The sequence below is a fragment of the Pseudomonas azerbaijanoccidentalis genome (genome assembly GCF_019145495.1).
In the GTDB taxonomy this organism is placed as follows: Bacteria; Pseudomonadota; Gammaproteobacteria; order Pseudomonadales; family Pseudomonadaceae; genus Aquipseudomonas; species Aquipseudomonas azerbaijanoccidentalis.
On the sequence record NZ_JAHSTU010000013.1, the window covers coordinates 114,318 to 155,845 of the forward strand.

Annotated in this window: 38 protein-coding genes, 2 tRNA genes and 1 pseudogene (1 of these 41 only partly in view); 21 read left to right on the forward strand and 20 right to left on the reverse strand. The window is 59.7% G+C overall.

What is annotated here, in order from left to right; genetic code table 11:
• Positions 1 to 402, forward strand: the 3' portion of a protein-coding gene (locus KVG88_RS29735) for a DUF2878 domain-containing protein (RefSeq protein ID WP_150704760.1). 102 nt of this gene lie to the left of the window's left edge; the window shows 402 of its 504 coding nt (coding positions 103-504); its start codon lies beyond the left edge, outside the window; it ends in the stop codon at positions 400 to 402.
• 52 nt (positions 403 to 454) lie between these two features.
• Positions 455 to 760 carry a YkgJ family cysteine cluster protein gene (locus KVG88_RS29740; RefSeq protein ID WP_217873480.1) on the forward strand — a complete coding sequence of 102 codons (306 nt, stop codon included), beginning with the start codon at positions 455 to 457 and terminating at the stop codon, positions 758 to 760.
• Between the two features lie 110 nt (positions 761 to 870).
• Here the strand turns inward: KVG88_RS29740 and KVG88_RS29745 are convergent, their stop codons facing one another.
• From KVG88_RS29745 to hemA, 6 genes are all read right to left on the reverse strand, one after another.
• Entirely contained in the window at positions 871 to 1,389 is a 519-nt protein-coding gene (locus tag KVG88_RS29745; protein ID WP_150704759.1) for an acyloxyacyl hydrolase, read from the reverse strand.
• Positions 1,390 to 1,509: 120 nt separating this feature from the next.
• The gene (murI, locus tag KVG88_RS29750; protein WP_217873481.1) at positions 1,510 to 2,301 is read right to left on the reverse strand and encodes a glutamate racemase; all 792 of its coding nucleotides are present in this window, start codon (positions 2,299 to 2,301) and stop codon (positions 1,510 to 1,512) included.
• Positions 2,294 to 3,049 (reverse strand): molybdopterin-synthase adenylyltransferase MoeB, encoded by a 756-nt coding sequence (locus KVG88_RS29755; RefSeq protein ID WP_217873482.1) that lies wholly within the window; start codon positions 3,047 to 3,049, stop codon positions 2,294 to 2,296. The genes murI and KVG88_RS29755 overlap by 8 nt, the downstream gene beginning before the upstream one ends.
• Positions 3,043 to 3,873, reverse strand: coding sequence for a peptide chain release factor N(5)-glutamine methyltransferase (gene prmC / locus KVG88_RS29760; protein ID WP_217873483.1), 831 nt, complete (start codon positions 3,871 to 3,873; stop codon positions 3,043 to 3,045). Before prmC ends, KVG88_RS29755 begins: the two co-directional genes overlap by 7 nt.
• The gene (gene prfA / locus KVG88_RS29765; protein ID WP_047533169.1) at positions 3,874 to 4,956 is read right to left on the reverse strand and encodes a peptide chain release factor 1; all 1,083 of its coding nucleotides are present in this window, start codon (positions 4,954 to 4,956) and stop codon (positions 3,874 to 3,876) included.
• Entirely contained in the window at positions 4,953 to 6,242 is a 1,290-nt protein-coding gene (gene hemA / locus KVG88_RS29770) for a glutamyl-tRNA reductase (protein ID WP_150704755.1), read from the reverse strand. The genes prfA and hemA overlap by 4 nt, the downstream gene beginning before the upstream one ends.
• A 212-nt stretch (positions 6,243 to 6,454) precedes the next feature.
• On the opposite strand from hemA, the gene KVG88_RS29775 reads away from it, so the two are divergent.
• From KVG88_RS29775 to ychF, 8 genes are all read left to right on the forward strand, one after another.
• Complete coding sequence (locus tag KVG88_RS29775; protein WP_217873484.1) at positions 6,455 to 8,179, forward strand: tetratricopeptide repeat protein; 1,725 nt, start codon at positions 6,455 to 6,457, stop codon at positions 8,177 to 8,179.
• Between the two features lie 4 nt (positions 8,180 to 8,183).
• The gene (lolB, locus tag KVG88_RS29780) at positions 8,184 to 8,801 is read left to right on the forward strand and encodes a lipoprotein insertase outer membrane protein LolB (RefSeq protein ID WP_150704753.1); all 618 of its coding nucleotides are present in this window, start codon (positions 8,184 to 8,186) and stop codon (positions 8,799 to 8,801) included.
• Between the two features lies 1 nt (position 8,802).
• Positions 8,803 to 9,654 carry a 4-(cytidine 5'-diphospho)-2-C-methyl-D-erythritol kinase gene (ispE, locus tag KVG88_RS29785; protein WP_217873485.1) on the forward strand — a complete coding sequence of 284 codons (852 nt, stop codon included), beginning with the start codon at positions 8,803 to 8,805 and terminating at the stop codon, positions 9,652 to 9,654.
• Between the two features lie 36 nt (positions 9,655 to 9,690).
• Positions 9,691 to 9,765, forward strand: a tRNA-Gln gene (locus tag KVG88_RS29790).
• Between the two features lie 45 nt (positions 9,766 to 9,810).
• Positions 9,811 to 10,752 carry a ribose-phosphate pyrophosphokinase gene (locus KVG88_RS29795; RefSeq protein ID WP_003171603.1) on the forward strand — a complete coding sequence of 314 codons (942 nt, stop codon included), beginning with the start codon at positions 9,811 to 9,813 and terminating at the stop codon, positions 10,750 to 10,752.
• A 142-nt stretch (positions 10,753 to 10,894) separates the two neighbouring features.
• A complete protein-coding gene (locus KVG88_RS29800; RefSeq protein WP_053159713.1) occupies positions 10,895 to 11,497 on the forward strand; it encodes a 50S ribosomal protein L25/general stress protein Ctc in 603 nt (200 codons plus the stop codon).
• Positions 11,498 to 11,668: 171 nt separating this feature from the next.
• A complete protein-coding gene (gene pth / locus KVG88_RS29805) occupies positions 11,669 to 12,253 on the forward strand; it encodes an aminoacyl-tRNA hydrolase (protein ID WP_008079560.1) in 585 nt (194 codons plus the stop codon).
• Between the two features lie 22 nt (positions 12,254 to 12,275).
• The gene (ychF, locus tag KVG88_RS29810; protein WP_150704751.1) at positions 12,276 to 13,376 is read left to right on the forward strand and encodes a redox-regulated ATPase YchF; all 1,101 of its coding nucleotides are present in this window, start codon (positions 12,276 to 12,278) and stop codon (positions 13,374 to 13,376) included.
• Positions 13,377 to 13,506: 130 nt separating this feature from the next.
• Here ychF and KVG88_RS29815 read toward each other — a convergent pair whose 3' ends face one another.
• On the reverse strand, positions 13,507 to 14,724 hold the full coding sequence (locus KVG88_RS29815) for an MFS transporter (RefSeq protein WP_150704750.1): 1,218 nt from the start codon (positions 14,722 to 14,724) through the stop codon (positions 13,507 to 13,509).
• Positions 14,725 to 15,056: 332 nt separating this feature from the next.
• Here KVG88_RS29815 and KVG88_RS29820 point away from each other — a divergent pair, with 332 nt between their 5' ends.
• Both KVG88_RS29820 and KVG88_RS29825 read left to right on the forward strand, forming a co-directional pair.
• Positions 15,057 to 17,114: a methyl-accepting chemotaxis protein gene (locus KVG88_RS29820; protein ID WP_217873486.1), complete on the forward strand. Its 2,058-nt coding sequence runs from the start codon at positions 15,057 to 15,059 to the stop codon at positions 17,112 to 17,114.
• Positions 17,115 to 17,230: 116 nt separating this feature from the next.
• Positions 17,231 to 17,307: transfer RNA gene (locus KVG88_RS29825), tRNA-Met, on the forward strand.
• Positions 17,308 to 17,405: 98 nt separating this feature from the next.
• Here KVG88_RS29825 and KVG88_RS29830 read toward each other — a convergent pair.
• Entirely contained in the window at positions 17,406 to 18,515 is a 1,110-nt protein-coding gene (locus KVG88_RS29830) for a DUF2817 domain-containing protein (protein WP_217873487.1), read from the reverse strand.
• Between the two features lie 166 nt (positions 18,516 to 18,681).
• Between KVG88_RS29830 and ggt the strand changes: the two genes are divergently transcribed.
• Positions 18,682 to 20,514, forward strand: a complete 1,833-nt coding sequence (ggt, locus tag KVG88_RS29835) for a gamma-glutamyltransferase (protein ID WP_217873488.1) — start codon at positions 18,682 to 18,684, stop codon at positions 20,512 to 20,514.
• 89 nt (positions 20,515 to 20,603) lie between these two features.
• Here ggt and ddlA read toward each other — a convergent pair whose 3' ends face one another.
• Both ddlA and KVG88_RS29845 read right to left on the reverse strand, forming a co-directional pair.
• On the reverse strand, positions 20,604 to 21,698 hold the full coding sequence (gene ddlA, locus KVG88_RS29840) for a D-alanine--D-alanine ligase (RefSeq protein WP_217873489.1): 1,095 nt from the start codon (positions 21,696 to 21,698) through the stop codon (positions 20,604 to 20,606).
• 11 nt (positions 21,699 to 21,709) lie between these two features.
• Positions 21,710 to 22,351, reverse strand: coding sequence for a LysE family translocator (locus KVG88_RS29845; protein ID WP_150704745.1), 642 nt, complete (start codon positions 22,349 to 22,351; stop codon positions 21,710 to 21,712).
• 153 nt (positions 22,352 to 22,504) lie between these two features.
• Here KVG88_RS29845 and KVG88_RS29850 point away from each other — a divergent pair, with 153 nt between their 5' ends.
• Both KVG88_RS29850 and KVG88_RS29855 read left to right on the forward strand, forming a co-directional pair.
• Positions 22,505 to 23,314, forward strand: coding sequence for an AraC family transcriptional regulator (locus KVG88_RS29850; RefSeq protein WP_217873490.1), 810 nt, complete (start codon positions 22,505 to 22,507; stop codon positions 23,312 to 23,314).
• Between the two features lie 76 nt (positions 23,315 to 23,390).
• Entirely contained in the window at positions 23,391 to 23,759 is a 369-nt protein-coding gene (locus tag KVG88_RS29855) for a cupin domain-containing protein (protein WP_150704743.1), read from the forward strand.
• Positions 23,760 to 23,771: 12 nt separating this feature from the next.
• Here the strand turns inward: KVG88_RS29855 and KVG88_RS29860 are convergent, their stop codons facing one another.
• From KVG88_RS29860 to KVG88_RS29870, 4 genes and pseudogenes are all read right to left on the reverse strand, one after another.
• Positions 23,772 to 24,371, reverse strand: coding sequence for a flavin reductase family protein (locus KVG88_RS29860; protein WP_217873491.1), 600 nt, complete (start codon positions 24,369 to 24,371; stop codon positions 23,772 to 23,774).
• 142 nt (positions 24,372 to 24,513) lie between these two features.
• Positions 24,514 to 25,074 (reverse strand): methyl-accepting chemotaxis protein, encoded by a 561-nt coding sequence (locus tag KVG88_RS31455; protein ID WP_263597391.1) that lies wholly within the window; start codon positions 25,072 to 25,074, stop codon positions 24,514 to 24,516.
• Positions 25,054 to 25,878 (reverse strand): annotated as a pseudogene (locus KVG88_RS31460) (PAS domain-containing protein); the annotation flags it as partial. The gene KVG88_RS31455 and the pseudogene KVG88_RS31460, both read right to left, overlap by 21 nt.
• Positions 25,879 to 25,958: 80 nt before the next feature.
• A complete protein-coding gene (locus KVG88_RS29870) occupies positions 25,959 to 27,272 on the reverse strand; it encodes an MFS transporter (protein ID WP_217873492.1) in 1,314 nt (437 codons plus the stop codon).
• A gap of 200 nt (positions 27,273 to 27,472) precedes the next feature.
• Between KVG88_RS29870 and KVG88_RS29875 the strand changes: the two genes are divergently transcribed.
• Together KVG88_RS29875 and KVG88_RS29880 are read left to right on the forward strand one after the other, a co-directional pair.
• Entirely contained in the window at positions 27,473 to 28,891 is a 1,419-nt protein-coding gene (locus KVG88_RS29875) for a short-chain fatty acid transporter (RefSeq protein WP_217873493.1), read from the forward strand.
• 95 nt (positions 28,892 to 28,986) lie between these two features.
• Positions 28,987 to 30,159 (forward strand): hypothetical protein, encoded by a 1,173-nt coding sequence (locus tag KVG88_RS29880; protein ID WP_217873494.1) that lies wholly within the window; start codon positions 28,987 to 28,989, stop codon positions 30,157 to 30,159.
• A gap of 78 nt (positions 30,160 to 30,237) precedes the next feature.
• Here KVG88_RS29880 and can read toward each other — a convergent pair whose 3' ends face one another.
• Positions 30,238 to 30,882: a carbonate dehydratase gene (gene can, locus KVG88_RS29885; RefSeq protein WP_150704736.1), complete on the reverse strand. Its 645-nt coding sequence runs from the start codon at positions 30,880 to 30,882 to the stop codon at positions 30,238 to 30,240.
• A gap of 168 nt (positions 30,883 to 31,050) precedes the next feature.
• Between can and KVG88_RS29890 the strand changes: the two genes are divergently transcribed.
• The gene (locus tag KVG88_RS29890) at positions 31,051 to 31,455 is read left to right on the forward strand and encodes a serine kinase/phosphatase (protein WP_217873495.1); all 405 of its coding nucleotides are present in this window, start codon (positions 31,051 to 31,053) and stop codon (positions 31,453 to 31,455) included.
• 119 nt (positions 31,456 to 31,574) lie between these two features.
• Here KVG88_RS29890 and rimI read toward each other — a convergent pair whose 3' ends face one another.
• A complete protein-coding gene (gene rimI / locus KVG88_RS29895; RefSeq protein WP_150704734.1) occupies positions 31,575 to 32,027 on the reverse strand; it encodes a ribosomal protein S18-alanine N-acetyltransferase in 453 nt (150 codons plus the stop codon).
• Positions 32,020 to 32,766 carry an energy transducer TonB gene (locus KVG88_RS29900; RefSeq protein WP_217873499.1) on the reverse strand — a complete coding sequence of 249 codons (747 nt, stop codon included), beginning with the start codon at positions 32,764 to 32,766 and terminating at the stop codon, positions 32,020 to 32,022. Before KVG88_RS29900 ends, rimI begins: the two co-directional genes overlap by 8 nt.
• A 219-nt stretch (positions 32,767 to 32,985) precedes the next feature.
• Here KVG88_RS29900 and mksB point away from each other — a divergent pair, with 219 nt between their 5' ends.
• The 3 genes from mksB to mksF are packed head-to-tail and all read left to right on the forward strand — an operon-like array spanning position 32,986 to position 37,794.
• Entirely contained in the window at positions 32,986 to 34,266 is a 1,281-nt protein-coding gene (mksB, locus tag KVG88_RS29905) for an Mks condensin complex protein MksB (protein ID WP_217873496.1), read from the forward strand.
• Entirely contained in the window at positions 34,256 to 34,957 is a 702-nt protein-coding gene (mksE, locus tag KVG88_RS29910; protein ID WP_150704732.1) for an Mks condensin complex protein MksE, read from the forward strand. Before mksB ends, mksE begins: the two co-directional genes overlap by 11 nt.
• Complete coding sequence (gene mksF / locus KVG88_RS29915) at positions 34,954 to 37,794, forward strand: Mks condensin complex protein MksF (protein WP_217873497.1); 2,841 nt, start codon at positions 34,954 to 34,956, stop codon at positions 37,792 to 37,794. The genes mksE and mksF overlap by 4 nt, the downstream gene beginning before the upstream one ends.
• Before the next feature lie 70 nt (positions 37,795 to 37,864).
• On the opposite strand, the gene KVG88_RS29920 is transcribed toward mksF, so the two are convergent.
• The 3 genes from KVG88_RS29920 to KVG88_RS29930 are packed head-to-tail and all read right to left on the reverse strand — an operon-like array spanning position 37,865 to position 41,430.
• Entirely contained in the window at positions 37,865 to 40,168 is a 2,304-nt protein-coding gene (locus tag KVG88_RS29920; RefSeq protein WP_217873498.1) for a PqiB family protein, read from the reverse strand.
• Complete coding sequence (locus tag KVG88_RS29925; RefSeq protein WP_150704729.1) at positions 40,161 to 40,784, reverse strand: paraquat-inducible protein A; 624 nt, start codon at positions 40,782 to 40,784, stop codon at positions 40,161 to 40,163. The genes KVG88_RS29920 and KVG88_RS29925 overlap by 8 nt, the downstream gene beginning before the upstream one ends.
• The gene (locus KVG88_RS29930; protein WP_150704728.1) at positions 40,771 to 41,430 is read right to left on the reverse strand and encodes a paraquat-inducible protein A; all 660 of its coding nucleotides are present in this window, start codon (positions 41,428 to 41,430) and stop codon (positions 40,771 to 40,773) included. Before KVG88_RS29930 ends, KVG88_RS29925 begins: the two co-directional genes overlap by 14 nt.
• Positions 41,431 to 41,528 lie beyond the last annotated feature (98 nt).

Genomic DNA, 41,528 nt, shown 5'->3' on the forward strand with positions numbered 1-41,528 from the left:
GTGATTCATCTGCTGTGGATAAGTAGCTGGGCGCAGGAAGGTCGGCTGATCCTCAGTGTGGTGTTGCTCGGCACCGCTGTGGACAGTGCTCTGCGCTGGCTTGGGGTGTTCGACTTCAAAGACCTTTCGCCGTTGATTCCACTCTGGCTGATGTTGCTGTGGGCGTTATTGGCCAGCACCTTGCGCCACTGCCTGGGCTGGAGCGCCACTCCACTGTGGCGAGCGAGCCTGCTCGGGGCTGTGGGTGGGCCGCTGTCGTATTACGCCGGTGGCCAACTGGCCGGGGTGCAATTTCCCTTCGGAGTCTTGCCGACGCTGATCGGCCTCGGCCTGCTCTGGGCGCTGTTGCTTCCACTGTTGCAGGTGATGGCCGCCCGTCTCAAACCCGCGCTGGACGACTAGCGTCCGTCAGCGCTTTCACACAGCACCGGGCCACTGCCTTACACTGCGCGCCATGAAAACCATCCCTCACACGCAAATCGCCACACCCGCGGTGACCTGCTCGACCTGTGCCGCCTGCTGCTGCCAGCTCGAAGTCATGTTGATCACCGACACCGGCGTGCCCGAACGGTATATCGATACCGATGACTGGGGCGGTGAAGTCATGCTGCGTCTGGATGACGGCTGGTGCGCTGCGCTGGATCGCAACACGATGATGTGCACCATCTACGAAAAACGCCCGCTGATCTGCCGGGAATTCGAGATGGGGGCACCGGAATGTATTGAGGAACGCCAGGGGATCAGCTCGGCGTATCGTTGAAGCTGCAAGAGCGAGCCTGCTCGCAATAACGATTTACCGGTCAACATTGATGTTGAATCCGAGATCGCCATCGCGAGCAGGCTCGCTCCTGCATGGGTATTGCGATTTGCTTACAGCGGCATCGTGTAATGCAACGCGTAACTTTCTATCCCGTTGTTCGGGCTGCTGATCCCGGCATTGGAATAGTGAGTGGCCCGAATCCCGACTTCATGTCCGCCGGCAAAGCGCAGGCCAACCCCGAAACGGTCCTCGAACTGAAACGAGCTACCGAGATCGTTATTTTCGATTTCGGTCTCGGAAAACAACGCCACGCCAATCCCTAGTTCAACGTAGGGTTTGACGTTCTGCCCGGCAAACTCGTAAACCAGCACCGGCGAGAACGACAGGCTGTTGTTGCCGGACGTTTTGTCGCCTTCCCAGTAGGTGTACGCGCCATCCCAGTAACCGGTCAGTCGACCGACGTCGCTCTGCCACCAACTCTGGTCCCAATTGAATGCCAGGCCCAGTCGATAAGTCATGGTCGACTCGCCGGTCTGGCCGACTGAGAACTCCACGCCTGCCGCTTGTGCAGTGAAACTTTGCCCCATAATTGCGGCCGCAATCGCGGCCAAACAGAATAGTCGCTTCATAGAAACATCCTTTTCCGAACGATTTCATTTGGTTTTTTTGTTACGAGACGCACACAGCTATAGAAGTCGACGGCTAAAAAGAAGTTCACCCCAATTTTGTTGGTTCACCCCGATACCCGCTTACCCTTCAAAGCTTCGCACAACCCCGGCGGTATTCCACAATATTGGCAATATATTTGCGAAATGTTCCTTGTCAGCGCTCGTCCAGAACTCGGTGGCACGCGCTGGCCCGTCCGCCAGTAAATCACGCTCGGCCAGTAGACGCTGAAGTTGACGTGCGACGGCAGCGCCAGTGTCGATCAGGCTGATGTCATCCGGGATCATCTGCCGGAGCAGCGGCTTGAGAAACGGGTAATGGGTGCATCCCAGAATGATGGTGTCGGCGCCTGCGCCGAGCAGCGGCCGAACATAGCTTTCCAGCAACTGCCGCAGCGCCGGACTGTGCAGGTCGCCGTTTTCAATCAGCTCCACCAAGCCGGGGCAAGGCTGGGTGATGACCTGCACATCCGTGGCAAAACGGTCGAGCAATGCGGCGAACTTGGCGCTCTGCAAGGTGCCCGTGGTGGCCAGCACCCCGACCACGCCACTGCGGGTGGCTGCGGCGGCGGGTTTGACCGCCGGCTCCATACCGACGATAGGCCACTGCGGATAATCGCGGCGCAAGTCGGCAACCCCTGCAACCGTTGCCGTGTTGCACGCCAACACCAGAGCCTTGGCGCCCTGGCTCTGAAAAAACCCGGCCATCACGCTGCACCGCTGCTGGATGAATTCCGGGGTTTTCTCGCCATAGGGAATGTTCCCGCAATCGGCGACGTACAGCAGGGTTTCGTTGGGCAGCAAACGCTGGATCTCGGCCAGCACCGAAAGCCCACCGACGCCGGAGTCGAACACGCCGATAGGCGCTTCACGCATGCTTTGGCCCACAGACGCTGCATTTCGGATCACGCTTGACCCGCAACTCACGGAAACGCGAGCCCAGCGCATCGATCAACAACAGGCGCCCCACCAACGGTTCACCGAAACCCGCCAGCAACTTCAGCGCTTCGAGGGCTTGCAGGCTGCCCACCAGCCCGACCAACGGACCAACCACGCCGGCCTCGCTGCAGGTCAATTCGGCTTCACTGCCGTGCCCGTATAAACAGTGGTAGCACGGGCTCTCCGGGCGGCGCGGGTCGAACACCGACAACTGCCCTTCCAGGCGAATCGCCGCGCCACTGACCAGCGGTTTCCCGCCAGCCACACACGCAGCGTTGACCGCTTCGCGGGTAGAGAAATTGTCGGAACAGTCCAGGACCAGATCGACACCGGCCACGGCAGCGGCCAGGGAGTCTTCATCGAGTGCCGCGCGATGGGCGACCAGTTGGATGTCCGGATTGATTGCCGTCAGGCGCTTGAGCGCTGAGTCGACCTTGCTCATGCCGACGCTGTCGGTGTCGTGGATGATCTGGCGTTGCAGGTTGGTCAGATCGACGGTGTCGAAATCCGCCAGATGCATTTCACCTACGCCCGCAGCCGCCAGATACAGCGCCACCGGAGCACCAAGCCCGCCGAGGCCGACGATCAGTACGCGGCTTTCCTTGAGCCGCAACTGACCGTCGATATCGATGTGCTGCAACAGAATCTGCCGGCTGTAGCGCAGCAATTCCTGATCATTCAGCATGGCAGACGCCCCAGACTGATGCGTTGATGACCACCCAGGTCGGTGCGGCTGTGGACTTCTTCAAAGCCGCGGGTCAGCAGCAGATCGCGCACCGCCTCGGCCTGATCGTAACCGTGCTCGAGCATCAGCCAGCCACCGGCCTCCAGATGATCCGGGGCCTGGGCGACGATCAAGCGCAAATCGTCGAGCCCGTCGACGCCGGCCACCAACGCACTGGCCGGTTCGAAGCGCACATCACCTTCCACCAAGTGTGGATCGGCGGCGGCAATGTACGGCGGGTTGCTGATGATCAACTCAAAACGCTGACCTTGCAGCGCACTGAACCAGTGACTGCTGAGCACCGTGGCGTTGTTCAGGTGCAGACGCTGACGATTGCGTTCGGCCAGCGCTACGGCTTCCAGTACGCGGTCCACGGCGGTGACTTTCCACGCTGGACGCTCGCTGGCCAAGGCCAGGGCGATGGCGCCGCTGCCGGTGCCCAGGTCGAGGACTTTTGCCGGCGTGGCAGGCAGCAGTTCGAGTGCGGCTTCCACCAGCAGCTCGGTATCCGGGCGCGGGATCAATGTGTGCGGCGCCACTTCCAGATCGAGCTTCCAGAAACCTTGCTGCCCCAGAATGTAGGCCACCGGCTCGCCACCGCGACGGCGCTGCAAGTACTCGGCGAACGTCAGCGCCGCTTCGCTCGGCACAATTCGCTCCGGCCAGGTGTGCAAGAAGCTGCGGGACTTGCCCAACGCCGCCGCCAACAGTAACTCGGCATCCAGACGCGCCGTGGGCGAGTCAGGCAAATCAGCGGCGCGCAACAAACTGGCAATGATCGTCATTTACTCACCTATCGCCGCGAGTTGATCCGCCTGGTACTCGGCCAACAACGGCTCGATCACCGCATCGACGCCACCGGCGAGGATTTCGTCGAGCGAATACAGCGTCAGGTTGACCCGATGGTCGGTGACCCGGCCCTGAGCGAAGTTGTAGGTACGGATGCGCTCGGAGCGGTCACCGGAACCGACCAGCAATTTACGCTCGCTGGCGATGGCATTAGCGGCGGCGCTGGTTTGCTGGTCGTTGAGCTTGGCCGACAACCAGGACATCGCACGGGCACGGTTCTTGTGCTGCGAACGCTCTTCCTGGCACTCCACGACAATGCCGGACGGCAAGTGCGTGATGCGAATCGCCGAATCGGTTTTGTTCACGTGCTGACCACCGGCACCGGAGGAACGGTACGTGTCGATCCGCAAATCCGCCGGGTTGATCTCGATGGCTTCCTGCTCGTCCGGCTCGGGCAATACCGCCACGGTGCAGGCAGAAGTGTGGATGCGACCTTGGGATTCGGTGGCCGGAACCCGTTGTACGCGGTGGGCTCCGGATTCGAATTTCAGCTTGCCGTAGACGTTGTCGCCTTCTACCCGGGCGATGACTTCTTTATAGCCGCCGTGCTCGCCTTCGTTTTCCGAGAGGATTTCCACACGCCAGCCGCGGCGCTCGGCGTACCGCGAATACATGCGGAACAGGTCGCCGGAGAAAATCGCCGCCTCGTCACCGCCGGTGCCGGCACGGATTTCGAGGAACACGTTACGCCCGTCGTTCGGGTCCTTGGGCAACAGCATGCGTTGCAGGCTGGCTTCCAGTTCGACCAGACGTTCTTTGGCTTCGCGGACTTCTTCCACGGCCATTTCGCGCATGTCCGGGTCGCTGTCCTTGAGCAGTGCCTGGGCACCTTCGAGGTCGCCTTGCACTTTAAGCAGCTGTTTATAGGTTTCGACGATCGGCTCGACTTCCGCGTATTCCTTGGAATAGGTGCGGAATTTGTTCTGATCGGAAATGACTTCGCCATCGCCAAGCAGGGCGGTCAGTTCCTCGAAACGGTCCTGGAGGATGTCCAGCTTATTGAGCAGTGACGCTTTCATTGCGGTTTCTTATCCGAAAAGCTTTCCGATGAGCCCTCATTGAGGGCAAAGAGTTCCTGGGCCATCGCCAGCGCATCGAGGCGACCTTCGGCAGAGAGCTTTTTCAACTGCACACTGGGTGCGTGCAAGAGCTTGTTGGTCAGGCCACGCGCCAATTGCACCAGCACTTCTTCGGCGCTGCTACCGTTGGCCAGCAGGCGCTGGGCCTTTTGCAATTCTTCGTCGCGCAGACGTTCGCTCTGTTGACGATAGGCCTTGAGCACGTCCACCGCCGCCAATTCGCGCAAGCGAACCATGAAATCCTCGGCGCCGACCGAGACCATCTCTTCCGCTGCCTGGGCTGCACCCTGACGACTCTTGAGGTTCTCGGCGACCACTTCGTGGAGATCATCGACGCTGTACAGGTAAACGTCGTCCAACTCGCCGACTTCCGGCTCGATATCCCGCGGAACGGCGATATCCACCATGAAAATCGGTTTGTGCTTGCGCAGCTTCAGGGCGCTCTCCACCGCGCCCTTGCCGAGAATCGGCAACTGGCTGGCGGTGGAACTGATGACGATGTCGCTGCGCACCAGTTCGGCCGGGATGTCCGACAGCAGCACTGCGTGGGCACCGAACTGCTCGGCCAGAATGCTCGCACGCTCAAGGGTACGGTTGGCCACCACGATGCGCTTTACCCCCAGATCATGCAGATGACGGGCGACCAGGGTGATGGTCTCGCCGGCGCCGATCAACAAGGCCTGACTGCGCTGCAAGTCGCTGAAAATCTGTTTCGCCAGGCTGACCGCGGCAAACGCCACGGAAACCGGGTTTTCACCAATGGCGGTGTCGGTACGTACTTGCTTGGCCGCATTGAACGTGGCCTGGAACAGGCGCCCGAGCAACGGCCCGATGGTGCCGGCCTCGCGTGCCACGGCATAAGCCGATTTCATCTGGCCAAGAATCTGCGGCTCGCCCAACACCAGCGAATCGAGTCCGGAAGCCACGCGCATCATGTGACGAACTGCCGCATCATCTTCGTGCACATAACTGCTCGCGCGCAGCTCTTCGAGGCTCAAATGATGGTATTCGGCCAGCCAGCGCAGCACGATATCCGCCGACAGGTGATCCTGTTCTATATAGAGTTCACTGCGATTGCAGGTGGAGAGGATCGCAGCTTCGCGGCTGTCGGTGAGTCGGCAGAGCTGCTGCAAGGCCTCAACCAGCTGCTCAGGGGTAAAGGCCACGCGCTCGCGGACGTCTACTGAAGCAGTCTTGTGGTTAATACCGAGTGCAAGGAAGGCCATTCAAAGTCGCTGATGGTGACGTGAAGCCGGCAATTGTCCTACTTCGTCAGATCGAGAACAACTACTCGATATCTATCGCCCCTGTAGGAAGCACCGCAGAGTGAGATCGCTTCTCGTTTACCGGGCATCGGGGTAAATTGCCGGGCCGGTTATGTTTGGCCCAAGGCTTGTGTCATGATGATCCGACCGCAGGTTAGTCGTCCTCTTCCTATATGAATAGATCTTCCGCGTTGCTCCTCGCTTTTGTCTTCCTCAGCGGCTGCCAGGCCTTGGCACCCGTGGCGCCGGACGGTACGTCCGCGGCTGAAGACAGCACTCCGGCACCTGAAAAGCCCAAGGTTTACAGCTCATTCAGCGAAGACACGGTCTTCAGCCTGTTGAGCGCCGAACTGGCTGGCCAGCGCAATCGCTTCGATATTGCCCTGGACAACTATGTAACCCAGGCCATCAACACCCAGGATCCGGGCATTTCCGAGCGGGCATTCCGTATCGCCGAATACCTGGGCGCCGATCAGGCCGCCCTGGACACCGCGTTGATCTGGGCGAAAAACGCCCCGGACGATCTTGAAGCGCAACGCGCCGCGGCCGTACAACTGGCACGCGCTGGGCGTTACGACGACTCCATGGTCTATATGGAGAAAGTCCTGCAAGGCAAAGGCGACACGCATTTCGACTTCCTCGCCTTGTCTGCCGCCGATACCGACCAGGACACCCGCAACGGCTTGATGCAGAGTTTTGACCGTTTGCTGCAACGCCACCCGAACAACGGCCAGCTGATTTTCGGCAAGGCCCTGCTGCTGCAACAGGACGGCGACTCCAAAGGTGCACTGGCACTCCTGGAAGACAACCCGCCGGACGACGGTGAAATTGCTCCGATTCTGCTGCGTGCGCGCCTGCTGCAAAGCCTCGACCGCGGCGACGAAGCATTGCCGTTGCTGCAAAAAAGCATCAAGAAATACCCGGACGACAAGCGCCTGCGCCTGACTTACGCACGCATGCTGGTTGAACAGGACCGCATGGACGACGCCAAGGCCGAGTTCTCGAGCCTGGTTCAGCAATACCCGGATGACGATGAACTGCGTTACTCGCTGGCACTGGTTTGTCTCGAAGCCAAAGCTTGGGACGAAGCCAAGGGCTACCTGGAAGACCTGATCGCACGGGAAAGCCACGTCGACTCGGCGCACTTGAACCTGGGCCGCATCGCCGAAGAGCGCAATGACCCGCAAGGCGCATTGATCGAGTACGGCCAGGTCGGGCCGGGCAATGACTATCTGCCGGCACAATTGCGCCAGGCCGACATCCTGATGAACAACGGCAAGACCGCTGAAGCCCAGAGCAAGCTCGCAGCCCAGCGCGATGAGCAACCGGACTACGCGATCCAGCTGTACCTGATCGAAGCCGAAACCCTGTCCGCCAACAACCAGCCCGACAAGGCCTTCGCAGTGCTGCAACAAGCGCTGCAAAAGTACCCGGACGACCTCAACCTGCTTTATACCCGCGCGATGCAGGCGGAAAAACGCAATGACCTGGCGCAGATGGAAAAAGACCTGCGCCTGATCATCAAGCGTGACCCCGACAACGCCATGGCGTTGAACGCACTCGGCTATACCCTGTCCGATCGCACGACCCGCTACGTCGAGGCCAAGGCCTTGATCGAGCAGGCGCACCAGATCAACCCGGAAGATCCCGCGGTACTCGACAGCCTCGGCTGGGTGAATTACCGCATGGGCAATCTCGACGAAGCCGAGCGTCTGCTGCGCCAGGCCCTGGAACGCTTCCCGGACCAGGAAGTCGCCGCGCACCTGGGCGAAGTCCTGTGGGCCAACGGCAAGCAACGCGAAGCCAGGCAAATCTGGAGCAAGTTCCTCAAGGAACAACCCGACAGCCCTACCCTGCGCAGCACCATCAAGCGCCTGACCGGATCAGAGACTCTTTAAGATTATGTTTTTGCGCCACATCATTGTTTTCAGCTTCATCGCCCTGCTCGCCGGTTGCGCGGGTTTCGGTGCCCGCGAATCGGTCGAGGGTCACGGCAATCCCGCCCAATGGCGTGAGCACAAAGAACAGCTCGCGGGCCTTGATGGCTGGCAGATCGACGGCAAAATCGGCATTCGTGCACCAAAAGATTCGGGCAGCGGCACGCTGTTCTGGTTGCAGCGCCAGGATTACTACGACATTCGCCTTTCCGGCCCATTGGGTCGCGGAGCCGCTCGCCTGACCGGGCGCCCGGGCAAGGTTTCGCTGGAAGTTGCCAACCAGGGGCGCTACGAAGCGGTCTCTCCGGATGCTCTGCTTGAAGAGCAAATGGGCTGGAAACTACCGGTCGCCAACCTGGCCTGGTGGGTCCGCGGGCTTCCTGCTCCGGACAGCAAAAGCCGCCTGACGCTGGATGGCGACAGCCGTTTGGCCAATCTTGAACAGGACGGTTGGCAGGTGGAGTACACCGCCTATACCGAACAAAACGGCTACTGGTTGCCCGAGCGGATCAAACTCCACGGCACCGACCTTGATGTCACGCTGGTGATCAAGGCCTGGCAGCCACGCAAACTGGGGCAATGACATGCCGGCCACTCGCCTGACGCTGCCCTCGCCAGCCAAACTCAATCTGATGCTGCACATTCTGGGTCGTCGTGAAGACGGCTACCACGAACTGCAGACAATGTTTCAGTTCCTCGACTACGGCGACGAAATCACCTTCGCCGTTCGCGATGACGGTGTGATCCAACTGCACACCGCGTTCGAAGGCGTTCCTCACGACAGCAACCTGATCGTCAAGGCTGCGAAAAAACTTCAGGAGCAATCCGGTTGCTCCCTCGGCATCGATATCTGGATTGAAAAAATCCTGCCCATGGGCGGCGGGATCGGCGGCGGCAGTTCGAACGCAGCCACCACGCTGCTCGGCCTGAACCATCTCTGGCAACTGGGCTGGGATGAGGATCGGCTGGCTGCACTGGGCCTGACGCTGGGTGCCGACGTCCCGGTTTTCGTGCGCGGTCATGCGGCTTTCGCTGAAGGCGTTGGCGAGAAACTGACCCCGGTCGACCCGGAAGAACCGTGGTATCTCGTGCTCGTACCGCAAGTCTCTGTTAGTACGGCAGAAATTTTTTCCGATCCGTTGTTGACACGTAACACGCCTCCCATTAAAGTGCGCCCCGTTCCCAAGGGAAACAGTCGTAATGACTGCTTGCCGGTGGTAACAAGGCGTTATCCAGAGGTACGTAACGCTTTGAATTTGTTAGGTAAATTTACCGAAGCAAAACTCACCGGAACTGGAAGTTGTGTGTTTGGGGGCTTCCCAAGCAAAGCTGAAGCTGATAAAGTCTCGGCCCTTCTTACAGAGACCCTTACAGGGTTTGTAGCAAAAGGAAGCAACATTTCGATGTTGCATCGCAAGCTGCAAAGTCTGCTCTAAAGGAACCGATTACTGGGTAATCGTTGCAACAGATACAGGGGCGTCGCCAAGCGGTAAGGCAGCAGGTTTTGATCCTGCCATGCGTTGGTTCGAATCCAGCCGCCCCTGCCATTTTCTATACTCATCCAGGTTACCCTCAGCCTCTAGGTACTGCGCGTGTCCAAGATGATGGTCTTTACGGGGAATGCTAACCCCGATCTGGCTCGGCGTGTCGTACGTCAGCTGCATATCCCTCTCGGTGACATCTCTGTCGGTAAGTTTTCCGACGGCGAAATTACAGCCGAGATCAATGAAAACGTTCGCGGTAAAGACGTTTTCATTATTCAGCCGACTTGCGCTCCGACCAACGATAACCTGATGGAACTGGTAGTGATGGCTGATGCCTTCCGCCGCTCCTCGGCTACTCGTATCACTGCTGTTATTCCTTACTTTGGTTATGCCCGTCAGGATCGCCGTCCGCGTTCCGCACGTGTAGCTATCAGCGCGAAAGTCGTTGCTGACATGCTTACCGTAGTCGGCATCGATCGTGTTCTCACGGTCGATCTGCATGCTGACCAAATCCAGGGTTTCTTCGATATTCCGGTAGATAACATCTACGGCTCCCCGGTTCTGGTGGATGACATTGAAGATCAGCGCTTCGAAAACCTAATGATCGTGTCCCCGGACATTGGTGGCGTCGTGCGTGCACGTGCCGTTGCCAAATCCCTGGGCGTGGATCTCGGGATCATCGACAAACGCCGTGAGAAAGCCAATCACTCTGAAGTGATGCATATCATCGGTGATGTCGAAGGGCGTACCTGTATTCTGGTCGATGACATGGTCGATACCGCCGGCACCCTGTGCCACGCGGCGAAGGCCTTGAAAGAGCATGGCGCAGCCAAGGTTTTCGCCTACTGCACGCACCCTGTGCTGTCGGGTCGGGCAATCGAAAACATTGAAAATTCCGTGCTGGACGAGCTGGTGGTGACCAACACCATCCCGCTGTCCGCTGCAGCACAAGCCTGTGCGCGTATCCGTCAACTGGATATCGCACCGGTAGTTGCCGAGGCGGTCCGCCGCATCAGCAATGAAGAATCGATCAGCGCGATGTTCCGCTAAGGGCCCTGCCCTTCTCGAAATGTCTCGTTGACGAAAAGCGCCCCGCCCCGGCATTCCTGTCGGGGCGGGGCTTTTTTGCCCATATCGCCTTTAGCGCTGGTCGCAAACGCTGGGGCGAATGTGGTTATTTTGGAGATACAACATGAACGATTTTACTCTGAATGCTGAAGTGCGTTCCGACCTGGGGAAAGGTGCGAGCCGCCGCCTGCGTCGTCTCGCAAGCCTGGTTCCAGCTGTAGTTTACGGTGGCGAAAAAGCCCCTGAATCCATCAGCATGCTGGCCAAAGAAGTTGCCAAACTGCTCGAAAACGAAGCGGCTTACAGCCACATCATCGAGCTGAACGTTGGTGGCACCAAGCAGAACGTCGTGATCAAAGCCCTGCAGCGTCACCCGGCCAAAGGCCACGTGATGCACGCTGACTTCGTACGCGTAGTAGCTGGCCAGAAACTGACCGCTATCGTTCCAGTGCACTTCATCAACGAAGAAGCACCGACCAAGAAAGGCGGCGAAATCTCGCACGTAACTTCGGAAATCGAAGTTTCCTGCCTGCCGAAAGACCTGCCTGAATTCATCGAAGTCGATCTGGCTAACGCCGAAATCGGTTCGATCATTCACCTGTCGGACCTCAAAGCCCCTAAAGGCGTTGAGTTCGTGGCTCTGGCACACGGCGATGACAAGGCTGTTGCCAACGTCCACGCTCCACGTGTTGCTCCAGAAGCTACCGAAGAAGGCGCAGCAGAGTAATTCACTCTGTCATGCCTGAGTGAACAAGTAACATCGCGGACTGGAACGTAGCGAGAAAGCGGGCGAGAACGCGGAGTTTACATCCATGGTAAATGAGCATTTTTCGTCCACTTTCGCCGCTTTCCCTGATCGCGGCGATGTTACCCAACACTCTAAGGAAGGGCCCCTATCGTGACTGCCATCAAACTGATCGTTGGCCTGGGAAATCCAGGCGCCGAATACGACCAGACCCGGCATAACGCAGGGGCCCTTTTTGTTGAGCGCATCGCCCACGCACAGAATGTGAATCTTGTGGCCGATCGCAAATATTTCGGCCTGACCGGGCGCTATTCGCACCAAGGTCAGGATGTTCGTCTGCTGATTCCCACCACGTACATGAACCGCAGCGGCCAGGCCGTAGCGGCATTGGCAGGTTTCTTCCGCATCAAGCCTGAAGAAATCCTCGTGGCGCATGACGAACTCGACCTGCCTCCGGGCGTTGCCAAACTCAAACAGGGCGGCGGCCATGGCGGTCACAACGGGTTGCGCGACATCATTGCGCAACTGGGCAATCAGAATACGTTCTACCGCCTGCGGCTTGGCATTGGCCACCCGGGCGTCGCCAGTATGGTTTCAAATTTCGTCCTGGGTCGTGCGCCACGCGCCGAACAGGAAAAACTCGATGCCAGCATCGACTTTGCCCTCGGCGTGCTGCCGGATATCCTCGCCGGTGAATGGAACCGTGCGATGAAAAACCTGCACAGCCAGAAGGCCTGACTCTACTCCGAGGGGAAACACCATGGGATTCAATTGCGGCATCGTCGGCCTGCCTAACGTCGGCAAGTCCACCCTGTTCAACGCCCTGACCAAATCCGGTATCGCGGCCGAGAACTTCCCCTTCTGCACCATCGAGCCGAACAGCGGCATCGTGCCGATGCCCGATCCGCGTCTGGAAGCACTGGCGGCCATCGTCAATCCGAAGCGCATCCTGCCGACCACCATGGAATTCGTCGACATCGCCGGCCTGGTGGCCGGCGCCTCGAAAGGTGAAGGCCTGGGCAACAAGTTTCTGGCCAACATCCGCGAAACCGATGCCATCGCCCACGTGGTCCGCTGCTTCGAAGACGAGAACGTGATTCACGTTTCCAACAGCGTCGACCCGAAACGCGATATCGAAATCATCGACCTGGAACTGATCTTCGCTGACCTCGACAGCTGCGAGAAGCAACTGCAGAAAGTCGCGCGTAACGCCAAGGGCGGTGACAAGGACGCTGTGGTCCAGAAAGGCCTGCTGGAGCAACTGATCGCTCACTTCACCGAAGGCAAGCCTGCGCGCAGCCTGATGAAGAACATGAGCTCCGACGAAAAAGCAGTGATCAAGGGCTTCCACCTGCTGACCACCAAGCCGGTCATGTACATCGCCAACGTCGCTGAAGACGGTTTCGAGAACAACCCGCACCTGGACGTGGTTCGCGCCATCGCCGAAGAAGAAGGCGCCATGGTTGTTCCGGTCTGCAACAAGATCGAAGCGGAAATCGCCGAGCTCGATGACGGCGAAGAGAAAGACATGTTCCTCGAAGCCCTGGGCCTCGAAGAACCTGGCCTGAACCGCGTGATCCGCGCTGGCTACGAAATGCTGCACCTGCAGACCTACTTCACTGCTGGCGTCGAAGAAGTCCGCGCCTGGACCGTCCGCGTCGGTGCCACCGCACCGCAAGCCGCTGGCGTGATCCACACCGACTTCGAAAAAGGCTTCATCCGCGCCGAAGTGATCGCCTACAACGACTTCATCCAGTACAAGGGTGAAGCCGGTACAAAGGAAGCCGGTAAATGGCGCCTGGAAGGCAAGGACTACATCGTTAAAGACGGCGACGTGATGCACTTCCGCTTCAACGTGTAAGCCTTACGCTCAACAAAAAGCCGCGTTTGATACGCGGCTTTTTTGTGCCAAAAAATCAAAAGATCACAGCCTTCGGCAGCTCCTACAGATGATCAGCGTAGGAGCTGCCGAAGGCTGCGATCTTTTGATCTCACGTTCTTTTTGTACGTGGCAGGAAAATCGCCAGCACACCCAGCAACGGCAAAAACGAACACAGGAAGTACACGTACTCAATCCCGTGAATATCCGCCAAATGCCCCAGCAGCGCCGCGCCAATCCCGCCAAAACCGAACATCAAACCGAAGAACACCCCGGCAATCATCCCGACGTTGCCGGGCACCAACTCCTGGGCATACACCACGATGGCCGAGAACGCCGATGCCAGGATAAAGCCGATGACCACGCTCAGGACAGTGGTCCAGAACAAGTCGACATGCGGCAGCAACAGCGTGAACGGCGCCACGCCGAGGATCGAGAACCAGATCACCGCCTTACGCCCGATCTTGTCGCCGATCGGCCCACCGAAGAACGTCCCCGCCGCCACCGCGCCGAGAAACAGGAACAAATGCAGCTGCGAGCTGGCCACTGAAAGGTCGAACTTCTCGATCAGATAGAACGTGAAGTAACTGGTGAGGCTGGACATGTAGAAGTACTTGGAGAACACCAACAACCCCAAAACCACCAGCGCACTGATCACTCGCCCCTTGGACAGCCCGTGGGTCGCGGCCTGGCCTTGCTTGAGCTTGAACAGGTTCAGGTGATTGGCGTACCAGCGACTGATCCGGTACAGCACGAACAATGCAAACACGGCGAACAAACCGAACCACGCCACATTCCCTTGCCCGTAAGGGATGATGATTGCCGCCGCCAGCAAAGGCCCGAACGCCGAGCCCGCGTTACCGCCGACCTGAAAGGTCGATTGTGCCAACCCGAAGCGCCCGCCCGAGGCCAGTCGCGCCACGCGAGAAGCTTCCGGGTGGAAGGTCGAAGAACCGATGCCGATCAACCCCGCCGCTAACAGAATCATCGCAAAGCTGCCGACCACCGACATCATCACGATGCCGATCAGCGTGCAGACGGTGCCCGCCGGCAACAACCATGGCTTGGGATGACGGTCGGTGTGATAACCGACCCACGGCTGCAACAGCGACGCCGTCAGTTGAAACGTCAGGGTGATCAAGCCGACCTGGGTAAACGTCAGGCCATAGTTGGCTTTAAGCATTGGGTAAATCGACGGCAGTACCGACTGAATCAGGTCGTTGATCAGATGCGCCAGCGCCACCGCGCCGATGATGCGCATGACCAAGGGACTGCTTTGCGAAGGAGCGGATGCCGGTACGGAACCGGTCTGGGCATTGCTGATAGCCATGGGAGTTTCCAAACAACAGAGGGTGCACACGAGCAGGTGCGTCAATGTGCCATTTTTCGGTGCAGGAGCGCCATCCCCTTAGCCTGCTAACGACCTTGATTTTCATCGCGAAAAAGGTGATAGCGCATAGCCATGGTCTGAATCTTGCCTTGTTTCTCCCCTTCAACGCGGCGCCCTTACAAAGGGAACCGAGAATGGGAAGTTTCACCACAGAATCGGCCTACAGAGCTGGCAATGGTGAACTTTCGAGGCCTTTTAAAAGGGCACCGGTCAAGGTCGCACAGATCTCGACGCCCACCAATGGTGCGGGGTGTCCAAAGGAGTCATGGGGCATGCAGGCTTTTTTATCACCGGGGATCGGACTGCTGGGGCGTTTCGGCTTTGCACGTAAATTCCAGCTGTTGTTCCTGCTGTTCATCCTGCCATTGGCTGGCAGCCTGTGGATGATTGGGCAGGACTATCGCGACAAACTGAGTTTGATTTCCGGTGAACGTGCCGGGGTTCGTCAACTTCTCGCCCTTGATGCACTGGACAACCTGCTTTCCGCTCAGCGTGATCGGGCGGCCCGCTGGCGCGCAACTGAAACCAACCGCCAACCGACACCGGCAACGCTAGCCGCCATGGCAGCCTTCGACGCGGTCCAGCCCGCCGTTGCTCAAGCCGCCTCAGACCTCGGCACCGTGCTGCAAAAAGACGAAGCCAAGGACGAAACCCTCACCCGTTATCAAGCCCTGCAAACCGCCCTCAGCGGCCTCGACTCGAAAAGTCTGAGCAGCGTCGGTTGGTGGCCGGACGGTTACGACCGCTTCACCAATGCCTTGAGCGCCCTGCAAGCGTTGCGCGAGCAGATCGCCATGGACAACCGCCTGACACTTGCTCCGTGGCTGGAAACGTACCTGCTGACGCAGATTTCCACCCAGCACGCGCCGGACCTGATCGAACGCGTCGGGCGACTGGCTGCGGTGGGCCAGGCTTCGGTGGTCTCCGGGCAGTTTACTTTGCAGAGTCGCCTGCAACTGCGTGATCTGCGCAGCCGCATCGGCGATGCCCGGGAACAATTGGTGAAAACCGCGAGCGTGCTCGAAGCGCGGCTGCCCAGCGCTCTGCAAACCTGGGCCGGCCAGTACCATGACAGCCTCAAGCATCTGGATTCAGGCCTGAAAGTCCTCGATGACGGCGTGTTCGGCGGCAGCATCAACCTCAAGCCCGAAGACTTCGAGCGCAGCCTGGACGCCCTGCTCGCCAACCTCGCCGCATTGCGCCAGCAATCGCTGGAATCGCTGGACCAGCGTCTGAATTACTACCACGATTCGGCGATCCGTCAGTTCATGGTGGTGGCGACGGTGTTTGGCTGCCTGCTGCTGGCGGCGCTGTACCTGTTCATCTGTTTGCAGGCCTCGATCCGCCGAAGCGCCAGCGGCATCACGCTGCTCGCCGAAGCCCTGCGCGATGGCAATCTGAACCTGCAAGCGCCGGTTCAGGGCCGGGATGAGTTGGCCGCCATCAGCACAGCGCTGAATGTCGCCGTGGTGCAGTTGCGCACCAGCTTGCTCGGGGTGGATCACGAAACCCTGCAATTGAGCAATGCCGTGCAAACCCTCAATCATCACTCCAGCGACGCCCTCGGCGAGGTCGAAGCCCAGCAGTTGCAGATCAGCCAGATCGCCGCAGCGGCGACGCAATTGGCGGCCACCTCACAAGGCGTGGCCCAGAGCTGCGAACGTGCCTCCGGCAGCGCTCAGCACACCCAGCGTATTGCCGCCGACAGTAGCCGTGACAGCCAACGCACAACAGCCAGCATCCAGCAGCTCAACCAGCGCTTGAATGACACCGCCGCAGCCTTGGGCCGCGTCAGCGAACAAGGACAGCAGATTCAACTGGTGGTCGACACCATTCGTGGCGTCGCCGAGCAGACCAACCTGTTGGCGCTCAACGCCGCCATCGAGGCTGCCCGAGCTGGCGAGCAGGGTCGCGGTTTTGCGGTGGTGGCCGACGAAGTGCGCAGCCTGTCGCAACGCACTCAATCGTCCACCGCGCAAATCGCCGGTACGGTCGATAGCTTGCGCAGCACCGTGAACGAAGCCGTCAGCTTGATGGAAGCGGCGTGTGGCCAGGCGCAATCCGACGCCTTGGCGGTGACCGGTCTGGGCGAACGCCTGGGGGAAATTGCCAGCGCGGTACAAGGCGTTACCGATACCCTTGCGCAGATCGCCACGGCCGTCGACGAACAGGCCAGCACCGCCGACGAGGTCAGCGGCAATATCCAGCAAGTCGATCAGGCGGCGGTGCGATTACTCGAAGGAGCCCGCGCGGTGAACCAGGCAGCGGACACCTTGAGCCATGGCAGCAAGGCCTTGAGTGCCAATACCGGCAGGTTTCAGCTCAATTGATGCCCTTCCCTGAGCCGATTTTTCGGCTCAGGAGGATAAGCGGTTGAAAGCGTAGAGAAATATTTTAGATTTGTGCTTGACGCATCCCCGTTACCGGTGAATAATGCGCGCCACTTGGCTACATAGCTCAGTTGGTTAGAGCATAGCATTCATAATGCTGGGGTCCGGGGTTCAAGTCCCTGTGTAGCCACCAAGTACTAAAAACGGCTTACCGAAAGGTAGGCCGTTTTTTTATGCCTCGAAAAAATGCGCTGCGGTTACAGGAATTCCTGAACCGCAGACGCTGGTCGATCAGCCCCGAACTGTCGGCAACGCCGACAACGCCTTCTCCCAGATCTGCCAGGTCCGCAACCAGACCATCGCCTGCCAATCATTGTCGGCGGGATAAAACTGTTCCAGCAGATTCAGCTTTATCTCGCGCCCTGTCGCATCACTTGGATTGCCATGCAGATGCAACCAGTGATCATCGCGCAAATGCCGATGAACACCCGGCCCCGGATATGTCCCGCACTCAATGACAAACGGCATCAACCGCACCTGCGGCAATGCATCGAGCAAGGCTTGCGAGGTGTAGCCGGTGGCCGTCGCCGCCACGCCGGTTTCGCTCACCGTGTCGGCGCCGGTCTGCAAGCTATAGAGCCACGGCCCGTAAATCGCCTGGGCCTGCGCCAACGCCGGATAGGCAGACTCGGTAATGGTCAACAACATCGGATGACCGTACTCACCGGCGCCGGTGTGCAGGTCGAAACACATGGCGACATCGGCATGGCTCATGTGGTTTTGCATAATCTGGTGCAACGTGCGATTCGACCAGCTCGGCGCCAGCCCACCATAAAACAGGCCATCAGAGTGCGCATGCTGCCCGCCTTCGACAATCGACATGACCGCTGGCCAGCCGTGCTGTTGAATCTGCTCTTCAAGCAAGGCATCGGCGCGCTCCCGCTCGGGACCTTGCAACTGCGTGCAGGCATAGATTGCATGCAGCGCGTTGTAAGCCTGGTTGTCCGGCAACGAGCGCTGGAAATTGAGGTGATTGCGGTTCAGGTCGATATTGTCTTCGTTGACCCGCCGCAACCACGCCATGCCCCAAGGGTTGATGGCATGGATCACCACCACGGCGACATCGGCCGGCAGCGTGCGCTTGCCCAACTCCTGCAACCACTTGATCTGACAACCCGAACCATAGAAGCCCTCGACGCCATGGGTGCCGCTCAACGCGATCAGCAGGCGTTTGGCGCCAGGAACGCCAAGCACCGCGACATCGGTGCTCAAGGACTCGCCGAACGGCCCTTTGAGTGGGTGCGGATACTCGGTCAGTGTCGCCCCGGCCGCAGTCGCCGCCGCAAGGAATTGTTCACGCTGGGAGCGGTAGCTGGGCTGGGTCGGGAACTCGGTCTGCATGTCTGCCTCTTGTTGATCTTTGAGCTTGCCTGTGGGCAATGACCCTACAGAAAATCCGCCCGTTGATGAAGGACCAAAGCGTCTTTGTCGTGGGACCCGGTTTGCGTCACTCGGTGGTGGCCGATAAAGTCCCCGATACATTTACCTCACGGATGGAGTGCCCCACGTGTTCTCAGCCTTCCACTTGAGCCGCCATCGTGCGTCAGCCATCGCGCTGATCGTTGCTGCGTTAACCCTCGGCGCCTGCCACAACGCTTCGGCCCCAACGCTGCCACTCGCACCGGAAAGCGCTTCCGGTTATCGCACCGACCTGCAGACCCGACATGCCACAAAACACATGGCCGCAGCCGCCAACCCGCTGGCCGCCGAAGCCGGGCGCGAGATGCTGCGTCGCGGCGGTTCGGCCATCGATGCGGCGATTGCGATGCAAGCCGTGTTGACGCTGGTCGAACCGCAATCGTCAGGCATTGGCGGTGGAGCGTTGATAGTGCTGTGGGACGGTAAAAACGTGCGCACCTACGACGGCCGCGAAACGGCACCGGCCGGCGCCACAGAGAAGCTTTTCCTGCAAGCCGATGGCCAACCCATGCCCTTCACTCAAGCACAGATTGGCGGCCGCTCGGTCGGCACGCCGGGCGTATTGCGCGCCCTTGAGCTTGCCCATCAAAAACACGGTCGCCTGCCATGGGGGCAGCTGTTCGAACCGGCGATCACACTCGCCCAGCAAGGTTTCGCCATCTCGCCACGCCTGCACGGGTTGATCGCCTCGGACAGGTCCATGGCTCGCTCGCCGGAGATGATGGCTTACTTTCTGAACGCCGACGGCAGCCCGAAAGCCAGCGGCACCCTGCTGAAGAATCCGGCGCTGGCCGCGTTGTTCCAACGCATTGCCAAGGAAGGACCGGACGCGCTGTATAAAGGTCCTGTCGCGCAGGAAATCGTCGCCAAGGTTCAGGGCCATACCAATCCGGGGAGCCTGTCGCTAAACGATCTTGCCCACTACAGTGCCAAGGAACGCGCGCCCCTGTGCACCGACTACAAACGCTGGCAAGTCTGCGGCATGCCGCCGCCGTCATCGGGCGGAATTGCCGTAGCGCAAATTCTCGGCACGCTGCAAGCCCTGGAGACGCGTGACCAGCGCTTTGCCCTCGCCCCGATGAAACCGCTGAAAACCACCGCCCCTGCCGGCCTCGAACCCAGCCCTGAAGCCGTGCACCTGATCTCGGAAGCCGAGCGCCTGGCCTACGCCGACCGTGCGCAATACGTGGCCGATACGGACTTTGTGCCGGTGCCGGTCAAAGGTCTGGTGGACCCGGCCTACCTCGCCAGCCGCGCCGCGCTGATAGGCGACCGCAGCATGGGCATTGCCCAACCGGGCAAGCCACCGGGTATTCAGGTCGCGTACGCGCAGGATCGTTCGCCATTGCGCATCTCCACGTCGCAAATCGTTGCCGTGGATGATCAGGGCGGCGCCGTTTCGATGACCACCACTATCGAATCAGCCTTCGGCTCGCATGTGATGGTTCAGGGCTTTCTGCTGAACAACGAGATGACCGACTTTTCGTTCATCCCCGAAGAGAATGGCCAGAAAGTCGCCAACCGCGTTGAACCGGGCAAACGCCCGCGCTCTTCAATGGCTCCGACACTGATCTTCGACCGCCAGAACGGCGAATTCCTCGCCAGTGTCGGCTCACCCGGCGGTTCGCAAATCATCGAATACGTCGCCAAATCCACCATCGGCTTGCTCGACTGGAATCTCGACCCGCAAACCGCCATCAACCTGCCCAACTTCGGCAGCCGCAACGGCCCGACCGAACTGGAACGCGGCCAATTCAGCCCGGCACTGATCCAGGCGCTGAAAGACAAAGGCCACAGCGTCAACGAGATTGACATGACCAGCGGCACCCAGGCGATCGTTCGGGTCAAGGATGCGCAGGGGAACGCATCGTTGGCGGGTGGAGCGGATCCTCGGCGGGAAGGGGAAGCGTTGGGGGATTGAGGTTTATTCAGAAATGAAAAGGGCCCACCGGAAGGTAAGCCCGTTTTCAGGCGCTGTCTGAACGGTCATGCCGCGATGTCGCACCAGGCTTAACGAGTGATTTTCAGCGCCTGGCGAGCCTCATGCCTTTCAACTGCCAGTTCAATCAGCCGCGTGACCAGTTCACTGTAGGTCATGCCTGCGGCCTGCCAGAGTTTCGGGTACATGCTGATGCGGGTGAATCCGGGCAGTGAGTTGATTTCGTTGATCAGCACTTCGCCGCCGTCCGTCAGGAACACGTCGACCCGTGCCAGCCCGGAACAGCCCAGCACATGAAAAGCCTCGACTGCCATGCTCCGGATGCGCTCGCTGGCCTCGACGCTGATGTCGGCCGGCACCACCACTTGTGCGGCCATGTCGTCGATGTACTTGCTGTCGTAGGAATAAAAACCGCTGCGCACCACGATCTCGCCGCAACCACTGGCGATGGCCTGTTCATTGCCGAGCACCGCGCATTCGATTTCGCGGCCACTGACAGCCGATTCGATCAGCACCTTCTCATCAAAACCCAGGGCCAATTCGACTGCCGTCAGATACTCGGCTTCATCGGTCACTTTGCTCACGCCCACGGAAGAGCCCTGGTTCGCCGGTTTGACGAACAGCGGCAGACCGAGTTTTGCCGACACTTGCGCGAAACTGCTGCGTGCAGCGGTCGTGCGCGTCAGGGTCACGAACGGTGTGACCGCCAGCCCGGCATCACGCAGCAGGCGCTTGCTGATGTCCTTGTCCATGCACACCGCCGAACCCAGTACGTCGGAACCCACAAACGGCAAGTCGGCCATGCGCAGCAGGCCTTGCAGGCAACCGTCTTCACCGAGGGTGCCGTGGACGATCGGGAAGATCACATCGACGTGGCCCAGCAGTTCCTGACTGGAGGTTTCCACCAGTTGCTGGCTGGCCTTGCCCGGCACGACCGCCAATTCGCGGTTGGATTGATTGAGGGCGATCAGCGCCGGATTCTCCTGGTTCAGCAGAAAATTCGAAGGATCGTTGAGGTGCCAGTGGCCTTGTTTGTCGATGCCGATCAGTACCGGCTCGAAGCGCGAACGGTCCAGCGCATCGACAATGTTTTTCGCCGATTGCAGCGACACTTCGTGCTCGGCCGAACGCCCACCAAAAATAATCCCTACACGCAGTTTGCTCATTCACTTCGTCCTCAACGATTGGCCACCAGGTGAGCGCCGAACAGCAGGTAGCAACTCCCTGCAAAGCGGTCCAGCCATTTGCGGGAGCGGTTGTAGACCCCCGTCACCCGACGGCTCGAAAACAGTAATGCCACGCTGCAATACCAACTGAAGGACAGCGTCGCCATGGTCAGCACTGCCAGCGCCAGCAATGAAGGCGGCACGGTGGCTGGCATGGCAGTGGCGAAGATTGTCGCAACGAACAGTGCAGATTTGGGGTTGGTCATGTTGCCCAGAAAACCCTGGCCATACGCCGAAGTCAGCGTACGCCCGGCGCCAACCATTGAGTCGCTATCACTCTGAGCAACCGCAGGCTTGCGCTTGAACTGTTTTAAGCCCAGATAAATCAGGTAGCAGCCACCGGCAACCTTGAACGCCAGGTACAGCGTGGGCGCGGCGCTGAACAGCGACTTGATGCCCAAACCGCCCGCCAGCCCCCAAAGCACAGTGCCGGTTGCCACACCCAACGCGGCCACGACACCGTGACGCTTGGACTGGCTGGCGGCCAATTGCGCGATGTTGAAAAAATTTGGCCCCGGGGTAATCACCGCGACCGTCCATAACAGCGCCAGCGATAACAAGGGAGCGGCGTAGCTCAGAGGGGTTATGTCCATGGTCGGGTTGCCTGAGTCGCATTGGAAGATGGGCAACACATTGCAGCATTTGCCTCGGGTTTTCTACTTGCCCGAGGCCTTTCATCAGCCACGAGACAGAGGATCCGTCACTGGGTTAACGTGGTCGGTATCAAGTTCAAGGCAACGATAATCATGGTCAGGCGTCGGCCTCACAATGACTGGTTCCACCGCGCACCGGATGTGGGTGGCCTACAGCGTTTCGAAGCGTTCTTTGCGGGCCATGGCTACGACATGCACCGCCACGATACGTACGCCATCGGTCACACGCTGGCTGGCGTGCAGAGTTTTCAGTATCGCGGCGGCTGGCGTCACAGCGTGCCCGGCGGGACGATGGTGCTGCACCCGGACGAAGTTCACGATGGCGAGGCCGGCACCGAGGCCGGTTTCAAGTATCGGATGATGTACATCGAACCGGCGCTGATCCAGCAGATGCTTGGCGGCCAGCCTCTTCCGTTCATCCAGAACGGGCTATCCAACGATCCTCGCTTGTTTGCCGCCACGGCAACACTGCTACGCAGTCTCGATTGCCCTCTCGAACCGCTGGAAGAGCAGGACGCGCTCTTCGATCTGGCGCAGGCCTTGAACGCTGCTGCCGCAATGACTGTCAGGCGCTCCAGCTTCGACTACGTTGCAGCCGAACGCGCGCGGGAGTACCTGCATAGCGCCCTCGATCGAACCGTGACGCTGGAAGAGCTGGAGAAGCATAGCGGGCGGGATCGCTGGAGCCTGTCACGGGATTTTCGCCTGCTGTTCGGCACCAGCCCCTACCGTTATCTGACCATGCGCCGTTTGGACCTGGTCCGCTCTTTGCTCATTCAGGGACAGTCGCTGGTCAGCGCTGCGCTGATCGCCGGTTTCACCGACCAAAGCCACATGACCCGGCAATTCAGCAAAACCTACGGCCTGTCCCCCGCTCGCTGGGTAAAAATGCAGCGCCGCTGAGCCACGCACAATCGTACAAGAAGCGCGCCGACAGGCTGGCTATCGTGGCTGTACAAGCAACCACAAGAGCCCCGCCATGAACGCTTACGCAAGCCTGAACTTCGCTGAGAAAATCGCCAGGATCGACTCACACTGGTCGCCCAGGGTCATCGCTGAAATGAACGACTACCAGTTCAAAGTGGTGAAGCTGCTGGGGGATTTCATCTGGCACGATCACCAGGATACCGACGAAACCTTTATCGTCCTCGAAGGCCGGTTGCGCATCGACTTTCGCGACGGCCACGTGCTGGTGAACGCGGGAGAAATGTACGTGGTGCCCAAAGGCATCGAGCACAAACCCTGCGCCGAGCAGGAGGTGAAGCTTCTGCTGATCGAACCCAAGGGCGTGCTCAACACCGGCAGCGAAGGTGGCGAACGCACCGCTGAAAATGACGTGTGGATATGACCGGCTGACGGTTCAAGCCTGGAGTGTCTTGCCATCCACCGGCTCGCCAATGGTCAGGAAGTGCCCACCGGCCACATGGTGCAAGGTGCGCAACGCGTCTTGCCCCTCGAAGTGCCAACGGCCATTACTGAACACGCGTTCGTCGGCCTGGGCGGCAATCACCTCGGCCAGGACCAGGTCGTATTGTTGATGATTGTCGGGCTCGGGCAGCAGGCGGCATTCAAGCCAGGCAACGCAGCCTTCGAGCATTGGGGCATCGATCAGCTCGGCGGCGAAGGTGGGCAAGCCGTAGGTCTGGAACTTGTCCCGGCCCTGTTCCCGGGTCAGCTCCAGGCCGGAGGTCGAGCCGACGGTCTGCACGATATCGGCCTGCACCGCGCAAGGAACGTTGAGGACGAAAGTACCCGAGGCTTCGAGCAATTGGCGAGTCCAGGTGGCCTTGTCGAGGACCACGGCAATTTTCGGCGGCTCGAAATCCAGCGGCATGGCCCACGCCGCTGCCATGATGTTGCGCTGCCCGCCATGGGCGGCGCTGACCAACACGGTCGGCCCGTGATTGAGCAGCCGATAAGCTTTGGGCAAGGGAACCGGACGGCGGTGGGAAGCGCTCATGGATGTCTGCTCCTTGGGGAAAAAACCGATTGTAGCGACATCGCCAACGAAAAGATCGCAGCCTGCGGCAGCTCCTACAAGGTCCGTAATTCTCTGTAGGAGCTGCCGCAGGCTGCGATCTTTTCAGGTCCTGCGCGATGTACTAACTCGACAACTGATTGGCAAACTGCCCCACTGCATTGACCACTTTCTGCGCGCCGTCCTGAATCTCGACGATCACCGTGCCCGCTTCCGCCGCCAGCGCCAGCCCCTGTTCCGCCTGGAGCTTGCCGTCGGTCATCAGGGCCACGGCGTTGCGAGCCATGTCCTGGTTCTGACGTACCACCAGCACGATTTCATCGGTGGCCTGGCTGGTGCGCGAAGCCAGTTGCCGAACTTCGTCCGCCACCACGGCAAAACCTCGCCCCTGCTCACCCGCACGGGCCGCTTCGATGGCGGCATTGAGCGCCAGCAGATTGGTCTGTTCGGCAATGCCGCTGATGGTCTTGACGATGGTGCCGATCACCAGCGATTGCTCGTTCAAGGCTTCGATGCCATCACCGGCAGTTTGCATGTGTTTGGCAAGATCACGCATCACGTCCACGGCCTGGGTTACCACGGCCGTGCCACGCTGGGCACTCTGGTCGGTTTGCTGCGACGTGCTGTAGGCAATGTTTGCCGCGTCGGCAACAGCTTGTTCCTGATTGACCTGATCGGTAATCACCGTGGCGAACTTCACCACTTTGTAGAGTTTGTTGTTGGCATCGACCACGGGATTGTAGGACGCCTCCAGCCAGACCGTACGACCATGGCTGTCGACGCGTTTGAAACGCTCGGCCACGTACTCACCCGCGTTCAGTCGGCGCCAGAAGTTCTGGTATTCGGCGCTGTTGTAATCCTCAGGAAAGCAGAAGGTCCGGTGGTGTTTACCCTTGATCTGCGCCAGGCTGTAACCCATGCCCGAAAGAAAACGATCATTGGCAGACAGCACGTTGCCGTTAAGGTCGAACTCGATCACCGCCGTCGAGCGCACCAAAGCACCGATCAGGTTTTCATGCTCGCGGGAGGCCTCGATGGTGCGGGTCAGGTCGCTGGAGAAGATCGAGAAATGTTTGATCCGCCCCTCCGCCGAGCGCACCGGTTGCAGGATGGAACGCAGCCACGCCTCCTGGCCCGTGCCACGCAACAAACGCACGGTGCCGGCAAAGTGCTCGCCGCGGGTCAGCGCCGTGTTGAAGCGACGCTGGAACTCGTCGTTCTTTACATGATCCGGGGCGATATCGTCGATGTGGCGACCGATCAACTCGCCGCTCTTGTAGTGCATTTCACTCAGAAAGTTCTGATTGACCGACTGGACCCGGCCATCCGAATCAAGGGTCAGCACCAGCATCTCGCTTTCCAGACTTTCCTTCACTTGCTGAAGGCTGGAGAGTTCTTCACGAAGAGCGGACAGCTCCTGCTTCAAGCGTTTATTGAACATGGGGATACACCGATGGACAGGGTAGAAAGCGATATGCAGCCTAACCATCGGCCTTGCGGACCTTTTCTGAAGAGCGCTTGAGCTTTGTCCTACAAAAATAGTTGCCCCACGTTCGACAAGTCCTCCGCTCAGGCAGCCCGGGCAGCCGAGCAATGCCCAACGCCGGGCATCCGCGCACCGAAATACGCCGCGCTACACACGCCCACCGCGCCCATCACTGCGCAGAAAATCACACAAATCCATGGACTCCACGGCATCAGCCCGATCAATAACAGCGGCGTGATACTTGCCCAAGCGGCGTAGGCAATGTTGTAGGTGAAGGAAATACCCGAGACTCGAACCCGCGCCGGAAACAGGCTGACCATCACCGAGGGCACGGCGCCGACCACCCCGCACCCGAGGCCGGCCACAGCGTAGGCCAGACCGACCCAATCACCGCCGCTGATCAGGCAGCCATAGAGCACGCCGATGCCCAGCGGCAACAGCAGGCTGTACAACATGACCGTGCGCCAGGCGCCCAGGCGGTCGACCAACCACCCGGCAATCACGCAGCCAATGTTCAGGAAAACGATCCCCAGCGCGCTCAAGGCGAAGGTGTGGCTGGCGGTCATGCCGAAGGTTTTCTGCATCATGGTCGGGGTGATGACCACGAACACCACCACGGCCGAGGTCAATACACAGGTGAGGATCATTGCCGGCAGCATCGCCAGTCGATGTTCGCGCAGGACCGCCCGCAGCGGCAGTTCGACGGTCTCTTCGCGCTGGGCCTGCATGGCCATGAACACCGGGGTTTCGCTGAGCCAGCGACGCAGCCAGACGCCGATCACGCCGAACACACCACCCAGCAGGAACGGGTAACGCCAGGCGTAATCGAGGATTTCTGCCGGGGTAAACGCCTGCGCCAGGAATGTCGCCGTCAACGCGCCGAGCAGGTAGCCAAAGGTCAGGCCCGCCTGCAAAAAGCCCAAGGCATAACCGCGATGGCCGGCCGGCGCGTGCTCGGCAACGAACACCCAGGCGCTCGGCACTTCACCGCCCACCGCCGCCCCCTGCAGGACTCGCAGAAGCAACAGCAATAGCGGTGCGAAATAGCCGATCTGTGCGTAGGTCGGCATGAGGCCGATAAGCAGACACGGTAGCGCCATCATCAGGATGCTCAGACTGAAGACCTTTTTGCGCCCCATCCGGTCGGCGAAATGCGCCATCAGGATGCCGCCCAGCGGCCGCGCCAGGTAACCGGTGACGAAAATCCCGAAACTTTGCAGCAGACGCAGCCACTCGGGCATTTCCGGGGGGAAGAACAGCTGGCTCAAGGTCAGCGCGAAAAATACGAAGATGATGAAATCGTAGATTTCCAGCGCCCCGCCCAGGGCCGCGAGCCCCAGGGTCTTGTAGTCCGAGCGGCTGAACGGCGCCGGGCGTGAATCGGTGTTGGCAGTCATGTAAAGAACTCTGGCACGGGCAAAAACCAAGGCGCCCATGGTCTACGCAAATGCGCCGGTGGACAACCCGTTAGACCAAAGTCCCATAGCCGCAAATCAGCCCCGCAAAAAAGCGCCGGTTGAATTAATGTTGGCGTCTGTCCAGACGGGCTTCTGCCGCCCCGAAGACCACAACAAACATAAAAATTCGAGGTACTCCCGTGGCCGCTGATATCGAAGATACCCGCTCCGCCCGCTTCGCCCTGCGCTGTTCAAGTTTTGCCGAACGCTGGTTCCCCGACTCCTGGGTGTTTGCCGCCCTGGCGGTGATTATCGTGGCCGTGGCCACCATGGCCATGGGCGCCAAGCCTACCGACGCCGCCATGGCCTTCGGTGACGGCTTCTGGAGCCTGATTCCGTTCACCATGCAGATGGCCTTCGTGGTGATCGGTGGTTATGTGGTCGCCAGCTCGCCTCCGGCGGTGAAGCTGATCGATCGTCTGGCGAAAATCCCGAAAAACGGCCGCTCTGCCGTGGCTTGGGTGGCGCTGATCTCCATGATCGCCTCGCTGCTGAACTGGGGCCTGTCGCTGGTTTTCGGCGGTCTGCTGGTGCGTGCCCTCGCCCGCCGTACCGATCTGAAAATGGACTACCGCGCTGCTGGCGCTGCGGCGTACCTGGGGCTCGGCGCGGTGTGGGCGCTGGGCTTGTCGTCGTCGGCAGCGCAGTTGCAAGCCAACCCGGCCAGCCTGCCACCATCGATTCTGTCGATCACCGGGGTGATCCCGTTCACCCAGACCATCTTTCTCTGGCAATCGGGCGTAATGTTGCTGGCGCTGATCGTCATTTCGCTGATCATTGCCTACGCCACCGCTCCCGGTCCGAACACCGCCCGCGACGCCCAGGCCTGCGGCGTCGATCCGGCCTTCAACCTGCCGCCGCTGCAACCACGCACCCGTCCCGGCGAATGGCTGGAACACAGCCCGCTGCTGACCATTCTGCTGGTGCTGCTGGCCGCCGGATGGCTGTTCCATGAGTTCTCGACCAAGCCTGCGATCAGTGCGATCTCCGGTCTCAATACCTACAACTTCCTGTTCATCATGCTCGGCGCCCTGCTGCACTGGCGTCCGCGCAGTTTTCTGGATGCCGTGTCACGCGCGGTGCCGACTACTACGGGAGTGCTGATCCAGTTCCCGCTGTACGGTTCGATTGCCGCGCTGATGACCACGGTCAAAGGCGCCGATGCGCAGACCTTGGCCCACCACATCTCGACGTTCTTCGTCAGCATCGCTTCCCACGACACTTATGCGCTGCTGATGGGCGTGTATTCGGCGATTCTCGGCTTCTTCATTCCCTCCGGCGGCGGTAAGTGGATCATTGAAGCGCCGTACGTGATGCAAGTGGCCAATGACCTGAACTACCACCTGGGCTGGGCCGTGCAGATCTACAACGCCGCCGAAGCCCTGCCCAACCTGATCAATCCGTTCTACATGCTGCCGCTGTTGGGCGTGCTGGGGTTGAAGGCACGAGACTTGATCGGCTTCTCGTTCGTGCAATTGCTAGTGCACACACCGCTGGTGTTGTTGCTGCTCTGGGCATTGGGGACGACGCTGGCGTATACGCCGCCGGTAATGCCGTAACAACAAAAGGGGCCGAAATTTCTTTCGGCCCCTCTTTTTGTTCTGTCCGGTCTGTTTCAGTATGGGGTGACGTACACGCTGAAAAGGATCTGAGCATGCTTAAACTTGCAGGACTTACCCTCGCGGCCCTCACCCTGAGTGCCACAGCCCATGCCGATATCAACCTGAAGCTGGGCAGTACCGAGCGCGTAACCCGCCTCTTCGCCTACCCCAACAACTGCAACGTCATCTGCTTTCGCAACTGGACGCTTGAGCAAACCGTCGAGCATTACCTGACCCAAAGCGTGCAACGTGACGGCTACAGCGACGCGAAGGTGCTGGTCAAAACCGACAACCAGCAACTTTATGCCGAGATCACTGGCGTACCAAAAACCTATGAAAAGCCCCTGGCCGCCCTGCTCGACGCCGGTGACCTGGCCTACAACGGCGCGACCAAACTCAACGCCGATGGCAAATGGGCTTATAGCTGGTACCTGTTCCTGCCGCTGGGCATGGCACTGGAAAACCGCAGGAGCGTCGAACTGCTGCACTTTCCGCCAGATTATTCGCTGACCCAGGCTCAGGATTACCTGCGGTCTGCCACCACGGACCGCTGGGCGACGCTGCTCACGGTCAATGGCGTTCCCGCCGAACAGACGCCGGGCTACCAGACCATCATCGATATCGCCCCGATTGCCGCGCCGTCCAACGCCGGCAAGGATCTGGAGGGCGTCTATGGCTACTTCAAGGACTACCAGACCACGATGGTCAAGCAAGTCAGCCTGAACGCCAGCGGCGACCCACTGCCGATGGTGGCCTTCGGCACGCCAGTGCGTAACTGGATCAAAGAGCAGTACGGGCCGACTGTGAACGTTTTGAGCCTGGTCTACATCAGCCCGAACGAGGGCGTGAAGGGCCCTGTGCTGGGCGCCAACCATCCCAGTTACATCTGGTATGCCGCCGACCCGGCAAACTACACAGGCACCGATGCCAAGGCCAAAGCCGATACGGCGGGTTTGAAAGTCATGGGTCAGGATTTGAGTGCCGCCTGCTGGCAGGCCGCAATGGGCCGCGAGTCGGACACCAACCCCGATGTCGAACTGAAAAGCTGCACGCAGACCTGGCAAGTGGCGCAGAAAGATAAAACCTGCGAGCTGTTCTACACCTCGATCCGCAATCTGACGCCCGCACAAGCCGCAGGCAAATGCGCGTCGGCAACGATTCAGGCCCAGCTCAAACAACTCAAGGCGCCAGCGCCTGCGACGGCTATTCCCGCTCCAGCGCTGTAAATCGATGTCAGCCCATAAAAGTCGCCGACGCACAGTTGTTGTTGCAACACTGGCGTCGGCAAAGCCTCTGCTGAGGACTTACAGCGGTTCGAACGGACGCAGGCGATACTGCGGCGGCAACTGCTCGAAACCACTGATGGTAGTGTTCAGGCTTTTCCAGCGGCCATCCTTGATGCCGTAGATGCAACCGTGAATCGACAGGCTCTGCCCGCGATGCCAGGCGTTTTGCACAATGCTGGTGTGGCCGACGTTGGCCACTTGCTGAATCACGTTGAGTTCGCAGAGACGATCAACCCGTTCTTCCTCGGTCGCCAGCACGGCCAATTCTTCGCGTTTTTCGTAATACAGATCACGAATCGAGCGCAGCCAGCCGTCGATCAGGCCGAACTGACGATCCTGCATCGAGGCGCGCACACCACCGCAACCATAGTGGCCGGTAACCAGGATGTGTTTGACCTTGAGTACGTCGACCGCGTACTGAATCACCGACAGGCAATTAAGGTCGGTGTGCAGGACCACGTTGGCCACGTTGCGGTGGACGAACAGGTCACCCGGCAACATGCCGACGATTTCGTTGGCCGGCACCCGGGCGTCGGAACAGCCGATCCACAGGAACTCTGGCGTCTGTTGACGAGCCAGCTTGGCGAAGAAGTCAGGATCTTCTTTGGTGATCGCGTCGGCCCAGCGCTCGTTGTTATCAATCAGATCTTGTAATTCGTTCATGCTTTGAAGCCTCAAGAATGATGCGCAGCTTTGACTGACAACCGTCCGTCGGGGTCACGCGCTTAATGCAGATACCACCTGATGCTTTGAAACGGTGCTCCATGCCGGTGGAATTCTCGGTAGCCCTACAGGTCCACCTTAGTAAGGCCCACAGTATGAGGAATTGCCATGACTGAATCACGACGTCCTTACGATGCGGTGCAACCGGAACCCATCGATGACAACGAAGACCGCATGGGCTCGGTGCATGAGCTGGATTTCGACGAAGACGAACCCAGCGCAAAAATCGGTGACGAGTTGCCGGACAAGGAGCGCGAGCAACTGATGCCGCGTCAGCGAGTACGCGAAGCCGGCATGACGGGCGCCTCGACCGATGACCACGAACCCACCGACGACGACATGAGCCCGGAAACCCTGATCCGCGAAGACGGCGCCCGGGATGCTGATGAATCCGGTGTAGGCGATCAGGCTGACTGGGATTTGAGCATTGTCGATGAGGATGACATTGGCGGTGGTGATGGTCTGGATGAAGCGGAACTGGCGCGTCGCGACCCGCTGGACCGCAAGCGCTGACTACCGTATGTAGGAGCTGCCGAAGGCGGCGATCTTTTGATCTTGCCCTTAAGATCAAAAGATCAAAAGATCGCAGCCTTCGGCAGCTCCTACATGGGCAGGGTGTTTGATCCGTACGATCAGTCGACCAACGTACAGGCCATCACCACCGCATCTTCACGCCCGCCCACCGCCGGGTAGTAATCCCGTCGACGACCAATCTCGTTGAAGCCATAACGCTCGTACAACTTGAACGCCGCGGTATTGCTGTCGCGCACTTCCAGGAAACATTCCCGGGCGTCGGCCTTGTAGGCAATCGACATCAGATGCTCCAGCAGCGTCAAACCCAGGCCACGGCCCTGGTTTTCCGGTTTGACCGTGATGTTCAGCAGATGCGCCTCATCGAGGATGATTTGCACCACACCGTGGCCGACCTGCTGCTGACCTTCGAACATCAGCCAGATCTGGTACTTGCCCAGTCCATCGAGAAAAATCCCGCGGGTCCAGGGATGGCTGTAGGCCGCGTATTCAATCTTCAGAACGGTTTCCAGGTCCGCCTCGGTCATCGGGCGAAACGTTACAGCGTCACTCATTTGATTCTTTCCAACGCGCCATCAGCCGACGCATGGCTTGCCAGACATCAGCCTTACGCTGTGGCTCTTCCATTAATAATTCCAGACCCGGCACGGCCCAGGCCGAGCCCAGGCCTTCGACTTGCAGTTCGCGGTTGAACGACTCGGCATTTGCCTCACCGGCGAAACGCACCGCAGGCAGGCCGATCAACCACACGCAGACGCACGGTGCGTCTTCCAGCCGGGCCGAGAGAAAGCCCTGAACGAAATCGCGGGCGGCTTCCGGACCTTGATCCATCGTGCCGCGCACCAGCAATGGCCAGCGTACCGGTTCGCCGACGATCTGCGGGCTGTCCGGCAGACCGGCGGCGCGCAGCATGTCCTTGAGCAACAGATAAGCGGGGTCCCTGGCCTGAAACGCCTCGCCTGTGGGTAACTCGACCAGAAGCAGGCAGCGCCCGGCCCGCAACAATTGCAGGGCAAAGCGCGGCGGTGGCACAACCGGGGCCTTTACCACGACCGGCGCCTCTTCAGCCTCTTCCACCGCTACGGCCCCGGTGCGCGTGCTCGCCAGCGATGGCCGTGGCACGTCGATCTTCACCCGTTCGGCCGGTTTTACCGCCGGTGCGACAGGCGCTTCAGCCACAGCAGCCGGCGCCACTGGCGCGACGACGAGCGGTTCGGGCATCTCCAGCAGTTCGGGCCGCGACGGGGCGGCAAAGGGCAATTCGGTGCGCGGCAGCCAGTTGACCACCTGCATGGCGTTCAAATAAGCGCGACGACGGGACTCGATAAGCAATGGTCGGCCACTTGTGGATAACTAAAGTGCGCTGATTCTACCGCCCTTCGCTCAAGATCGCCCGCTGTTGATCGATGCACTTTACCGAAAAGAAGCCAACAGTCCGTCCCGAGAGTGAATCGCATTGTCCTCAATGCAGTACAATCGCGGCTTTTAATCGCCAACCAGCCGGCCATTCCGATGATCGAACCCAAGCGCGTCTTGCGCGCCCTCGCTGAACACTGGGCACTTCTGGAGCCACTGTGCGAGCACTTCGACCAAGGCACACTGAGCCTCAACGAACTGCGCACGCAACTGGCCGCCCAGCAACTCGACAGTACGCCGCAGGACATCACCAACCTGCTGGACGTGTGGATTCGCCTCGACATTCTGGTTCCCGTGGCGAAAAGCCCGAACCGGTTCGAGCTCAACGCCCAGATTCACGACTTCCTCGCCTACCTGCGCCGTGAACACCGTCTTGGCCTGTGCCTGGAGATCGAAGCCTACCTGCGCCACCTCGAACGTCTGGCCGGTTACATCCAGGACGCGTTTGACATCCGCGACGGCAATGATCTGGCGCGTCAGTTGCGCCTGCTTGACATGCGCGTGCGTGACGTACTGAAAAAACTCGATAACGACGAACAGGCACTGGTGGCCGTCGCCGAACGGGCGAAAACCAGCGACCGGCAGATACCGCTGCGTCAGCGTTACGCTGAAGTACTGGCGACCTGGGACGAGTACGTCGAGCCGATGATTGATCTGGTGAACGCAGACGGCGCCTTCGAACAAGGGGTGCGCAAGGTCGAAACCGTGCTGCTGAAGATGCTCAGCGAACAGCAGCGTCTTGGCCACCTGGTCGACGACGACATGCTGCTGCGCACCCACGCACGCATCCTCGAAATGCAGACGAGCGCCCAGCTGACCCTGCGTCACGCCCGGGAATTGCTGCTGCCGCTGCGCGAAGAAGCGCGCCGACACAACGCCGTAACCCGTGGCGCCGCGCTGGCCCTGTCGATGATCCGCCGCAAAGGCATCGATGCCGTACCGCAAGCCGCCATGCCGATGTTCACTCGCCCGCAAAGCACGTTCCTCGGCAGCGCCAGTCAGGTCGAAGCCTACGTGTACGCTCTGGCGCGTTTCGAACCGAAACCGGCCCGCTTCCCCAAGGCGCACAAGACCCACAAGGGTGGCGAGGCGCCGCGTGCGCCACGCACGGTCCGGGAGATGCTCGACCGCTGCGAAGACGCGCTGCCGATGCCGGACCTGATGACCTGGCTGCTGGAGCAGGAACCAGACGGCGCCACTGACGAATTGCTGTACTGGTTCTCGCGCCTGTCCCGGGAAAAGCGCTTCAAGCGCGAGCGACTGGAACGTCGCGACTACTTCACACATGAGCACCAGGTCAGCCTGCGCTCCTTCGCCCTGCTCTCGGCCGGTGACACTGCCGCCGAGGATTCTGCGAGCACTCCTTATGCATCTTGATCTATCCGAACTGTCCCATCTGGCGCCGATCTTTCGCGAGCTGTTCAAGGGTTACCACGTCAGCCGCCGCGATCCGGAGCTGTACGCACAGTTGTCTAACTTCCAGGACCAGTACCGCACGCTGTTCAAGGCCTTGGGCTTTGAACTGGTGTGCGACACCCGTGGTTTCTACTACTTCGTGCCGGACCTCGCCGCAGCCGCAGTGAACAAGACTGCCCAGCGTCTGGCGTTGTTCACCTTCATCCTCGTAGAACACCTGGCCGATCAGGGCCGCGACCCGATCTCCGTGCTCGACGGTGGCAGCCTCGGCCGCGATGAACTGCCGTCGCTGCTGGAAAAGTACCGAGACCTGTTCATTCAAGCCGAAGTGCAGACCCAGGACGAACTCGAAGAAAAGATCATGCGCCGCATGACCCAACTCGGTTTCGCCAGCGAAGAAAATGGCGTCTACCGTTTCCTGCCGCCGATGCACCGCTTCCTCGACGTCTGCCTCTCCGTTCAACAGGACCGCGATCTGGCGGCCAGCCTGCACAGTGTATTGCCGCTGCCAGTGCCGGTGCTGATCGATGAAGACAGCGACGAAAAACTGCTGCAGACCGACGACCCACTTGATTTGAGTGAATTCGACGGTGAAAGCGAAGAAGACGCGCTGGCCCGTGCCATTGCCGAAGAACAGGAGCTCGACGCATGAGCAAGGAACGTTACGGCATTCGCCGCTTTGCCCTTCTGAACACCGCCGGCTATAGCCTCGGCCTGTTCCCGCTGGAAGAACCGCTGTCGGTCTACGGTGCGAACAACCTGGGTAAATCCGCCTCGATCAACGCCTTGCAGTTCCCGATCCTGGCACGCATGTCGGACATGAGTTTCGGCAAGTACAGCCTGGAGCAATCCCGGCGTTTCTACTTCGCCTCGGACACCAGCTACATTCTCGTCGAAGTCTCGCTGCCCCACGGCCCACACGTGATCGGCGTGGTCGGTCGCGGCCCGGGCGGTGGTTTCGGTCACCAGTTCTTTGCCTACGCCGGCAAGCTCGACCTGGCCCACTACCAGAAAAACGACACCTGCCTGCGCCAGAAAGAACTGTTCACCAACCTTGAGCGCGAAGGCCTGAAAGCTTACGAACTCAAGCCGGATGAACTGCGCCGCTTACTGGTTGGCGGTCACACGTCGATCCCGCTGGACCTGACGCTGATCCCGCTGCGCTCCACCAGCGAGCAAAGCCTGAAAACCTTCCGCGCACTGTTCATCAACCTGCTGCACATGCGCGAAATCACCGCGGCCAAGCTCAAGCAATTGTTCCTCGATGCCTTCGAACACAGCCTGCGTTCCGGTAGCGTCGATTACATTGCCGCGTGCGAAGAAGCCTTCCGCGATGTGCGACGCATGGAGCAGGACTACAACTCCCTGGTCGCCGCCGGCCCGCTGGTCGAAGCGCTGGCCAACGGTGTGAAGCAACGCGACATCCTGCGCGGCAAGCTGCACCGAATCTCGCCGCTGCTCGACTCCCTGCTCGGCACCTGGTCGGACTACGCCAGTGCACGCAAGGAAGAACTGACCATTCAGGCCGAGCATTACCGCAACGAACAAGACGCCCTGCAAAACGATCAGCGCGGCGGTACCCAGGAACTGATGCGCCTGGAACGGGAAATCACCGGCATCCAGCGCTGGCTCGGCGAACTGGCGGTACTCAAGCATCGCTTTGCCTTGGTCGATGACGTCAAAGTGCTGGAGCAGCAATTGCTCGCCGCCAAGGACGCTCACGATGAATTGGCTGGTGCGCTGGCACAGTCCCGACAGTTCAGCGCCGAAGACCTCGAAGAGCGTCTTCGCGATCTGGAAAAACGCCTGAAGTCGGTCAAGCAGCAACTCGATCACGCCGACAACAACAGCTATGCGCGCTTGCGTGAGGAATTCTCGCAGCAAGACGTCGAGCGCCTGATGCGTCTGTTCAACAGCGCGCTGTTCAGCCTGCCATTGGGCGAGCACGGCATCACCCTCGACGAGAACGGCGAGTGGGTGAAGTCCGTAGAACTGATCCTCGACGGCTTCAAAGGCGAGCGGTTCGAAGTACCGGGTCTGTCCATCGACATCTCGCACATCGAGCCGCCAGCCCTGCAAGCGCTGGCTGACCGCGCGGCCTTGCGCGATCAGAAAGAGCGCCTGGAAAAAGAGCTCAAGCAACTGAAAACCCAGCAAGCCGTGGCTGCCGACCGCGCCGCGAGCAAGACCCAGACCGAAGCGCTGTACCAGCAAGTGCTGGACGCGCAAAAAGCCCTGGAAGATTTCCGTCGCGCGCAAACCCTGAGTGCCGAGGAAGGCGACAAGCTGGAACAACTGGCGCAAATGGAAGCCGCACAAGACGAATTGAAGCGTTCCAGCGACGCCTTCACCGAGCGCGTCCAGCAACTGTCGGCCAAGCTGCAACTGGTCGGCCGCCAGATCGGCGACATGGAAGCCAAGCAACGCACCCTCGACGATGCCCTGCGCCGTCGCCAGTTGTTGCCGGCAGACCTGCCGTTCGGTACGCCGTTCATGGACCCGATCGACGACTCGATGGACAACCTGCTGCCGCTGCTCAACGACTATCAGGACAGCTGGCAGGGTTTGTTGCGCGCCGATGGCCAGATCGAAGCGCTGTACGCTCAAGTCCGCCTCAAAGGCGTGGCCAAGTTCGACAGCGAAGACGACATGGAGCGCCGCCTATCACTGCTGATCAACGCCTACGCGCACCGTACCGATGAAGCGCTGACGCTGGGCAAGGCCCGTCGTGCGGCCGTGACCGACATCGCCCGGACCCTGCGCAACATCCGCAGCGACTACGACAGCCTTGAGCACCAACTGGCGCTGTTCAACCGCGAGATCAACAAGCGTCAGGTCTCCAACCTGCAGAGCTTCCGCATCGTGCTTGCGCCGAACAAGGAAGCGCTCAAGCACATCGACCAGATTATCCACAGCGCCGGCCAGTACGAAGAAGGCGAAACCCTGTCGGTGTTCGACCTCAGCCAAAGCGCCGAGCAGGACAACAAGAACGAAGAGGCCAAGGAATACCTGGCGCGTCTAGTGGCGGCGAACCACAACCAACTCGGTCTCAAGGACTTGTTCGAACTGGCGTTCGAGATCACCAAGGTCAACGGATCGCCGGTGATCCACACCGACATCGACGGCGCCGCCTCCAACGGCACCACCATGACCATCAAGGCGCTGACCAACATGTACTTGTTGCTGCACTTGATGGACCGTGACCTGGCCGGGCGTGTGCGCTTGCCGTACTACCTCGACGAGGCGGCAGACATCGACGAGAAGAACCAGGCCGCACTGCTGGAAACCAGCCTGCAACTGGGCTTCGTGCCGATCCTGGCGAGCGTGAAGCCGCAAGTCTGCGCCAGTGTCGCCATCGACCTGGAAGGCGGCAGCGGCCCGGCCGGCATCTACATCGACGAGGCGGACTGGAAGTACATCCGTCGTCACGATCAGGTGAAAGCCACGCTCAACGAGCAAGCGGACGAACCGGAGCTGGATGCGGTTTGATTCTGTTTAGTTGAGGCAAAAAAAAGGCCGCGATCCAATGGATCGCGGCCTTTTTCATTTCTGCTTGAGCTTACTTGCCGAGGGAAATCTTCGGCGCCCAGGTCAGCCATTCCTCTTCAAACTTGTCGAACAGCGGAAACGTCTGCTCCGGTCGCGCGACACTGCCCATGCGCTCGCCATCCGGTGTGGCAAACGCAACACCGCCCTGAATCATGGTTTCCAGCGACTCGGTCCGCACTGTCGCACCTTTGAACAGACCGACATCAAAATCAAAACCACTGGTGTTCCAGAAACGCGTACCACTGCGCACCAACGGCGCGTATTTAGGCTCGATCAGAATGCGGATCAACACGCGGTCAGCTGTCTGGCCCAGCTCATATCCAGTTACCTTGCCAACCGTGATTTCACGATACGTCACCGGCACCCCGGCCTTCAGCGACCCACGGCGGGCGGCGCTCAGTACCAGGCTCAACCCGGCTTCAGCCTTGGCGGTTTCAGGAGGAGTCGACAGCGCAACAAAGTTTTTCTGCGGGCCGAGGTTCTTCGCCGCTGGCTGCACTTCGATGTATTGCCCTGTCACCAACGTCTCAAGGTTCGACGTCTTGATCAGCCCCAACTCCGGCTTGACCACCCAGAACTCACTACCCACTCGCGCAATGCGTTCTGGCACCTCCGTGATGCGAGCAGTCAGCAGTACCGACTGAAGATCGTCACTGAGGTCAACGTTCTCGATTTTGCCGACATCCAGCCCTTTGAAGCGCACCGGAGTTCCTGCGCGCAAGCCATCGGCGCGATCAACCTTGATCGTGATCACCGCGCCTTTCTGGTTGGCTTCTTCATGACTGGCGAACAGGCGGAAACGCGGGATCCGCTTCTGCAATGGCGCCTTCGCCTCCGGAGTTTCAAAAGCGATGCCGCCCGCCATCAGGCTTTGCAGCGACTCACTTTTTACTTGTATCCCGCCGGTCAGCCCTCCCGTGAGCGTGATACCGCTGGCATTCCAGAACCGCGTCGAGGCGTTGACCAGGTTTTCGTATTCCTTCTCGATGTGAACACCGATCACCAACTGGTTTCGTTTGCGCGAGAACTGGTAGCTCTGTACCGAGCCGACTTTCACCTGCTTGTAGAGCACCGGGCTGCCGACTTCCAGCGAGCCGAGGTTCTCGGTGAACAATACCAAGTGCAGGCCTGGTGAACGCAGATCCAGCGGTGGTGCCTTGGGCCGGGCGACGAACTCACGTTGCGGCGCCGCACCTTTGTCACCAGGGCGAACGGCGATGTAGTTACCTTTGACCAAGGCCTCCAGACCGGTGATACCTGCCAGCGAGATAGACGGTTTGACCACCCAGAACTGGGTACCGTCGACCAGGTAATCCTCGGCCAGTGGGTCCAACGTCAATTCGGCGCTGGCACCCGACAGATCCGCGTCAACCTTCAGCGCCTTGAGCGTGCCGACCTGAATGCCTTTGTACATCACCGGCGTACGACCGGCCTGCAAGCCTTCGAAATCGCTGAGCTTGACCTTGATCTTGATACCCGCCGCCGCTGCGTCGAAATCTTCATAGAGCCGGAACGGCAAGCTCGGATCAGTCGGCGGACTGTCCTTGCGGTTTTCCGGTGTGGCAAACGCAATACCCCCGGCAACAATGCTGGCCAAGGACTCACTGCGCACTTTTACGCCCGACAGATTGGCATCGATGCTGATGCCGCTGGCGTTCCAGAAACGCGTGTGTTTGCGCACCAGTTTGGCGTAAGTCGGCTCGATGAATACTTTGAGCTCAACGGTACTCTGGTCTTCGGAGAGCACGTAGCTTTTGATCTGGCCTACTTTGATCTGTTTGTAGAACACCGGGCTGCCTCGGTTCAAAGAGCCAAGTCGATCGGCCTTGATCGTCAGGTGCAAGCCTGGCTGCGCATCGGACAGCGGCGGCTCCTGAGCCAGCGCCTTGAACTTCCGAGTGGGCTCCCCCTCACCTGGACTGACCGCAACGTAGTTACCCGAAACCAGTGTTTCCAGGCCAGTGATACCGGCCAGGGTCACACTCGGTTTGACCAACCAGAAACGCGTGCTCGTCCGCAGATATTGCTCGACATCCTTGTTCATCTCGACGGTGGCGATCACGCCCTTGGAGGTGCCTTCATCATCGAGCTTAAGGGTTTTCACCTTACCCACCGACATGCCTTTGTAGACCACTTCGGTCTTGTTGGCCTGGATGCCCTCACCACTTTCGAAACGCACCTGAATCTCGATGCCGGTTTCGTTGTAGGCACGCCAGCCAAGCCAGCCACCAATGATCAAGGCGATCAAGGGCAACACCCAAATGGCAGACCAGTTCGAGGCCGGTCGGGTTTTCGCTACAGGCAAATCAGTCATGGTCGTCGTCCGACTCCGTGTTATCCCAAATCAGTCGGGGATCGAAAGTTACTGCGGCAAGCATCGTCAGAATCACCACACTGGCAAAAGCGACGGCACCAGGATTGGCTTCAATGCTGGCAAGCCGCCCGAAATTCACGACCGCCACCAGGATGGCAATCACAAAGATATCGAGCATGGACCAGCGACCGATGAATTCAATAAAGCGGTACATCCAGATTCGCTGGCGGGCCGACAGTGGTTGACGGCGCTGCACCGAAAACAGCAGCAAGCCGATCCCCACCAGTTTGAATGTGGGCACCAGGATACTGGCGATAAACACCACGGCCGCAATGGGAAACATTCCGTAGTGAACAAGCTCGATAACGCCCGCCATGATCGTGCTGGGCGCACCTTTGCCCAGGGAGTTCACGGTCATGATCGGCAGCATATTGGCCGGTATGTAGAGAATGGCGGCGGTAATCAACAATGCCCAGGTCCGCACCAGACTGTTCGGGCGGCGAGCATGCAGTTGTGCCCCACAGCGCGTGCAGACTTGCTCGTCGGTGTCAGCTTCCTGCCTGTTCAATTCATGGCATTCCGCACAAACCAGAATGCCTGCATCAATCGCCCGCATGGGCATCCTCTCCTGATAACGCCTGCCAGATCTGGTGAGGCGACATGACAACCTCCAACAAGACCTGGATCAGCAACAAACCAATAAAGCACGCCAACCCGAGACCTACGGTGATGGCTGCCATATCTGCCAGCTTAACGATCGCCACCAACACGCCCATGAGGTAAACCTCAAGCATCCCCCAATCGCGTAAGTGGTGGTAAATCCGGTAGAGCAGCAAACCGTAACTGCGCCCGAAATCAAAACGGATACTCAACAGTACGGCGAGCTGGCACAGCAATTTGAGCAGCGGAATTCCCATGCTGCACAGGAACACGATCACTGAAACGCTTTGCATGCCGGTGTCAAAAAGAGCGACAACTCCGCTCCAGACAGTGTCGTGCGACGACTGCCCGAGTAGATTGAGCTGCATGATGGGTAAAAAGTTCGCTGGGACATACAGCAGCAAGGCTGCGATGACCAAAGCAAGACTGCGCTGCACGACGTTGTAACGATTGGCATAGAGCTCGTAGCCACAACGCGGGCACAGGGCTTTTTCGCCATGAGCGAGCTCGGGCTTGCGCATCAGCAAGTCGCACTCATGGCACGCAACCAGATTGTCTAGTGGTAATTCTGACAGCCCTTGGGCGTCAACCGGGTCTGGCATAAGCACTCTGACTCTGAAAAAGGTGGACCTATTCTAGTGGCCTGGGCGGAAAATAACTGTGCAAATTTGTGTTGAGGCTCACCGCACTTTTCTACGCG

Excerpts from the sequence above, each read along its gene's own strand:
- KVG88_RS29740 (WP_217873480.1), top strand. The coding sequence starts at position 455 with ATGAAAACCATCCCTCACACGCAAATCGCCACACCCGCGGTGACCTGC.
- KVG88_RS29745 (WP_150704759.1), bottom strand. The coding sequence starts at position 1,389 with ATGAAGCGACTATTCTGTTTGGCCGCGATTGCGGCCGCAATTATGGGG.
- murI (WP_217873481.1), bottom strand. The coding sequence starts at position 2,301 with ATGCGTGAAGCGCCTATCGGCGTGTTCGACTCCGGCGTCGGTGGGCTT.
- KVG88_RS29755 (WP_217873482.1), bottom strand. The coding sequence starts at position 3,049 with ATGCTGAATGATCAGGAATTGCTGCGCTACAGCCGGCAGATTCTGTTG.
- prmC (WP_217873483.1), bottom strand. The coding sequence starts at position 3,873 with ATGACGATCATTGCCAGTTTGTTGCGCGCCGCTGATTTGCCTGACTCG.
- prfA (WP_047533169.1), bottom strand. The coding sequence starts at position 4,956 with ATGAAAGCGTCACTGCTCAATAAGCTGGACATCCTCCAGGACCGTTTC.
- hemA (WP_150704755.1), bottom strand. The coding sequence starts at position 6,242 with ATGGCCTTCCTTGCACTCGGTATTAACCACAAGACTGCTTCAGTAGAC.
- KVG88_RS29775 (WP_217873484.1), top strand. The coding sequence starts at position 6,455 with ATGAATAGATCTTCCGCGTTGCTCCTCGCTTTTGTCTTCCTCAGCGGC.
- lolB (WP_150704753.1), top strand. The coding sequence starts at position 8,184 with ATGTTTTTGCGCCACATCATTGTTTTCAGCTTCATCGCCCTGCTCGCC.
- ispE (WP_217873485.1), top strand. The coding sequence starts at position 8,803 with ATGCCGGCCACTCGCCTGACGCTGCCCTCGCCAGCCAAACTCAATCTG.
- KVG88_RS29800 (WP_053159713.1), top strand. The coding sequence starts at position 10,895 with ATGAACGATTTTACTCTGAATGCTGAAGTGCGTTCCGACCTGGGGAAA.
- ychF (WP_150704751.1), top strand. The coding sequence starts at position 12,276 with ATGGGATTCAATTGCGGCATCGTCGGCCTGCCTAACGTCGGCAAGTCC.
- KVG88_RS29815 (WP_150704750.1), bottom strand. The coding sequence starts at position 14,724 with ATGGCTATCAGCAATGCCCAGACCGGTTCCGTACCGGCATCCGCTCCT.
- KVG88_RS29820 (WP_217873486.1), top strand. The coding sequence starts at position 15,057 with ATGCAGGCTTTTTTATCACCGGGGATCGGACTGCTGGGGCGTTTCGGC.
- KVG88_RS29830 (WP_217873487.1), bottom strand. The coding sequence starts at position 18,515 with ATGCAGACCGAGTTCCCGACCCAGCCCAGCTACCGCTCCCAGCGTGAA.
- ddlA (WP_217873489.1), bottom strand. The coding sequence starts at position 21,698 with ATGAGCAAACTGCGTGTAGGGATTATTTTTGGTGGGCGTTCGGCCGAG.
- KVG88_RS29845 (WP_150704745.1), bottom strand. The coding sequence starts at position 22,351 with ATGGACATAACCCCTCTGAGCTACGCCGCTCCCTTGTTATCGCTGGCG.
- KVG88_RS29850 (WP_217873490.1), top strand. The coding sequence starts at position 22,505 with ATGGTCAGGCGTCGGCCTCACAATGACTGGTTCCACCGCGCACCGGAT.
- KVG88_RS29855 (WP_150704743.1), top strand. The coding sequence starts at position 23,391 with ATGAACGCTTACGCAAGCCTGAACTTCGCTGAGAAAATCGCCAGGATC.
- KVG88_RS29860 (WP_217873491.1), bottom strand. The coding sequence starts at position 24,371 with ATGAGCGCTTCCCACCGCCGTCCGGTTCCCTTGCCCAAAGCTTATCGG.
- KVG88_RS29870 (WP_217873492.1), bottom strand. The coding sequence starts at position 27,272 with ATGACTGCCAACACCGATTCACGCCCGGCGCCGTTCAGCCGCTCGGAC.
- KVG88_RS29880 (WP_217873494.1), top strand. The coding sequence starts at position 28,987 with ATGCTTAAACTTGCAGGACTTACCCTCGCGGCCCTCACCCTGAGTGCC.
- can (WP_150704736.1), bottom strand. The coding sequence starts at position 30,882 with ATGAACGAATTACAAGATCTGATTGATAACAACGAGCGCTGGGCCGAC.
- KVG88_RS29890 (WP_217873495.1), top strand. The coding sequence starts at position 31,051 with ATGACTGAATCACGACGTCCTTACGATGCGGTGCAACCGGAACCCATC.
- rimI (WP_150704734.1), bottom strand. The coding sequence starts at position 32,027 with ATGAGTGACGCTGTAACGTTTCGCCCGATGACCGAGGCGGACCTGGAA.
- KVG88_RS29900 (WP_217873499.1), bottom strand. The coding sequence starts at position 32,766 with ATGCAGGTGGTCAACTGGCTGCCGCGCACCGAATTGCCCTTTGCCGCC.
- mksB (WP_217873496.1), top strand. The coding sequence starts at position 32,986 with ATGATCGAACCCAAGCGCGTCTTGCGCGCCCTCGCTGAACACTGGGCA.
- mksE (WP_150704732.1), top strand. The coding sequence starts at position 34,256 with ATGCATCTTGATCTATCCGAACTGTCCCATCTGGCGCCGATCTTTCGC.
- mksF (WP_217873497.1), top strand. The coding sequence starts at position 34,954 with ATGAGCAAGGAACGTTACGGCATTCGCCGCTTTGCCCTTCTGAACACC.
- KVG88_RS29920 (WP_217873498.1), bottom strand. The coding sequence starts at position 40,168 with ATGACTGATTTGCCTGTAGCGAAAACCCGACCGGCCTCGAACTGGTCT.
- KVG88_RS29925 (WP_150704729.1), bottom strand. The coding sequence starts at position 40,784 with ATGCGGGCGATTGATGCAGGCATTCTGGTTTGTGCGGAATGCCATGAA.
- KVG88_RS29930 (WP_150704728.1), bottom strand. The coding sequence starts at position 41,430 with ATGCCAGACCCGGTTGACGCCCAAGGGCTGTCAGAATTACCACTAGAC.